We start from the raw sequence: 56,132 nt of genomic DNA on the forward strand, positions 1-56,132 counted from the left end.
GATGCCGAACATGCTCTCGCCCCACCAGTGCGCCGGGCCGAAAGCGTGCGTGACGTGGCCAAGTTGCTTCATCGCCGCCAGCACGGATGCCGGATTGACGCTGTTCGATTTCTCGACCGCCGCATGCCAGATGTCGAGGATGGCGACATATTCCCAGCTCACCGCGGTCCAGGTACCCGGGAAGCGGCTGTTGTACTCGTCAAAAAAGCCCTTCGGCTGGTTGAAGAAGAAGGTCTTGTCGTTCAGCTTCTCGTCATCGAAGTCGGGAAACTGGAAGACGAAACCTTCCATGAATTCGACCGACGTCCGGGCGACGAGCTGGTCGTAATAGTCCAGCGTGCAGGATATGATCTGGCCCTTGAAGCCCTGCGCAAACGCATATTCGGTCATCGCATGGACCATCGGCGTGTAGCTGGTGCACCAGCACAGGATGTCGGCACCCGACTCCAGCATCGGCTGCACGATTTCGGCCGCGTCAGTGGCGTCGGGATCGTACTGGATTTCCTTGGCGATCCCGAGCTTGGCTGCCTTGAAGGCGGCGCGATAGGTGGCAAGCGACGGCAGGCCGAGCGCGTCAGTCTGGCTGCAGAGTGCCACCGTCCGCAGTTCCGGCCTCGCCTGCGCTAGCCACTCCACCCCTGTCACGTTGAAGATCGGGTGCAGTTCGCTGGGCGCGATCAGATATGGCGTATCGGGCGACAGGTCGCTCGGCAAAAGGGTCGAGGTCAGGACCTTGCGCTGGCTCAGATAATCCCTGATCTCGGCCATCGTATCGCCGCCCAGCATCATCAAGAGCTTGACGTCATGCCGCTCGATCAGTTGACGCGCGCCCTCCAGAGCCCGGCCGGCATCATAGCCGCAATCGAACTCGACGATCCGGATCGGATAGCGGCGGCCGTTGATCAAGAGCCCGCCGGTCCGGTTGAGCCAGTCCTCCCAGATCCGGCAGCCATGCAATCCAGGCAGGCCCCAAGACTCCACTTGACCGCTGAGCGGTCCGAGGAATCCAATGTTCACCGCGTCCGGCATGCCGACGGAAAGCCGCGGCAGGACGCTGGAAACGGCGAGTCGATGGGCAAAGCTGGAGTTCGTCATGGCTGTGAATACCACCAAAAATCGGGCGTTTCACCCTATCTTAGCGAAATTTTCCTTCCTCACAGGAAACACGCCGTTGACAAATTGGTATAATGGCAGGCAACATAACTGAACCAGAGGAACCAATAACGAAATTTGGTCTATACCAAAAGGAGGAAACCATGACAGCCAAGCGTGTCGCCGTGATCGGTGCCGGACCATCTGGACTGGCGCAGTTGAGGGCATTCCAGTCGGCCGCGGCGAAAGGCGCGGACATCCCGGAAATCGTCTGCTTCGAGAAGCAGGCCAACTGGGGCGGTCTGTGGAACTACACCTGGCGCACCGGCCTCGACCAGTATGGCGAGCCGGTTCATGGTTCGATGTACCGCTATCTCTGGTCCAACGGCCCCAAGGAGGGCCTGGAATTCGCCGACTATTCCTTCGAGGAGCATTTCGGCAAGCAGATCGCCTCCTACCCGCCACGCGCCGTGCTGTTCGACTACATCGAGGGCCGCGTGAAGAAGGCCGGCGTCCGCAAGTGGATCCGCTTCGAGACAGCCGTCCGCATGGTCACCTGGGACAAGGAGACCAAGAAATTCACCGTCACCGTCCAGGACCTGCCCAAGGACCACTGCTACTCCGAGGAGTTCGACCACGTCATCGTCGCCTCGGGCCACTTCTCTACTCCGAACGTTCCTGAATTCCCCGGCTTCGACCGGTTCAACGGCCGCATCCTGCACGCCCACGACTTCCGTGACGCCCGCGAATTCGCCGGCAAGGACATCCTGATCGTCGGCACCAGCTATTCGGCTGAAGACATCGGCTCGCAGTGCTGGAAGTACGGCGCCAAGTCGATCACCAACTGCTACCGCACCGCGCCGATGGGCTTCAAATGGCCCGACAACTGGGAAGAGCGGCCGCTGCTGGAAAAGGTCGAGATCAACACCGCGACCTTCAAGGACGGCTCGACCAAGAAGATCGACGCCATCATCCTGTGCACCGGCTACAAGCACCACTTCCCGTTCCTGCCCGACGACCTGCGCCTCAAGACCGCCAACCGCCTTGCGACCGCCGACCTCTACAAGGGTGTCGCTTATGTCCACAACCCGGCGATGTTCTATCTCGGCATGCAGGACCAGTGGTTCACCTTCAACATGTTCGACGCCCAGGCATGGTGGGCACGCGACGTCATCCTCGGCCGCATCAAGCTGCCCGACAGCAAGCAGGCGCTGCTCGACGATGTTCAGGAACGCGTTGCCGGCGAAGATGCTGGCAAGGACTCGCATGACGCGATCGAATACCAGGGCGAATACGTCAAGGAGTTGATCGCCGAGACCGACTATCCGAGCTTCGACGTCGACGGCGCCAACGAGGCCTTCTTCGAGTGGAAGGAACACAAGAAGAAGGGCATCATGGAATTCCGCAACCACTCCTACAAGTCGGTCATAACAGGCACCATGGCGCCGGCCCACCACACGCCGTGGAAGGACGCGCTCGACGACTCGCTGGAATCCTACCTGCGCACCGCCGAAGCGGCGGAGTGAAGGCCGGCCCAACAGGGCCGCGAGAATTCCCCGACATGAAACGCCGCCCCTACCGGGGCAGCATCCCTTTTGCGTGTCTTTACGGCTGAGCGCAACAAAAGAGTTGCACCGCACGCATGTTGGACTGCCGTCTGCTCGCCTCCAGATGAGCGCCGCAGCGGGTAGGTCATCCACACCGATCCCCGCGCCCCTTTCCACGCATCTTCGACCAGCGCAGCCTCATTCCCAGCCTCCTTTCAAGGTGGTGAGGAGGCCTGTTCCGGTGGCTTGCAATCCCAAACAGCAGGCGTTTCCGCTCCCTCACAGGAGGGCGCAGTTGGCTCTGAACTTGTCGAAGAGGGTGTAGCCAGGCGTTGAGGCGGTTGCGCCCGCGGAAGGCGAAGCAGATGAGACGGCCCGCAGGGCACAGTTCATCCGCAGCCGGTGTTTACTGCGAACTCAGATGCGGCCCGCGGTTCTTCTCGCTGGCGTAGAGCGCCACCGCCATCGCGCGATTGCGGACGTCGAGCTTGTCGTAGAGATTCTTGAGGTGGTACTTGACCGTATTTTCCGAGATTCCGGTGCGCGCAGCGATCTGCAGGTTTGTCCAGCCGTCAGCCAGCACCGACAGAAGCTCGCGCTCGCGTGCGGTCAGCCGCGACAGCGGCGTGTCGTTGATCTTGGACACGTCCATGTAGGGAATGCAGATGCGGCCGTGGGCGACGGCGACGAGCGTGTCGAACAGGATCGCCGGATCGTCGAACTGATAGCAGAAGCCCTGCACGCCAAGGCGCACGCATTGCTTGAGGATCGAGATGTCGTGGTCGTTGGAGAAGATCACCACACGGGCATGAAGGCCGCGGCGCTGCATTTCGGCCAGCACTTCGCCGGAATCCATGTCCTGCAGCCGCCAGCCCAGCACCGCGATATCGAACTGTGGGGCAGCAGTTGAGGCCGCCTCGAGAAAAGCCCTGCCGGTCTGCACGCTCTCGGCCAGCTCGAAGCGGCTGTCGCGCGAAAGCATGTCGCCAAGGGCTGCGATGACGAGCGGATTGCGCTCGGCTATCAGAACCCTGAACCTGTTTTCCTTCACCACCGGCACCACCTCTATCCCGATGCCATGGCGCTGACCCTTCCATTCGGCGTTCATGTTCCTCCCGCCTATGTTCGTGCACGCACCTCTTGCCGACGTCTCCTGCGCTGGGTCGCTCCTCTCCGGTCCTGCCCGGATCGACCCTGTGAACGCAATTCATATCATGAATGATTTTTTCATTCCAGTGGATGCGGCATTTTTACTGCCGAACTGGCCTCCACAAGCCGGCAAATGGCGCCAAGCCTGCTTACCCACCCGTTCGGGTAGGCCGCCGCTGTCCAGAGAGGCATCATCGTCTGCCCAATTTTCCAACCGGGGGTACCAGTTGTGAAGATTGGTCCAGTGCTGCGACAAAATAGCTTGACGGCGCCTCGAATTCGGACAAACTTCACTTTGAGGAAAAAAAGAAGCCTAAGCGGAAACTGCCGCCGCACCTTGAAAACCGGGAAAGCCGGGCTTGGGCGACGGGCATCCTAATCAATGGGGAATTTGACCAATGAGCGCTGTTACGGACATCAGTCCGGCGGATTCCGCCGGCCAGCTTCACAGGACAATCGACTGGCGAGGCGCCTTCTGGGTTGCCAGCGGCGTGCCGCCTCTTGTCCTGTTCTCGATCGGCGGCATTGCCGGTACCGCCGGCAACATCGCTTTTGCGATCTGGATCTGCTCCATGCTGATGGGCTTCATCCAGTCCTTCACCTATGCCGAGATCGCCGGCCTGTTCCCAAACAAGTCGGGTGGCGCCTCGGTCTATGGCGCCACCGCATGGTTGCGTTATTCCAAGTTCGTCGCGCCGCTGTCGGTGTGGTGCAACTGGTTCGCATGGTCACCGGTGCTGTCGCTCGGCTGTTCGATCGCCGCCGCCTACATCCTCAACGCGCTGGCACCGATCCCCGGCTTCACCGAAGCCTCGCCGGAGGTGCTGCAGTACATGGCGGCAAATGTCGGCACCACTGCCGCTGACGCCGTTGCAGCGGTAACCGCCGCAGCGACGCCCGGCATTCGCACCTGGACGCTCTATAGCCACTCGCTCGGTCCGGTCGGCTTCTCGCTCAACGCAACCTTCTGGATCGGCGCCGTGCTGATGCTGGTGACCTTCGCGATCCAGCATCGCGGCATTCTCGGCACTGCTGCCGTGCAGAAGGTCGTCGGCCTGCTGGTCATCGTGCCGCTTTTGATCGTCGGCGTGGTACCGATCCTCACCGGCCAGATCAACTGGGACAACTACTCGCCCTTCGTGCCGCTGGCCGCAGCCTACGCACCTGAACCCGGCGCGTGGAACGTCGCTGGCTGGACGCTGGTGCTCGGCGGCATGTTCATCGCCGCATGGTCGACCTACGGCTTCGAAACCGCCGTCTGCTACACCCGCGAGTTCAAGAACCCGGCCACCGACACCTTCAAGGCCATCTTCTATTCCGGCCTGCTCTGCATGCTGCTGTTCATGATCGTGCCATTCACCTTCCAGGGCGTGCTCGGGCTCAACGGCATGCTGTCGACGCCGATCGTCGACGGTTCCGGTGTTGCCGATGCACTTGCCGGCATGGTCGGTGGCGGCGGGCTGGTGAAGAACCTGCTCGTCATGCTGATGATCCTCGCATTGTTGCTCGCCATCATGACGGCGATGGCCGGATCGTCGCGCACGCTCTACCAGGGTTCGGTCGACGGCTGGCTGCCGCGTTACCTCAGCCACGTCAACGAGCACGGCGCGCCGACCCGCGCCATGTGGACCGATCTCATCGCCAACCTGTTCGTCCTGGCCATCGCCTCGACGGATGCGACGAGCTTCTTCTTCATCCTCGCCGTCTCGAACTGCGGCTACATCATCTTCAACTTCCTCAACCTGAACTCCGGCTGGATCCATCGCATGGACAACGGCCACATCAAGCGGCCATGGCGCGCGCCGACCTGGCTGATCACGGTCGGTGCCCTTTTTGCCTACGTCAACGCCATCTTCATGGGCGCCGGCGCCAAGGTGTGGAACCCGATGGCACTCTGGGCCGGCTTGTTCACCGCGGCCCTGATCATCCCGGTGTTCTGCTACCGCCACTATATCCAGGACGGCGGCAAGTTCCCCGAGCACATGCTCGAGGATCTGGGCATGCAGCAGAGCGACCTGCGCGTGAAGAAGGCGGGTATCCTGCCCTACCTGACGCTGCTCGCCGGTCTGGCCGTGGTGCTTCTCGCCAACTGGTTCTTCGTGCTCTGAAGCTTGACGCACATTCAACCTGCGAAGGCCGGCGCAAGCCGGCCTTTTGCATTTCGCGCCGCGGCGTTGCCGTCCTTTTCAGCGATTCGCATCGCCGCTCTATCTTCTTGTTTTTGCGCAATTCATTTCGACAACCGCCGCACGCTTGGCGCCGATTTGCCCCGGCGTCGCCCACCCCGGAAGCGCGCAAAACCACGCTGGGCCAATATTTCTTTCCATGAAAGATTTTTGCATTGTGGTTGACTTTCACCCCCGTCAGCTGCTATAGATTCAGACGGGAAAATTCAGCGCAAAAAGCTGTCCGGATGGTGTAATCCGGGGCTGGAACCGATGGCTCATGCCATAGGATCGTACGCGCGCGCCTGGGAGGAATTGCACAGCATGACGACGGTAATCGATGGCAAGGCAGTTGCCGCCGATGTGGTGACAAAGGTCCGGATCGCAGCCGAAAAGCTGATCGCCGAGACCGGTGTCGTCCCCGGTATCGCAGTGGTCATCGTTGGCCACGACCCGGCAAGCCAGGTCTATGTCGCCTCCAAGGGCAAGAAGGCCAAGGAATGCGGCTTCCACTCGGTCGAGCACGCGCTGCCGTCCGATACCTCGGAAGCCGATCTGGTCGCACTGGTGCAGAAGCTCAACGCCGATCCCAAGATCCACGGCATCCTCGTGCAGCTGCCCCTGCCCGACCATATCGACGCCGGCAAGATCATCCAGACGATCTCGGCCGACAAGGATGTCGACGGCTTCCATTTCACCAATGTCGGCAAGCTCGGCACCGGTGAGCTCGACACCGCCTTTGTGCCTTGTACGCCGGCCGGCTCGATGCTGCTGATCGAGCGTGCGCTCGGCCGCGATCTTTCGGGGCTCAACGCAGTGGTCGTCGGCCGCTCCAACATCGTCGGCAAGCCGATGGCGAACCTTCTGCTCAATGCCAACGCCACCGTCACCGTCGCCCATAGCCGCACCAAGGACCTGCCGGCGTTGTGCCGCAGCGCCGACATCCTCGTCGCGGCCGTCGGGCGTCCTGAAATGATCAAGGGCGACTGGGTGAAGCCGGGCGCCACCGTCATCGACGTCGGCATCAACCGCCTGGAGGGCGGTCTCAATGGCAAGTCGAAGCTCGTCGGCGACGTCGACTACGGCAGCGCCGCCGAGCAGGCCGGCGCCATCACGCCGGTGCCGGGTGGCGTCGGGCCGATGACCATTGCACTTCTGATGGCCAATACGGTCGTCTCGGCCTTCCGTTCGGCGGGCCAGTCAGCACCACGTTTTTAATCTGGGAGCCCGAGGCTCCGCGGAAATCGAACCAAACTCAAGGGAAGAGAGTCATGGCCGAATTCAAGACCGACATCGAGATCGCGCGTGCGGCGAAGAAGAAGCAGATCCAGGAGGTCGGTGCCAAGATCGGCATTCCGACCGAGCATCTGCTGCCTTATGGCCACGACAAGGCGAAGATCTCGGCCGAGTTCATTGCCAATGCGCGCAAGAACAAGGACGGCAAGCTGATCCTGGTCACCGCGATCAACCCGACGCCGGCCGGCGAAGGCAAGACCACCACCACGGTCGGCCTCGGCGACGGTTTGAACCGCATCGGCAAGAAGGCCATCGTCTGCATCCGTGAAGCCTCGCTCGGGCCGAACTTCGGCGTCAAGGGCGGTGCTGCCGGCGGCGGTTATGCCCAGGTCGTGCCGATGGAGGACATGAACCTCCACTTCACCGGCGACTTCCACGCCATCACCACCGCCCACAACCTTTTGTCGGCGCTGATCGACAACCACATCTACTGGGGCAACGAGCTCGGCATCGACACCCGCCGCGTCGTCTGGCGCCGGGTGATGGACATGAACGACCGGGCGCTGCGCCAGATCAACTGCTCGCTCGGCGGCGTCGCCAACGGCTTTCCGCGTGAAGCCGGCTTCGACATCACCGTCGCTTCCGAAGTCATGGCGATCCTGTGCCTGGCAACCGATCTGAAAGATCTCGAGAAGCGCCTCGGCGACATCATCGTCGCCTATCGCCGCGACAAGACCGCCGTCTATGCCCGCGACCTCAAGGCCGATGGCGCCATGGCCGTGCTGCTGAAGGATGCGGTGCAGCCGAACCTGGTGCAGACGCTGGAGAACAACCCGGCCTTCGTCCATGGCGGCCCCTTCGCCAACATCGCCCATGGCTGCAACTCGGTCGTCGCCACCACCACCGCCCTCAAGCTCGCCGACTATGTCGTCACCGAAGCCGGCTTCGGCGCTGACCTCGGTGCCGAGAAGTTCTTCGACATCAAGTGCCGCAAGGCGGGTCTCAAGCCGGCAGCCGCCGTCATCGTCGCCACCGTGCGCGCGATGAAGATGAATGGCGGCGTCAAGAAGGAAGAGCTCGGCAAGGAGAATGTCGAGGCGGTGAAGAAGGGCTGCGCCAACCTTGGCCGCCACATCGAGAACGTCAAGCAGTTCGGCGTGCCTGTGGTGGTGGCGATGAACCACTTCGTCTCCGACACCGACGCCGAAATCGCAGCGATGAAGGAGTATGTCGCTTCGATGGGTGCGGAAGCGATCCTGTGCAAGCACTGGGCCAAGGGTTCGGCCGGCATCGAGGAGCTCGCCCACAAGGTGGTGCAGCTGGCCGAAAGCGGCGCCTCGCAGTTCTCGCCGCTCTACCCCGACGACATGAAGCTGTTCGACAAGATCGACACCATCGTCAAGCGCATCTACCGCGGCTCCGAAGCCATCGCCGACAAGTCGGTGCGTGACCAGCTGCATGCCTGGGAAGCGGCCGGCTACGGCCACCTGCCGGTGTGCATGGCCAAGACGCAGTATTCGTTCTCGACCGACCCGAACCTCAGGGGCGCCCCTGTCGACCACGTCGTGCCGGTACGTGAAGTGCGCCTGGCAGCAGGCGCCGGCTTCATCGTCGCCATCTGCGGTGAGATCATGACCATGCCCGGCCTGCCCAAGGCGCCGTCATCCGAGAAGATCTTCCTCAACGAACAGGGCCAGATCGAAGGACTGTTCTGAGGCGAAACCTCTCTCCCAAGGCGCTCCAATCCACCCCTCCTGTCCCCCAGGCCCGGAGCGCCCTTTCAAGGCCTGGCACCTCATGTGCCAGGCTTTTTTTTGCCCGCCGCACAACTCACGGCCAAGCTTGTTGACCAGCACAGGCCCGGAAGAAACGACAGGCAAAATGTTGCCTATCAGTAAAAATTCTTGCACTTGGATATTGCCCTAGAGGCAAATTTGGGTTCAAATGCCCTCAACAAATGACCGCCTCAAGGCAAGGCCAAGGGCGGGGAACAATATGGAGGAGTACCTGAAATGACAGCTTCATGGCGTTTTTCGATGTTGGCCGACCGCCACCGCGCACTGGGTTCCAAACTGGAAGACTGGAGCGGTATGGGCACGGCCTGGAGCTATGACAAGGACGCCAACGAGGAGTATGTGGCGATCCGCACCAAGGCCGGCCTGATGGATGTTTCCGGCCTCAAGAAGGTGCACATCACCGGCGCCCACGCAGGGCATGTCATTGACCTGTGCACCACCCGCAATGTCGAGAAGATCTACCCCGGCAAGTCGGTCTATGCCTGCATGCTCAACGACGCCGGCAAGTTCACCGACGACTGCGTCATCTACCGCATGGGTCCGAACTCCTGGATGGTCGTGCACGGTTCGGGCTCGGGCCATGAGGAACTGACCCGCGCATCGATCGGCCGCGACGTCTCGGTCCGCTTCGACGACAATCTGCACGACCTGTCGCTGCAGGGCCCGCTCGCCGTCGACTACCTTGCCAAGCACGTTCCCGGCATCCGCGACCTCAACTACTTCCACCACATGCAGACCCAGTTGTTCGGCTTCCCGGTGATGATCTCGCGCACCGGCTACACCGGCGAGCGCGGCTACGAGATTTTCTGCCGTGGCCAGGACGCGGGCCAGATCTGGGACACCATCGTTGCCGAAGGCAAGCCGATGGGCATCATCCCGACGCGCTTCACCACGCTCGACATGCTGCGCGTCGAGAGCTACCTTCTGTTCTACCCGTACGACAACTCGCAGAAGTACCCGTTTGCGAACGAAGGCCCTGGCGACACCCTGTGGGAACTCGGTCTCGATTTCACCGTCAGCCCCGGCAAGACCGGCTTCCGCGGCGCCGAAGAGCACTATCGCCTCAAGGGCAAGGAACGCTTCAAGATCTTCGGCGTGCTGCTCGACAGCGACAAGCCGGCTGACGAAGGTGCCGAAATCTATCGCGACGGCAAGAAGGTCGGTGTAGTGACCTGCGCGATGTATTCGCCGCTGGTCAAGAAGTCGATGGGCATCGCCCGCCTCGACGTCGACTGCGCCATCGTCGGTACGCCGCTGGAAATCCGCAACGCCAGCGGAACCGTCAAGGCAACGGCGCAGTCGCTGCCGTTTGACGACCCGAAGAAGCTGAAGCGGACGGCGAAGGGCTGAGACCTTGGACAGTGCACCGGTGAAGACGATCCTCAGTCGCCCGGTCTACGGAACATTGTCACCGCAGGCCGGCAAGAGCCACCTTCTGATTGCGGACGCCGAAGGGGCGTCCGCGATCCTGGACCTGGCGAAGAAGGCTCCAGAGGACTTCTTCGCCAACGCACACATCATGTTCATACCGGGCCGGACCGGAAACAGCTTTCAGGACTTGCTGAAAGCCCTGAAGCCGGCCCAGTATTATGAAGGACCGTCGGTCGCGGCGGCATTGCCGCGGCTGACCTGGACACTTGCCAACGCCCATATGGGCCTGCGCATGTATCTCGCCGGTACCGAAGGGCTGATCGGCCAGATGATGCAGGCGGCGATCGAAGCCGGCATCGACCCGGCCTCGATCCAGACCGAGCATCGGGGCTCGTGGGCGCGCCGCGTGCAGTGCGTGCACTGCAAGGGCGTCACCGAAAACGTCACGACCCAGCCGGTCACCTGCTCGCATTGCGGTCTGCTGTTGCTCGTCCGCGACCACTACTCCAAGCGTCTGGCCGCCTTCCAGGGCGTCTGCATCAATGCCGAGGATCCGACCGAGATCCCTCAGAAAGAGGAGATTTTCCGGTGAGCGCGGGAACAAACAAGCTGAACGTCACCGTGACCGAAGTGGTCGCGGTCAATGAACTGGTCAAGCGCTTCCATTTCGAACGCACCGACGGCGGCAACCTGCCGACCTTTTCCGGCGGCGCCCACGTCGTCGTCGAAATGCGCGACGGCGACATCACCAGGCTCAACCCCTATTCGCTGATGAGCTCGCCGCTCGCCACGCGCGACTACACGATCTCGGTGCGCCGCGATGATGTCGGCCGCGGCGGCTCGTTGTTCATGCACAACCGCGTCAAACGCGGCAGCGAAATGGTCATCAGCTATCCGGTGAACCTGTTCTCGCTCGACCTGCGCGCCAGGAAGCACCTGATGATCGCCGGCGGCATCGGCATCACGCCGTTTCTCGCCCAGACAGCCCAGCTCGCTTCGTCGGGCGGCAATTTCGAGCTGCACTACACCTGCCGTTCGGAGGCGCTGGGCAGCTACACCGAGGTGCTGCGCGAACGCTACGGCAACAGGGTCAATCTCTATTACGACGAGCACAACGAGCGCATCCCACTCGACCGCCTGCTCGCCACCCAGCCGCTCGGCACGCATATCTATGTCTGCGGCCCCGCTGGCATGATCAAATGGGTGCGCGACACCGCCGCTGCCCATGGCTGGCCGGATGACTCGGTGCATTACGAACACTTCGCAGCACCACAGCCGGGCACGCCCTTCGACGTCAAGCTGGCCGTCAGCGGGCTGGAGATCCGGGTCGGTGAACAGCAGAGCTTGCTCGAGGCGATCGAGGCGGCAGGCGTCGACCCGCCCTATCTCTGTCGCGGCGGCGTCTGCGGCCAGTGCGAGACCAACGTCATCTCCTATGACGGCACGTTCAAGCACAACGACCACTGGCTGAGCGATGAGGAGCACTGCTCGGGCAAGAAGATCATGCCATGCGTTTCGCGCTTCGAGGGCCGCTCGCTGGTCCTGGAACGGTAGAACATCCCGGAGCGCCCGGCGCTTCGGAAGAGGGAGGAATTGATGGGAATTAACTTCAGGAAAGAAACGTTCCGCGACGATTTTACCTTCAGGAACAGTCCTGAACAGATCAGGCGGTTTCCCTTCCCCTACCATGAAGACGCCTACATGTACTCGGTCAACATCGAGCCGCATGTGCCGGGCCCCCAGGGCAGCGTGTTCGAGCACCTGATCGACGTCGACGAACACTATGTCTCCGAGATGGAGGACCGCGCCAAGGTGCTGGCGGAAGATCCGCTGCGCTGCCAGTCGCTGCCGCACATGACGCTGGCCGGCTGGGACCTGCTCGAACTGCTGATGACCGAGAAGGCCGCGAGCTATCCCGAGCACTTTACGCTGACCCGCGACGGCGACCGCTGGCGCTGGATCAACCGGCCACTCGGCATCGACGACACCTTCACCTTTGGCGACATCTCCACCCTGCCCTATGGGCCGATGGAGTACATCACCCGCCAGAGCCAGGGCGACTTCGCCATTCTCGACCAGCGTGACAACAATCTCTGGATGGACGCCGGCATGGTCACCACCCAGGCCGACTGGTCGCTCGATTTCGACATCGGCATGAACTTCTTCGAATGGCATGCACCGGTACCGCTGGCGCATGAGATGGGCGTCTTCACCCGCGCCCTGAAATTCCTGACCAACATCCAGCAGGGCAAGCCGGCACGCCGCCTGAACTGGACCATGACGATCAATCCGCGCCTCGACACCAGCCCGGAAAACTTCCACAAATGGGGCAGTGACCGCCTGACGGTGACGCCTGAGAATGTCGGCCAGAAGGTCCATCTCCGCGTCGAACTGCAGAGCTTCTGGCGCCTGCCGCGTTCCAACGCGCTGGTCTTCCCGATCCGCTGCTACCTGCTCAAGATGGACGAGCTGGTAACGGTGCCGAAATGGGCCCGCCGCTTCCACCGCGTGCTGCGCGACCTGCCGGTCGAGCTCGCCGAATACAAGGGCCTGACCCGTTATCGCCAGACCACCGTCGACTGGCTGTCGAAATATGACGACGGCGCTGCGACCTCATCCGGCTTCAGCCCGGACTAACATATCGATCGGCCTGGCCTCACCGAGGCCCGGCCACCGACCACGAAAAAAGGAGGCGATGTCATCGCCTCCCAGATTGATTACAAACCCCACGATTTTTGGCAGCGGTCAAAATCGTGGGGTTTTGATTCCGGTCTGTTCACGGTCTGAATCTGTGACGTTCCGTGAATCTTGGGTCTATCCGACCGCTTCGGAGGTTCGTCAGCAGTCTGGGAGGCCATGTCATCGCCTCCTTTTTTCGTTCGACACCACTGCCGCCGAGGCTAGTCGCCGCTCGACCCCTGCGGGTAGGAGATGATGGAGAGATAGCGGATCGGCAGCTGCGTCAGCTCTTCCGGCCCGTGCGGGGCGTCGGCGTCGAAGAACAGGCTGTCGCCCGGCGTCATGCGGTAGAGGTTGCTGCCGTGGCGATAAACGACCTCGCCTTCCAGCATGTAGAGGAACTCCATACCCTCGTGCTGGAACATCGGAAACACGTCCGAATCCCCGGCCAGCGTGATCAGATAGGGTTCGACAACGACACCCGCCGTATTGGAGCCGATGTGGCCGAGCAGGTTGTACTGGTGCCCGGCACGGGTGCCGCGACGTTCGACGTCGACGCCCTCGCCCGACTTGACGAAGACGGCGCTGCGCTCTTCTTCGAAGCGGCGGAAGAAAGCGGTCAACGGCACGCCGAGCGCCCGCGACAGCGCCTGCAGCGTGGTCAGCGACGGCGAGGTGATGCCGTTTTCGATCTTGGACAGCATGCCGAGCGAAATGTTGGTCATCGCGGCGAGGTCGGCCACGGTAATGCCGAGCTTTTTGCGGAAGGCGCGGACTTCATGGCCGAGCGCCACCTCCAGCACCTTCTCGGGCGTGTCGCGGATGGCATGTGGGTCCTGGTGAAGCGGCGATGGCTGCGCCTTCGCCGCGATCGCGGCGGCAGCCTTCTTGCCGTCGGCAGTCATCACGGCTGACAAACGGTCTTCTTTCACGCAGCTATCCCTCGTTGCAAAAACTCACAAATCCAACAGTTCACCCATGGTAAAATTTCTTTACACAAGTTTCAAGGGCCGCCGATCAAACAGCAGGCAAAATGCATAACGAAGAGGCAGCTTGCCGCGGAAAATCATTCCGCGACAAAGCCTTGCCATCGCCTCCAGGCACGCGCCATCGCACAGCGACGGCCCACTGATTTGACTAGTACCCTCCCCCATTCGATTGATTTACAGCGCTCCCGGAGAGCGCGAAACTCCCAGCCCCGTGCAATTGCACGATGCATCAGCGGAGGAACTGCCATGAGGTCTGCCGGTTTCGCCAGTGGCGCCATCGTCGCCCTGGCTCTGATATGGGCTGCGGCCCCGCCCATCAACGACGCCCGCGCCGCCGAACCCAGCAAAGCCGAACTCGACGCCGCGCGCCAGGCACTGGAAAAATACAAGGATCCCTACGTCGCCGTGCGCGACCTCTATCTGTCGACGGTGGGCTGCGTTCACTACACCGGCGAAAAGATCGAAGGGCGGATGGAGTATCCGAAGGGCGCGATGGGCGTGCACTTCGTCAATCTGACGGTGAAGGGGCCGCCCGACCCCACCAAGCCGAACGTGCTGGTCTACGAACCCGGGGCCGACGGCAAGCTCACCCTCGTCGCGGTCGAGTGGCTGGTTCCAATGGACGCTGTCAAGGAACGGCCGACCGTGCTCGGCCAGCCGTTCCAGGGACCGATGGAAGGGCACGAACCCCTGATCCCCAAGGAATTCGCCCATTACGACCTGCACGCCTGGCTGTTCAAGGACAATCCGAACGGGATGTTCAGCCCGACCAACCCCGACGTGTCGTGCGACGGCCATCCGTTCAGCCTGCTGGAGGAGCCGACCAAGATGGTGCATCCGCAATAAGCGGAAGCGCCTTCAAGGATCGTCCATCCATGCTGTTCATGCGGCCGGTATCCTCAGTTCGGACCGGCCGACAAGCGCGCCGTGGTGGCCGATGACGGCGGCCGCCACATTGGCCGCGAAGGCTGCTGCCTTCAGGTGGTCGCCGGTCTGCAGATAGTTGGCGAGGAAAGCACCGTTAAAGCTGTCGCCGGCACCAGTCGTGTCGACAACTTGCTTCGTCCGGCTGGCCGGCACGAAGCTTCGCTCGCCGTCGAAATCCAGCGTGATGCCAGCGGCACCGTCCTTGACCACGAGTTTGTTCACGCCAAGCCCAACGTAGCGCGCGATCGTCGCATCGACCGTGGCGTCGCCGAAATGCGTCGCCTCGTCTTCGAAGCTCGGCATCACCATGCTGGAGACCGCGGCCCCATCGGATATTGCGCGCCGCATCCTGTCGGCGTCGTCCCACAGGCGTGGGCGGATGTTGGGATCGAAGGCGACGAGCTTGCCGGCGACCTTCGCACGACCGACCTCGGCAAGCAGAGTGGCAAGCGCCTCAGGCGCCAGGATCGCCAACGTGATGCCGGAGAAGAAGATCGTCTCCGAGGCGCCGATGGCCGCACGCAATGCCGAAGCGTCATCGGCGAGCAGCCGCGCAGCAGAGGCCGAGCGCCAGTAGGAGAAGCTGCGCTCGCCATCCTTGAGATGGATCATGTAGAGGCCGGGCGTACGCTCCGGCAGGCGACGGATGAAGCCGGTGCCGACACCGGTACCCTCGATGAAATTGAGCATCTCGTCGGAAATCCTGTCCGTGCCGACGGCGCTGAAATAGTCGACCGGCCATGCCTCGGGCAACAAGCTCCTGAGGTAATAGGCGGTGTTGAAGGTGTCGCCGGCAAAGCCCTTGCGCATCAGGCCGTCCCCGGCCTGGCGAAGTTCGACCATGCATTCGCCGATCAGGAGTGCGCGTCCGGCCATGAAGGGTATCCAGAATTGTGTGTATTGCGCCGCTCAGCGCCGCCCGGCAGCGCGGGCTGCGCCCGGCGCGTGCTCGTCGGCAACATGGCCGAGGCGGTTCGACAGGTCGGCCGCGGCATCGAGCAGCGTCTTGAGATAGCTGGCGTGGTTCTTGAGCCCATCCTCGCGCGGCGCCACGAGGCAGAGCGTTGCGATACAGATGTTGTCGGCCTGGTAAACCGGAACGGCGAAGCAGTGGGTGAAATTCTCGACGGCGCTGTTGAAGGTGTAATAGCCGACCCGCGACGCCTCGCGCACTTCTGCGATGAACTGCGCCGGATCGAGCCACTGGCCGTTGGGCAGCTGGAAATCCTCCTTCGGAATGAAGTCGAGGATCTCCTCGTCGCTCATATGGGCGACCAGCAGCCGACCCGACGCCGTCCAGGCGATGGAGACGGGATCACCGACGTTCGACGAGATGCGGAACGGGCGCAGCCCTTCTTTCATCTGGGCGACGGTGTATTTGTTGCCTTCGAGCAGGCACATCTGCGCCGTCTCGCGCGTCTCCTCGGCGATGTGCGTCAACAGCTTGTCGCATTCGCGCATCAGGTCGAACTGCTCGGCATAGGCCATGCCGAGGAAATAGAGCTTGCGGCCGAGGAAGACCCGGCCGTCCTCGCCGCGATATTCGAGCACGCCCTGGCGCATCAGCAGATTGACCAGCTCATAGACGGACGAACGCGGCGCGCCGATGCCCGAGGCGATCTCGTTGGGGCGAAGCGGCGTGCGCTTGAGACGCAGATAGTTCATGATCTCGAAGGCGCGATCGAGACCGCGCGCCCGCCTGTTGGTCATGTCGTCCGATACGTCGTCCATGTGCCGCCTCATCCGGCAGATCGCCGGCAAAATGTCATGTCATCACGGCGCCTTGTAGGCGACGCAGTCGATTTCGACTTTGCAATCGACCATCATACTCGACTGTACGCAAGCACGCGCCGGCGGATGGTCACCGAAATACTCGGCATAGACGCCGTTGAACGACCAGAAGTCGCGGGGGTCGTCGAGCCAGACACCGACACGCACGATGTGCTCCAGCCCATAGCCGGCTTCTTCGAGGATGGCGATGACGTTTTCCATCGTCTTGCGCGTCTCGGCGATGATGCCGCCGCCGACGATCTCGCCGTTCTCCATGGCGACTTGGCCGGACACATAGAGCCAGCCATTGGCCTCGACGGCACGGGCGAAGGGCAGTGCCTGCTTGCCCGCCCCGGTCTGGCCGCTGCCATAGCGCTTGATCGTCATGTCTATTCTCCGAATGCTAGTTGAAGGTTGAGGTCTTAAGGAACTCGGCCAGCCGCTCGGTCTGCGGCTTCAAGAACATCTCGCGCGGGTTGCCCTCCTCGCCGATGCGCCCCTGGTTCATGAAGATCACCCGTGACGACACCTCGTAGGCGAAGCGCATCTCGTGGGTGACGAGCAGCATGCTCATGCCGTCGCGGGCGAGGTCCTTGATAACCTGCAACACCTCGTTGACGAGTTCCGGGTCGAGCGCCGAGGTGACCTCGTCGAACAGCATCAGCTTGGGGTTCATGGCAATGGCGCGTGCGATCGCGACGCGCTGCTGCTGGCCGCCGGAGAGCTGGCCGGGAAAGCGGTCGCGGCGCTCGGCGAGGCCGACGCGGTCGAGCCATTTCTCGGCAACGCTACGCGCCTCGTCGCGGGACATCTTCTTGACCTTGACCAGGCCGAGCATGACGTTTTCGGCGGCACTCATGTGCGGAAACAGGTTGAACTGCTGGAAGGCCATGCCGGTCATCGCGCGCTGACGGGCGATTTCCTTTTCCTTCTTGCGGCGACGCGTGCCGCCCGAGGTTTCGTAGCCAATTTCCTCACCGTCGATGCGGATCGAGCCGCCCTGGAATTCCTCCAGCATGTTGATGCAGCGGAGCATCGTCGTCTTGCCCGAGCCGGACGAGCCGATGATCGAGATGACGTCGCCCTGGGCCATGGTGCAGTCGACGCCCTTGAGGACTTCGACCTCGCCATAGCGCTTGTGCAGGTCGCGGATTTCGAGAAGGTTGCCGGTCATTGTTGCGGCCTCACGAGGGGATCGAAGTTTTGCGTTCAACGTAGCGGCCGAAACGCTCGATGCCGTAGTTGACGACGAAATAGAGGAAGCCCGCGAAGAAATAGAATTCGAGGCTCATGAAGGTGCGCGAGATCAGCTCCTGCGTCCTGAGCAGAAGCTCGGCCACGCCGATGATCGACAGCAGCGTCGAGGCCTTGACCATCTCGGCAGCCGTATTGACCCAGGCAGGCAACACCTGGCGCAGCGCCTGTGGGCCGAGCACATAGGCAAATGTCTGCGGGAAAGTCAGGCCGATCGCCTTGGCAGCCTCTGTCTGGCCCTTTGGGATCGACTGCAGCGCGCCGCGGACGATCTCACCGACATGCGACGAGCAGAACACCGCAAGCGCCAGCACGCCGGCCTGGAATGGCCCGAGGTCGATGCCGACCGTGCCGAGCACGTAATAGCTCGCGAGCACCAGCACCAGAACCGGCGTGCCGCGGATGAAGTCGGTGTAGCCGCGCACCAGCCAGCGCAGCGGCTTGTTGCCATAAGTCAGCGCCAGGCCGACGCCGATGCCGAGGATGGTACCGACAAGGATCGCCAGGACCGAGATGGAGACGGTGACGCCGATGCCCTTGAGGATGGGGATGCGGGCGAGCCAGAGAGTTTCGAAGAATGTCACGATTTCCATGGCGCTCACCGGGGAATGGACATGCGCCGCTCGAGCCTGCGCAGCAGAGCTGCGAGCACCGAACAGGTGGCGACATAGAGGCAGCTGGCGACGATCCACGTCTCGATGACACGGAAGGTCTCGACATTGATCTTGCGCGCCTCGAAGGTCAGCTCCGGCACCGCGATGGCGGCGGCCAGCGAGGTGTCCTTGAACAGCGAGATCATCGTACTCGACAGCGACGGCAACACGTTGCGCAGCATCAGCGGCATGACGATCGAGGTGCGGATCTGCGCCTGTGTCAGGCCGATGGCGAGACCGGCCTCCTTGAGCCCGTTGGGCACGGCAAGCAGGCCGCCACGAAACACTTCGGCGAGATAGGCGCCGGAATAGAGCGCCAGCGTGGCGACGAAGCTCTCGATCTTGCCGAGCCGGATGCCGAGCTGCGGCAGCGCGAAGAAGGTGAACAGCACCAGCACCAGGATCGGCGTGTTGCGGATGATGGTGACGTAGATGCGCGCGGGGTGGCGCAACGCGCCCTGCTTCGACAGCAGGCCGAAGGCGGTAATCAACCCGAGCACGCAGCCGATGGCGATCGCCACGAAGGCGAGCGCCAGGCTGAGCCCGAGGCCCCAGAGCAGTTGGTCGAAACTGCGCCAGACCGCCGAGAAATTGAGCGTGTAACCCATGGTGCCGTCAGGTTCCGGTCAGAAGAGGTGGCGCGGCCGCATGTGCCAGGGGCCACGCCACTGTTGGCGAGTTTACTTGTACTCGACCGGGAAGCCGATCTGCGGCGGCGCGAGCTCCTTGCCGAACCAGGTCTTGTAGGAGTTGGCATAGAAGTCGAACTCGACGCCGGTCATCGCTTCATGCAGCGCGGTGTTGACGAAGTTCAGCCAGTCCTGGTCGCCGCGCTTGACGCCGCAGGCATAGGTCTGCGGGTTCCAGCCATAGCCGGCGTCCTTGTAGCGATCCGGGTTCTGCTTCATGTACCAGGCCAGCGACGACTGGTCGGTGGCAACCGCATCGGCGCGGCCCGATTCCAGCGCCTGATAGATCAGGTCGACGGATTCGTACTGGTCGACCTTGGCCTCGGGCAGCGCGGCATGCACCATCGCCTCGGCATAAACGTTCTGCAGCACCGAGATGGTAACGCCCGAGCCGGCACCCTTGAGCGCGGCATAGTCGGCATGTTTGCTGTCGCCCTTCAGCATCAGGCCGACGCCCTCGCGGTAGTAGGGAATGGTGAAGGCGATCTGCTGGGCGCGCTCGCCTGTCACCGTCATGAACTGGCAGGTCAGATCGACCTTGTCGGTGGTGATGTTGGGGATGCGGGCATCCGACGACTGGTTGACGTATTCGATCTTGTCCGGATCGCCGAACAGCGCCTTGGCGACGATGCGGCCCATGTCGACGTCGAAGCCCTGCAGCTTGTCGTCGGCGCTCTTGAAGTGCCACGGCGCATTGGTGCTGCCGGTGCCCATGACCAGATGGCCACGCGCCAGAACCTCATCAAGCTTGCTCTGCTTTTCCTGTGCGCCGGCAGGCATTGCCGCCATCAGCGCGAGCGCGGCGACGGCCGCGGAAAGTGCGATCTTCATCTCGCCGTTCCTCCCAAAGAGTTCTCTAATTCAATGTCCGCTATTTCGGACATGTGTCCTTAATATCGGATTGACGTATAAAGCGCCGCGCGGCATTGTTTGTCAAGCGCGGCACAGGCAAGGTCCGCGCGCGCCCATTCGATTTGGAAGGCAAAAGCCATGTTCGACAGGATCCAGACCCCCGCCGTGTTGGTGGACATCGATGTGGCGAAGCGGAACATCGAACGCTTCCAGACCTACGCCGATAGCCATGGCCTCAAGGTTCGTCCGCATATCAAGACACACAAACTGCCTGCCATCGCCGAACTGCAGCTCGACGCGGGCGCCGTCGGCATCACCTGCCAGAAGGTGTCGGAAGCAGAAGCCATGGTCGCCGGCAGCTGCCGATTGAATGACGTGCTGATCACCTACAACATCCTCGGCGACGACAAGCTGCACGCGCTCGTGGCGCTCGCCGGCAAGGTCAAGCTTGCTGTTGTCGCCGACAATATGACCGTGATCGACGGGCTTTCAGCCGCCTTTGCGGCGGCCGGCGCTACGCTCAATGTCTTCGTCGAGTGCAACACCGGCGCCGACCGCTGCGGCGTCGGCACAACTGAGGAGGCAGCCGCGTTGGCCGTCCGCATCCATGCGGCTCCCGGCCTGCGGTTCGCCGGGCTGATGACCTATCCGCCGGTGGGCGGTGCTGCCAAGGTGCAGGCCTTCATGACCGAGGCCAAGGCACTGATCGAAGCCAGGGGCATTGCCGTTCCCGCCATAAGCTCGGGGGGCACGCCCGACATGATGAAGGCGCATCTGGCGCCGATCGCCACGGAATTCCGCCCCGGCACCTATGTCTACAACGACCGTTCGCTCGTCACCCGCGACGTCGCCAGTTGGGACGACTGCGCACTCACCGTGCTCGCCACCGTCGTCTCGGTGCCCGCCTCCAACCGCGCCATCATCGACGCCGGCTCGAAGACGCTGACCTCGGACCTGCTCGGCCTCGTCGGCCACGGCCATGTGCTCGGGCGTCCCGACATCTCGATCGACCAACTGTCTGAGGAGCACGGCCGCCTGCGTTGCCAGAGCGACATCAATCTCACCGTCGGCCAGCGCATCCGCATCGTGCCCAACCACGCCTGCGTCGTCACCAACATGGTCGACGGCGTCTATGTCTACGGCAAGGACAAGGCACCGGAGCTGTGGCCGGTGCCGGCACGCGGCAAGATCGTCTGAGCCGCGCCATCCAATAGTGAAAGGCCTCCCCGACACCAGTCAGGGAGGCCTTTGTCGTTTCCTGTCGAGATGTCTAACGGACGACCAGCACCGGCACCTTGCTGTTGGTCAAAACGTCGACGGTCTGGCTGCCGAGGATAAGCCGCCCCAGGCCGCGGCGGCCATGCGAGGCCATGACGATCAGGTCGCAGCCCTTTTCCTGGGCGAGCTGATTGATCGCCTCCGCCGCCCACATCTCTTCGACATGGACCGTGTCGGCATTGACGCCAAGCTTGTCGGCCTGGGCCTTGGCGGCGGTCAGCACCTTGGCGCCATATTCCTCGCCCGATTTCTGGTAGGAGACGATGTCTTCGGCCGTCGCGACCGGACCATACATGCCGGCAGAGGCGAAAATCGGCGCTGGCTCGGTCACGTTCATGACCGTCACCTTGGCACCGATGCCCTTGGCCAGGCTCAAGCCATGGTCGAGCCCCTTCTGCGCCAGCTCCGATCCGTCAGTGGCAATGAGGACGTGGGTGTACATGGATTTCTCTCCTTGGCTCGCCGAACCCATTGGGTTGCGACGCTAACTTTGACGCCCAGCCTTTCCGACCGTCGCCCATGGGTCAAGGCGAAGGCCTTGAAATCGGCTGGCACAGCCGCACAAATCCCTTGACCGTTATATTCAGTCAAACATAACTATGCGCCGCTCGTTATATTGGCATGTATATATCCAAACCCATTGTTCAACCCGAGATCGACAGCATGAGACGCCGCAACCTCTTGATTTCATTCCTGGCTGCCGCCACCGCCCTGCTCGCTTCAGCCTCGCTCGCTGCCGCCGAGCAGCGCGTCTTCACCGACGCCGCCGGCCGCAAGGTGGCGTTGCCCGAGAAGATCACCCGCGTCATGGCCGCCGGTCCGCCCGCCTCGGTGCTGCTCTACTCGGTCGCGCCCGACCGCATGGTCGGCTGGGTGCGTGAATTCACGGACGACGAAAAGGACTTCATCGCAGCGCCTTATCGTGACCTGCCCGTCCACGGCCGCCTGACCGGCAAGGGCGACACCGCCAACATGGAAGCCGTGCTGGCGATGAAACCCGACATCATCCTCGATGTCGGTACCGTCAACCCGACCTATGCCTCGCTGGCCGACAAGGTACAGGAGCAGACCGGCATCCCTTACGTGCTGATCGACGGCAGCTTCGCCAACACGCCGAAGTCGCTGTGCGAGATCGGCGAACTCCTGGGGGAGAAGGAACAGGCGGAGAAACTCGCTGCCTACACGGAGGCTGCGATGGCACGCCTCGACAAGGTCGTCGCCGAGGTGCCTGCCGACCAGCGCCCGCGCGTCTATTACGGCCGCGGTCCTGACGGGCTGGAGACCGGTCTTGCCGGCTCGATCAACATGGAAGTGCTGTCCGCCGTCGGTGCGACCAATGTCGCCGAAGCCGCGGGTAAGGGCTCGCTCGCAAATGTCTCGCTCGAACAGATCCTGTCGTGGAACCCCGACGTCATCCTGACGCTCAGCCCGAAATTTCAGACGTCGGTGCTGTCAGACCCGTCATGGGCCGGCATCAAGGCGGTGAAGGACGGCCGCGTGTTTCGCGCACCTGCCCTGCCCTTCGGCTGGTTCGACGCGCCTCCCGGCGTCAATCGCGCCATCGGCGTTTCCTGGCTCACCTCCGCACTCTATCCCGGCAAGGCCGAGATCGATCTGAAGGCCGAGACCCGCGACTTCTACAAGCTGTTCTATCATGTCGATCTCACCGACGAGCAACTCGGCACGCTGCTTGCCGACACCGGCCCGAAGCCCTGAGCTTCGAGCGGAAGCCAAGCACTTGCAGCAGCAGCCAAAAGCCCAGCGCGCCGGGCCGATTGCCATCGGCGCGCTGGCGGCTCTGCTCGTCGCCGTCTTCCTCGTAGCGATCCTGACCGGCAAATATCCGGTGATGCCAGGCGACATGTTCGCCGTGGTCATGGCCAAACTGTCAGGCGGCGAAAGCGGCGTTGCGCCGACGATCGAGACCGTGATCTGGAACGTGCGTCTGCCGCGCGTCGGCGCCGGCATCCTCGTCGGCGCTTCGCTTGCAGCGGCGGGCGCGGTCTATCAGGGCCTGTTCCGCAACCCGCTTGTCTCTCCCGACATCCTGGGCGTTTCCAGCGGCGCCAGCTTCGGCGCGGTCGTCGGCATATTCCTGTCGCTGTCAGTGCTCGCCATCCAGGGCCTCGCTTTCGCCGGCGGGCTGGCAGCTGTGGCAATCGTCTATGCCATCGGCTCGATCGTGCGCGAGCGCGACCCGATCCTCGTGCTGGTGTTGGCGGGCGTCGCCATCGGCGCGCTGCTGGGCGCCTGCGTGTCGTTGCTCAAGGTGCTCGCCGATCCCTACAACCAGCTGCCCGCCATCACCTTCTGGCTGCTCGGCAGCCTTGCCAGCATCAACCGCGCCGACCTTGTCTCCATCCTGCCCGCCGTCCTTGTCGCCCTAGTGCCGATGGTGCTGCTGCGCTGGCGCATGAACCTGATGACGCTCGACGACGAGGAGGCACGCGCACTTGGTGTCGAGACCCGCTGGATCCGAATCGTCATCGTCGCCGCCGCCACGCTGATGACCGCCGCCGCCGTCTCCATTTCAGGCATCATCGGCTGGATCGGCCTTTTGGTGCCGCATGTCGCGCGCATGTTCGTCGGGCCCGATTTCTCGCGCCTGCTGCCGACCTCGATGCTGATCGGCGCCGCCTACATGGTCGGCGTCGACACGCTTGCCCGCAGCATCGCCGCGATCGAGGTCCCGCTGGGCATCCTCACCGCCGCCATCGGCGCGCCATTCTTCCTCTATCTGCTTCTGACGACCCGGCGAGGCTGGCAATGATGCTTCAGGCAACCGATCTCGCATTCGGCTATGGCCGCGTCAAAATCGGCCAAGGGGTCACGCTGTCGGTCGACCGCGGGGAAGTGTTATGCCTGCTCGGTCCCAATGGCTGCGGCAAGACCACTTTGTTCAAGACCCTGCTCGGCCTATTGCCGCGCCAGGGCGGACATCTGGAATTGAACGGCAAGGACATTTCGACCTTCTCGCGCGCACAGTTCGCCCGCCACATCGCCTATGTGCCGCAGGCCACCGGCGCCTATTTCCCATTCTCGGTGTTTGACGTCGTCTTGATGGGCCGCGCCAGCCGCATCGACACCTTCGCCTCACCGACCAGGGCCGACCGGGCGATCACGCAGGAAGCGCTGGCAGCCCTCGGCATCGGCCATCTCGCCACCCGCCCCGTCACCGACATCTCGGGCGGCGAAAAGCAGATGACGCTGATTGCCCGCGCACTCGCCCAAGAGCCCGAACTGATCGTGATGGACGAGCCGACGGCCAGCCTCGACTTCGGCAATCAGGCCCGCGTCTTGAGTCGCATTTCGAGCTTCGCGGACTCAGGCATGGCGGTGGTCATTTCCACCCACGACCCCAGCCATGCCTTTGCCTGCGCCAGCCGCGTCGCGCTGATGCAGTCGGGGGCACTGGTCGCCATCGGCAAGCCTGCCGACGTGCTGACACCGCAATTGCTGCAAGCTCTCTATGGCGTCGGCGTTGCAGTGGCCTATCTCGAACAAGCCGGACGCCATGTCTGCACGCCAACCCTCAACGAAAGGAACGCACCATGAAGATCAGCGCCCGCAACCAGATCAAACGCAAGATCGTCGAAGTGATCAAAGGCACGACAACATCGCATGTCCGCATCGACATCGGCGGCGCCGTCGTCACCGCCTCGATCACCAATGAGGTGGTCGACGACCTGAAGCTCGCCGTCGGCAAGGACGCCAATGCAGTCATCAAGGCCTCCGACGTCATGGTCGCGGTCGACTGAGCGTGGTCCGCGAAAACGAAATCCGCGACGCTGAAAGTGCCGTCGCACTGCCCTCGGGTTACGATGCCGAGATCTATTTCATCGGCCGCATCCGAACACCCTGGGACTCGCGCCTTTTGACCCCGCGACAGGGCCGCGCCGATGGTCCTGTCTGCCATGTCGAGATTTTCGAGCCATGGGTGGCGGCCCTCGAAGACGTCGCGCAATTCGCACGCCTGGAAGTGCTCTACTGGCTTCACCTCTCCCGGCGCGACCTGGTGCGCCAGAGTCCGGCCAATGACGGCACCGCGCGCGGCACCTTCTCGCTGCGCTCGCCCGTTCGCCCCAATCCGATAGGCACCCAGATCGTCGAACTGGTCAGCATCGAGGGCAACATGCTTTCGGTGCGCGGCATGGATTGCCTCGACGGCACGCCGCTGATCGACATCAAGCCCGACCGGACGCTGTTCAGCCCCATCGCCCCGCCCCAGCCGGGAGACTTCCAGACCAGCTAATTCAGGCAGATCTCGGCCGCCATTCCGTCTGCACTGCGCTTGGCCTCGGCGCCGACGGAGTAGGTGGCGCATTCCAACGTGTTGGCCATCTTGGCGCCGCCGAGATCGAACTTCATCGCCCGCGCGCCATCGGGGAAGACCTGCCGTTCAAGGATCCAGGTCAGCTGTTGCAGGACGATATCGGGATCCATGCCGGGCGAACGCCTGATCACCGCATCGACGCCGAGCTGCGGATTGACGAGGCAATCATGCCAGGCCTGGCGCGTGATCGCCTGCAGCTTGCCGGCGAGACCCGGTTCCCGGTCCAGCACCGAATTCAACGCCACCAGCGCACCCGAATAGATGTCGAGCCCGTTGTCGGCGAAATAGAGGAAGTCGAGGCCGCTGGCGTCATGGCCACGCATCTGCATGGCAAATTTCAGCGTCGCATCGAAACAGGTCGCCGCGAGCACCGAGCGGGACGCCACCAGCCGGTCGCGTTCCTCGGGCTGGACGCCGAGATAGGTGTAGCTGTCGGGCGCGAAGCCGTTGCGTTTGAGCAGCAGCGGCAAGAGCCGCGCGGAGGTGTCGCCATTCGGACCGCACAGGGCGCTGCCGGGAACATCGGCGAGGGTCAGCCGCCTGCCATCGGAGATGTAGCCGAGGCAGCAGGGCGTGTGCTCGTAGATCGGCACGAGACAGGAGATCTCGGTTTCGCCGGTGCGCAGCGCCCGCTCGAACACGGAGGATACATCGCCGTATCCGATATCCGCCTCACCATTCACCAGCGCGCGCGTCACCAGCGACGAGCTGAAGCCCTCGACGAAGCTGCAGGACAGGCCGTGATCGCCGAAATACCCGGCGTCGACTGCATGCAGAAACGGCGAATTCTGCCCTTGATACAGATAGTTGAGCTTGAAACGCAGTTCCATTCCACGAAACCTCGAACTTTCGGAACGACCGTTCTTGAGAAACAGATTCTCCAGAAACTATTGTATCCAAATTGGCTACCGTCCTTGGTGGCTTTAGCAATTTGCGATATAACGCAAACATTCTGTTTTCAAGCAGCCCATTTAAGGAGTGATCATGGGAATTGCGCGGACAGCCCTGCTGGCCCTCATTGCGATATTCGGCGTGAGCGCAGCAAGTGCACAGGACTACAAGGCCGCCCTGGTTGCACCGGATACCATCACCGTCGGCACGTCGGGCTCGGCACCGCCCTTCAGCATGACCAATGCCGCCGGCGAGCTTGAAGGCTTCGACATCGACGTCGTCAATCTCGTCGCCAAGCAGCTCGGCCTCACTGCCAAGTTCGAGAAGCTCGACTTCGCCGGGCTGTTGCCGGGCCTCACCGCAGGCCGCTTCGACCTGATCGCCTCGGGCGTGACCCGTACGCCGGAGCGCCTGGCCTCGAAGGACTTCTTCCTGCTGTCGCCCTACATCGTCAATGGCGCAGCCATCACCCGCCGCGAAGCCGACACCGACATAACCAGTTGGAAAGATGTCTGCGGCAAGACCATGGGTGCGGTGCGCGGCGGCGCCTTCCAGAAGGTCGCCAAGGAGAAGCTTCCAGCCGACTGCGTCACCAAGAGCCGTGAATATCCCGGCGCGACCGAGCTGTTTCTCGACCTCGAGAACCGCCGCATCGATTTCGCCGCTCACGATTTCCTCGGCCCGAAATATCTCGCCAAGTCGGGCAAACTGACCGGTGCAGTCACCCTCGACGACCTGCTGACGACCATCACTCAGAGCGTTGCCGTCAACAACAAGAACAAGCCGCTGGCCGATGCCATCGACGCCCAGTTCGAGACCTGGCGCAAGGACGGCACCCTGCAGGGCCTGGCCGACAAGTGGTTTGGCGCCTCCATCGACTGGTCGAAGGCTCAGTAAGCAGGACCTCCGCGAGGGACGGCGGGACATGGAAATCGCACTAGCCTGGCTGCCGCGGCTGTTGGTTGCGGCGGCCCTCACCATAGGGCTGTCGGCAGTGGTCTTCACCCTGTCGGCAGTCTTCGGCCTGTTGTTGTCCCTCGTCCATTACGGACGCGAAAAATCGTGGCTCCGCAACGGCGTCGAGGCGTTCAGCGCCTTCTTCCGTTCGGTGCCGGAACTCGTGGTGCTGTTCCTGTTCTTTTTCGGCGGGCCGCAGATCGGCATCGACTTCGGCCCGGTCGGCTCGACAATCATCGCCTTTACCCTCGTCGGCATCGCCTTCGACTATCAGGTGTTCAAGGGCGCGCTGAAGGCGGTGCCGTTCGGCCAGTATGAGGCGGGCCTGGCGCTCGGCCTGCCAAGACGGGTCGTGTTCCTGCGGGTGCTGGTCCCGCAGGTCCTGCCCTTGGCGCGCAAGGGCTGGATCACCTATGCCATCGGCACGGTCAAGCGTATGTCGATCGCCTCTGCGGTGTCGGTCAGCGAAATCCTCTACGTCACCAAGCAGGGTATCGCCGCCACCAACGCACCCTTCACCTTCCTGACGCTCGCCGTCGGTCTCTACATCCTGATCGTCACGCCGCTGCTCGTCTTCAACGAGCGCAAGCCGAAACCGGCGGTGGCGCGATGAACATCCTGCTCGATCCGACCTACCAGCAGATGCTGTTCGACGGGCTGGCGATGACGCTGTTCATCTCAGTGGTCGTCATCATCGTGTCGAACCTGCTTGCGCTGCCGCTGGCCATCTACATGCAGCGGCCCAAGGGCGCGTTTCGCCGCATCATCATCGGCTACAGCTTCTTTGCCCGCGCCGCTCCCGTGCTGGCGCTGCTGTTTGCGCTCTATTATGGCCTGCCTCGCCTCGGCATCTATCTCGAGCCGGTGCCGTCGGCGTTGATCGGCCTGATCTTCGCCTCGACCGCCTACAATCTCGAATTCCTGCGCTCCGGCTTCGAGAGCATTCCCCCAGGCCAGCTCGACGCCGCCAAGGCGCTCGGCCTCAGGCCATTTGCGACCTATTGGAAGGTGATGATCCCGCAGGCCTACAGGCTGGCGGCACCGTCGCTGTTTTCCAATGCCATCCAGATGGTCAAGGGCAGCTCGCTCGCCAGCCTCGTCGCCATAGACGAGCTGACGGCGGCCTCGACCGTCATCATCTCCGAGACCTACAAGGCCATCGAGGTGTTGCTGGTGGTGTCGGTCTTTTATCTCGTCATCGCAGCGGCGATCATCGCCTTGCAGTACATCTACGAAACCAGGCAGAGCGCGCGCCGCCGCTGATCAGAGGATCCTCTTGCCAAAGGCGGACATGACGAAGTTGACCGCTTCGGTGGCGACGCGCGGCTCCGTCTCCGCGGCCAATCCCGAAACGTCCATCGACAGCATGCCGCCGGACAGCGCTATCGCCTCCATCGCCTGGTGCGTCTCGCGCACGGTCATGCCGCCAGAGCCACTCGCCCAGCCGGGAATTTCGGTGGCCGTGGGGGAATAGCTGACGTGGAAACCGACGGTTCCTGACGAGGCGATGCGGATTGCCTCGCGCATCACCTCGCGCATGCCGGAGCCGTCGACCTCTGCCATCGTGAAGGCGGTGACGCGCGAATCCTTGAGGATACGCACCTCCGCCGGATCGGCCTCGCGCAGCCCGACGAGCACGACATTTTCGGGCGACAGCTGCGGCTGCAGCGCGCCGGGCTTGTGGTCGAGGCCGAGCAGCCGCGCCAGCACCGAGCGCTCCGGCGCCTCGACGCCCTCCTCGCCCTCCGGCATCAGCGCGGCAATGGAATCGATCCAGATCAGTCCCAGGGAATGTGTCGCCTCGGCGGCAGTTGCCAGCGCCTTCGACGCCACATGCCTGTCAGCACCGGCGTGCAGCCTGATGAGGCCGGCCGGCGGATGCTCGGCATCGGCGATCTCGATGACGTCGAACTGCATCTGTTCGAGCCGCGTACCAACAGACTGTCTTGCCAGCAGTGGCCCGGCAGCACTGTCGGCCACGATCGAGACCATGCGGCGGCCGGTGACCTCGGTGATGTCGTGCATCGGCGCCTTCTCGACATATTCCGAGGTCATCGCCGTCAACAGCGCGCCATAGTTCATGTGGAAGCTGACGCGATCGCCGACGACCAGCGGCGGCTCGGCGTCGGTAATGTCGAGCACGAGATGGTCGCTCGACGCGCCCAGCACCCGCACGCCCCGATGGATCGGCACAAGGCCCTCGATCATCGTGTCCTCGCGGCCGATATTGGCGATGCCGCGCAGCCTGTCGCCCTCGTCGACGAACACCGGCTGGTTGCCGAAGGCGTCGTAGCCGGATTCACCGATCGGCAGCGACGGCTTGAGCTTGACCTCGATCAGGTCGCCGGTGAGCTTGAAGGCGTTGAACTCCAGCTCCCGCCACGGCTCTTGCCTGAAGGTCTCGTAGCCGCCCTGCAGGATCGCCTCGCCGATGCGTAGATTGTTGATGCCGGCCGGCAGCTTGTTGTCCAGAAGCAGCGGCAGCGATGACGAGTTGCCGCCCGACACCCAGTCGAGACTGACGCCGGCAAGGCGCTCCACCTTGTAGGCATAAGCAACGAGCTGGCTGAGGTTCTCCTCCGTCGGCATGATGGCGCCAAAGCAGGTCAGGTTGGTGCCCAGGCCTGCAATGCGCACGCCGGGCAGTTCGAGCACGCGCTCGACGGTCGGCAGAAGGTCGTTTGGCCAGATGCCTTCGCGCAGGTCGCCGAGGTCGACCATCAGCATGATGTCGTGGACACGGCCGATGCGCTGGGCGATGCGCGAGATCTCGCGGATGATCTCCAGCTCCGACTGCAGGCTGATGTCGACAGTGCGCACCACCTCCTCGACGCGCGAAATCGGCGGGCTGCGCAACAGCATCACAGGGCAGCCGATGCCGCTTTCGCGCAACCGGCGGATGTTCTCGAAACGCGACTCGGCGAGCCCCGCCACACCGCCGCGCAGCATGGCGCGCGCCACCTGCGGCATGCCGCAGCTGCCCTTGGTGACACCGAACACCTTGATGCCGGATTGGCTCGCGCGCTCGACGACTGCCCGCGCATTGCGCTCGATGCGACCGAGATCGATGGCGACTTGCGGTCCAGACATGACTCAGCCCCCGTAGACCAGCCCCTGTGGATCGATGTCGGGCTTGCGGCCGGCCACCAGGTCGGCAAGGAACTTGCCGGAGCCGCAGGCCATGGTCCAGCCGACATGGCCGTGGCCGGTGTCGAGATAAAGCCCCTTGTAGCGGGCCGGGCCGATGACTGGCACCGAGCCCGGCATCATTGGCCGGAGACCGGCCCAGACCTCGGCCTTTCGCGGATTGAAGGCGCCCGGGAAAAGCTCCTGGCCGGCCTTGAACAGGCGGGCGAAATCGCTCGGCTTGTAGCTGCGATCGAAGCCGGCGAACTCGGCGGTCGCAGCCAGCCGCAGGCGATCGCCAAGCCTGGAATAGGCGATCAGGTTGTCCTCATCGGCGCCGCCCATCGTCGGTCCCTTTTCGGGAGCATCGAGCGGCACTGTCGCGGTGTAGCCTTTGACCGGATAGACGGGCAGGTCGATGCCATGGCGGCGACCGAGCAATCCACTCTCGGGCCCCATGGCGATGACCACCGCATCCGCTGTGAGCACGCCGGCTTGCGTCTTCACCCCAGCGACGCGATCGCCCTCGACGACCAAGCCCTCGACAGTGGTGTCGAACTTGAACGTCACGCCCAGCCGCTCCTTGGCATAAGCGGCGAGCTTTTCGACGAACATGCGGGAGTCGCCGGTCTGATCCACAGGCGAATAGACGCCGCCCGCAATACCGTCCTTGGCGGCCGCTAGGCCGGGCTCCAGCTCAACCATGCGATTGCGGTCGACGATCTCGATCGGCAGGCCGTGTTTTGCGAGGAAGCGGTAATTCTCGCTGCCTTCGTCGAGGCTCTTCTGCGAGCGGAAGAAATAGAGGATGCCCTTGCGCCGGTCGTCATAGCCGATGCCGGCTTCGTCGGAGATCTCGTTGATGCACTGGCGCGAATAGAGCGCGAGCCGGAGCTTGACCTCGCTGTTGGCGCGCAGCCGCGCCGTCGTGCACTGGCGCAGGAAGCGCAGGCTCCAGGCATAAAAATAGGGGTCGAGCCTGAGCCTGACCTTGATGCCGAGATCGGAGGTATAGAGCGAGCGGATGAAGGTCTTCAGCGCCGCCGGCGAGGCCCAGGCGGTGGCGTCGCCCGGCGAGACCAGGCCGGCATTGGAGTAGCTCGTGCCGCGTGCCGCCGCCGGATGGCGTTCGACGACGGTGACCTCATGGCCGTCGCGCGCCAGGTAATAGGCTGCTGCCGTTCCGACCACACCTGCGCCGAGAACCAGTATCTTCATGCTGCCACCCCATAGAGCGTCGCGCAGTGCCCCTGGCACGCGGAAAGGACGCTCCAACTGTTTCTTGCGCATCGGCGATGCCGAGGATTGGCCGATGCACCAGGCTCTGGCGGGAACCCTTCACCGTGCGGGGTCAGGCCCCTTTGCCACCCATAACGCCTGGCGCTGCAATTATCGAGACGGGGCGGCGGATATCCACCACCTGCAGCTTATATAACGGAAGAGTTCTTGCGGCTGAGCAGCCGTTCCCAGTTCAGCGCGTCGCCGACGATCGCATCGAGATCGTCATGCTTGGGCGCCCAGCCGAGTTCGCCGCGCGCCAGATCCGAATTGGCAACGACAGAGGCCGCATCGCCCGGGCGGCGGACAGTCATCTCGACGGCGAAGTCGGCGCCATGGACGCGGCGCACGCTGTCGATCACTTCGAGCACCGAATAGCCGTGGCCGTAGCCACAGTTGGCGACGAGGTTGCCGCCACCGGCGCGCAAGCGCGCGAGCGCCAGGCGGTGCGCGGCGGCGAGGTCGGACACATGGATGTAGTCGCGCACGCAGGTGCCGTCAGGGGTCGCATAGTCTTCGCCGAACACCTGCATCGAGCCGCGCTTGCCGAGTGCGGTTTCGCAGGCGACCTTGATCAGATGCGTCGCACCCTTGGTCGACTGGCCGGTACGGCCCTTGGGATCGGCGCCGGCGACGTTGAAATAGCGCAGCGCCGTGTAGGTCAGTGGGTGGGCCGCCGACGCATCGCGCAGCATCCATTCGCTCATCAGCTTGGACAGGCCGTAAGGCGATTCCGGCGCAAGTCGGGCGTCCTCGACCACCGGCTCCATGCCAGCGGCGCCATAAACGGCAGCGGTCGAGGAGAAGATGAAATGCTTCACCCCTTCGCGCACCGCCGCCTCGATCAGGCTGCGCGTCTTGCAGGTGTTGTTCTCGTAATAGCCGAGCGGATCGGACACCGATTCCGGCACGACGATGGAGCCTGCAAAATGGATAATGGCGTCGACGCCATGCTCGCGGATCAATTGACCGACGAGATCCTTGTCGGCGACGTCGCCCCTGACCAGCGTGGCCTCGGGCGCCACCGCCCAGTCAAAACCTGTCGACAGCCGGTCGAGCACGACGACCTTCTCGCCCGCATCGAGCAGTTCCCAGACCATGTGGCTGCCGATGTAGCCGGCACCGCCCGTTACCAATACCGCCATGACAACACTCCGCATCGCATCCGTCGCGCTCTGTGTAGCCCGACAATACCGGCAAATGCGAGATAGGACTTTCGCGGCGAGATCACGTTGACCATTCGGTCGCAGTGGAATTTGATCCACATCAAGGGACTTTTCGGCGTTCCGTGGTCGTTTGGGACGTCGAGGGCGTGGCATTTTGACCAGAAACGGTCGATGGACGCCGAACCGACCGTTGATTATGCTCATGGTTGAAAAATTGGGACGTCCATATGAACTACCAGCGGTTTTTCGAAGAAGCGATCGACCAGGTCCACGCCGAGCGCCGTTATCGCGTGTTTGCCGATCTCGAGCGCATCGTCGGCAAGTTTCCGCGCGCCATCTGGCGTGCCAACGGCAAAGCCGAGGAAATCACCGTCTGGTGCTCGAACGACTATCTCGGCATGGGCCAGCACCCCGACGTGGTCGCTGCCATGCAGCAGGCGGCCGGCAACATGGGGACCGGTGCCGGCGGCACGCGCAACATTTCCGGCAACAACCATCCGCTTGTCGAGCTTGAGCATGAGCTCGCCGACCTGCACGGAAAGGAAGCCGGCCTCGTCTTCACCTCCGGCTTCGTCTCCAATGAAGCTGCCATCTCGACCATCGGCCGGCTTCTGCCGAACTGCCTGATCCTGTCCGACGAGCTCAACCACGCCTCGATGATCGAGGGCGTGCGCCGCTCGGGCGCCGAGAAGAAGGTGTTCCGCCACAACGACGTCGCCCATCTCGAAAGCCTGCTGCAGGCCGCCGGCCGTGAGCGCGCCAAGCTGATCGTGTTCGAGAGCGTCTATTCGATGGATGGCGACATCGCCCCCATCGCCGAGATCGCCGACCTCGCCGAGAAATACAACGCCATGACCTATATCGACGAGGTTCATGCGGTTGGCATGTATGGCGGCCGCGGCGGCGGCATCACCGAGCGCGAGGGCCTCGCCCACCGCATCGACATCATCGAGGGCACGCTGGCCAAGGCTTTCGGCACGCTCGGCGGCTACATCACCGGCACGCGCAGCGTCATCGACGCCGTACGCTCCTATGCACCCGGCTTCATCTTCACCACCGCCCTGCCGCCATCGATCGCAGCAGCAGCGACGGCGTCGATCCGCCACCTGAAGACCTCGCAAGCCGAGCGCGACGCCCAGCAGCGCCAGGCGACGCACACCAAACAGGTACTGGCGGACGCCGGCCTGCCTGTCATGGAGTCGGCAACGCACATCGTGCCGATCCTGGTCGGCGATCCTGAGCTGTGCAAGATGGCCAGCGACCGCCTGCTCGGCGTCCACGGCATCTACATCCAGCCGATCAACTACCCGACCGTGCCACGCGGCACCGAGCGGCTGCGCGTGACGCCGACGCCGTTCCACAGCGACGCGCTGATCGCCGAACTCAAGGCAGCACTCGTCGAGACCTGGAACGCGCTGGGCATTCCCTATCGCACCGAGGGCCACACCGAAGTTCCCAAGAGCGAGCGCATCGTCTCGCTGCTGGTGCCGCAGTCGGGCGGCTGATTTCAGCTCATCTCATTCGATAGGCCCGGAACCGGTCAGGTTTCGGGCCTTTCTGCATCTTGAGCCTTGGATCCGCCGGTCGGGCTATTGCTCCCTGATCCATCTGGCCAGCCGCTGCGATGCCTCCTCGACCTGGTCGAGGCGGCGGTGGAAGCACAGACGCAGGAACCCCTCGCCGCCGGCGCAGAACGCGGTGCCGGGGGCAACGCCGACCGCAACCTTGTCGACGATGTCGAAAGCGGCAGCCTCGGCCTCCTTCATGCCGTCGACGGCAAAGAACAGGTAGAAGGCGCCCGGCGGCACGCTGAAACGCACCTTGCCGGTCTCGCCCAGAATCCTGCAGACGATGTCGCGCGCCTTGTGGGCACGTTCGACCTGCTCGGCGATGAAGGCATCGCCCTCGTCGAGAGCGGCAATGCCGCCACGCTGCATGAACTGCGCCACGCCGGAGCTCGAATATTGCACCAGATTCTCGAAGGTGCGACTGAGCGACGGATGCGTCTTCAGCCAGCCGACGCGCCAACCGGTCATTGCCCAGTTCTTGGAAAGGGTGTTGACGAACAGGATCCTGTCCTCCGGATCCATGATGTCCATGAACGACGCCGAACGGCGGCCATCATAGTGGAACAGCGCATAGATCTCATCGGCAATGATCCAGAGGTTCTTCCGGCGCGCCAGGTCGAGGATCGCCTGCAGCGTCTCGCGGTCGGCGGTCCAGCCGGTCGGGTTGGACGGCGAGTTGACGAAGATCGCCCTGGTGCGCGACGTGATGGCGGCAGCGATCTTCTCGACGTCGCAGCTCCAGCCATTGTCGGTCATGTCGAGCAGCACCGGCACCGGCCTGACGCCGGCAACGCCTGCCGCGCCGGCAAAGTTCGGCCATGCCGGCGCCAGATAAATGGCTTCGTCGCCGGCGCCCGCCGTGACTTGCAGCGCCATGGTGATCGCCTGCATGCCACCGATGGTGACGATGAATTCGTCGGCGCCGAAGCTCTTGCCGAAATGGCGCTGGTAGTAGCGTGCGATGGCCTGGCGCAGTTCCGGTATGCCGGCCTGCCAGGTGTAGAAGGTCTCGCCATCGGCAAGCCCGCGCGCTGCCGCGTCGCTAATGAAGGCCGGCGTCGGCATGTCGCTCTCGCCCGACCACAGCGGGATGAGCCCTGCGCGGTCACGGCCATAATTGGCCACTGCCTCGATGCCGCTCATCGGCGCGCTGCGGGCCTCAATGCGAACGGCGTCGAGAAGGCTCATGGTCACCCCGGGCTTGAATTGCTGCTTGGGCTTAGTCCTATCGTGCCGGCACAAACGAAAAAACCCCCGGTGGTCCAGCCAGCCGGGGGTTTTCGCGATGCCAGCTTTCGCAGGCTATTTCTTGGCGAGCAGGTCGCGGATTTCGGTCAGCAGCGCGACATCGGCGGGCGGAGGACCGGCCGGCTCGGCCGCCTTCTGCTTCTCCAGGCGCTTGCGCATGGTGTTCACGCCCTTGACCATCAGGAAGATGATCCAGGCAAGGATCAGGAAGTTGATGACGACAGTGAAGAAGTTGCCATAGGCAAACACCGCGCCCTGCTTCTTGGCTTCCTCAAGCGACACGGCCGTCACCGACGACGACAGCGGCAGGAAGTAGTTCGAGAAGTCAAACCCGCCGAATATCGCACCGACGATCGGCATGATGATGTCCCCGACAAGCGAGGAAACGATAAGGCCGAAGGCGCCGCCGATGATCACGCCGACCGCGAGATCCATCACATTGCCCTTGGCAATAAATTCCTGGAATTCCTTTAGCATTGAACCCTCCGTTCACGATCTGCAAAAAGGCGAATCGTTCCCCGCCAACCGTCGCCGCACAGCGTCACCATAGCAAAAACCGCCGGTTGCAAAACCCCGCCCCGCAAGCGCCGACGCGGCCAGTCTAGGAGACAAGGATAATGGACATGCCGGCGCAGCTGTGATTGCCTCACTGCATCGGAAACAGACATTTCCGAGGGAGTGAGAACCAAGAGTGCAGGGCCTGGCCGTCGTCCTCATCGCCGTCGCCTATGTGACGCTGTTGTTCGCCATTGCGAGCATCGGTGACCGCCGGGCCGCGAACTGGGGCCCGGGCCGGCCGCGACCGTTCATCTACGCGCTCAGCCTCGCCATCTACTGTACGTCCTGGACCTTCTTCGGCTCGGTCGGGCTGGCATCCGAGCGCGGGCTCGAATTCCTCGCCATCTATGTCGGCCCGGTGCTGGTGTTCATGTTCGGCTTCCCGCTGCTCAGCCGCATCATCAAGCTGGCCAAGGCCGAGAAGATCACGTCGATCGCCGACTTCCTCGGCGCCCGCTACGGCAAGAGCTTTTCCGTCGCCTCGATCGCCACCCTGATCGCCACGGTCGGCGCCATCCCCTACATCGCGCTCCAGCTCAAGGCGATATCGGGCTCGGTCAGTCTGATGGTCGAGCACTACACCGGCTCGCCGCCATCCTTCGATCCCTTCGTCAGCGACATCTCGCTGATCGTGGCGCTGCTCTTGGCACTGTTTGCCACCCTGTTCGGCACCCGCCATGCCGACGCCACCGAACACCAGAACGGGCTGGTGCTGGCGGTCGCGGTCGAGTCGATCGTCAAGCTCGTCGCCTTCCTCGCCGTCGGCCTGTTCGTCACCTTTGCGCTGTTCGACGGCCCCGGCGACATGCTGAACAGCTTCGGCGCCACCGAACAGGTCGGCGATGCCATGAGCTATGGCACCTCGCTCGGCACCTGGCTGGTGGTCACCTGCATAAGCGGCTTTGCCATCGTGATGCTGCCGAGGCAGTTCTACGTGATGATCGTCGAGAACCGCAGCGAAGACGAGCTGCGCAAGGCGACATGGGTCTTCCCCGCCTATCTCGTGGCAATCAATCTGTTCGTGCTGCCGATAGCCTTTGCCGGTCTGGCCGTGGTCGGCACGGCCACCACAGGTGACCTCTACGTCCTGTCGCTGCCATTGTTCAAAGGCCACGACTTCCTCGCCATGGTCGCCTTCATCGGCGGCCTCTCGGCGGCAACCGCCATGGTCATCGTCGAAAGCGTGGCGCTGTCGATCATGATCTCCAACGATCTCGTCATTCCGATCTTCGTGCGCCGGCTGGTCAAATTGAAGGCCGGCGACACCGAGGACTGGTCGGCGATCATCCTCAACATCCGCCGCGCCTCGATCTTCATCATCCTGTTCGTCGCCTTCCTTTACTATCGCGAGAGCACCACCAACACGCGCCTCGCCTCGATCGGCCTGATGTCGTTCGCGGCGATCGCGCAGTTCGCGCCCTCCTTCATCGGCGGCCTGATCTGGCGCCGCGCCAATGCAAGGGGCGCAGCGCTCGGCATGGCCGCAGGCATCGCTATGTGGTGTTACACGCTGCTGTTGCCGACGCTCGCTTCGCCGGATACGGCGATCCTCTCCGAGGGCCTGTTCGGCATCGAGGCACTCAGGCCGCAGGCGCTATTCGGCACCTCGGCCGAACCGCTGAACCACGGCGTGCTGTGGAGCCTGGCGATCAACACGCTGTTCCTCGTCCTCGGCTCGCTGTCGCGCGCCTCGGTGCCGCTCGAGCGTATCCAGGCCTCGATCTTCGTGCCGCGCGACTCGAGCCCGATGCCGTCGCTGCGCCGCTTCCGCACGGCGATCACCGTCAACGACCTCAAGGACACCATCTCCAGATATCTCGGCGTCGAGCGCACCGAACGTTCTTTCCAGAGTTTCGAGCGCGACAGCGGCAGCAAGCTGAATGGCAACGACCCCGCCGGCATGGACGTCATCCGCTTCTCCGAGCAACTGATGGCAAGTGCCGTCGGCTCCTCGTCGGCACGGCTGATCCTGTCCCTGCTGTTCAAGCGCGGCGACAACTCGGCCAAGGACACGTTCCGCCTGCTCGACGACGCCACGGAGGCGCTGCAGCACAACCGCGACCTATTGCAGATCGCACTCGACCAGATGGAACAGGGCATCACCGTCTTCGACCAGGATTTCCGGCTGATCTGCTGGAACCGTCAGTACCGCTCGCTGTTCGACCTGCCCGACGAGATGGGCCAGGTCGGCGTCTCGATCGACCGCATCCTTGCCTATCTTGTCGCCCGCGGCGACATCCCGCCGACGTCGCGGCTCAGAACGCTCGACAGGCTGACCAGCTTCGGCGGCCCCTGGCAGATCGAACTGACCACCAGCGGCCGGATCATCGAAATGAGCTCCAACCCGATGCCCGACGGCGGCATCGTCGCGACCTATACCGATATCTCCGCGCGCGTCGCCGCCGACCTCGCGCTCAAGCGCGCCAACGAGTCTTTGGAGCAGCGCGTCAAGAGCCGCACCGCCGAGCTTACCCGCGTCAACGAGGAACTCGCCCAGGCGCAGATGCTGGCCGAGGAGGCCAATCTCGGCAAGACGCGCTTCCTCGCGGCTGCCGGACACGACATCCTGCAGCCGCTCAACGCCGCCCGCCTCTACTGCTCGTCGCTGATCGAGAAGGCCGGCAAGGGCAATGCCGGCATCGCTGCGCGCAACATCGAATCCTCGCTCGAATCCGTCGAGACCATCCTCGGTGCCGTGCTCGACATATCGCGCCTCGATGCGGGTGCGATGAAGCCTGCGGAAACCGTTTTTCGCCTCGATGGGCTGTTGCGCCAGATCGGCACCGACTTCCTGCCCATGGCCCGCGCCAAGGATCTCGAACTGGTGATCGTGCCGTCGACGCTCACCGTCAACACCGACCGCAACCTGCTGCGCCGGCTGATCCAGAACCTCGTCTCCAACGCCATCAAATACACCCGCACCGGCCGCGTCGTCGTTGGCGTCAGGCGGCGCGGCGAGCTTGCCGAAATCCAGGTCATCGACAGCGGCATCGGCATCGCCTCAGACAAGCTCGGCACCGTGTTCCACGAATTTACCCGCCTCGACGACGGCATGCGCGAAGCCCAGGGCCTCGGGCTCGGCCTGTCGATCGTCGACCGCATCGCGCGCGTGCTGAAGCTCGAGATCCAGATCGAGTCGCACAAGAGCAAGGGCACCCGCTTCTCGGTCATCCTGCCCGTCACCACTGCCGAGGAACTGCCAGCGGCGGCGGCTGCCCGGCCGCGCATCCAGGCCGCGGCCGCGCTGAACGGCCTGACGGTCGTCTGCATCGACAACGACGCCCGCATCCTGGAAGGCATGCGGCTATTGCTTGAAGGCTGGGGCTGCGAGGTGCGCACCTATTCGGGAACGGCTGCATTCATCGCCGGCGAGCCCGACGGACCGGCACCGGAAATCATCCTCGCCGACTATCATCTCGACGGCGAAAACGGTCTCGACGTCATTCGCTCGCTGCGCACGGTCTATGGCGAAGCGACACCTGCCGTGCTGATCACCGCCGACCGTTCCAACGAGGTGCGCGCCGCAGCCGACCAGCTCGATGTCGCCGTGCTCAACAAGCCGCTGAAGCCCGCTGTCCTGCGTTCGATGATGAACCGGATGCGGCGCATGGCCCACGCCGCCGAGTGACCCCGCTTTGCGAACATGATCTATGCCGAAAACCGGCGTCCGCGTTTCGGGATGCTCACGCCGCCGGGCGCGGCTCGCCGCCGATCTTGGACAACAGGATGACGGCCTGGGTGCGGCTGTCGACGCCGAGCTTCTGCAGGATCGCCGAAACATGCGCCTTGATCGTCGCTTCCGAGACGCCTAGCTCGTAGGCGATCTGTTTGTTGAGCAGGCCCTCCGCCAGCATGCCGAGCACACGCGTCTGCTGCGGCGTCAGCGACTGCAGGCGCTTGATCAGGTCGGAGATTTCGGGATCGCGCTCGACGCCAAGGTCGATGTCACCGGGGGCCGATATTTCGCCCGACAGCACTGCCTCGATGGCGTTGCGGATGTCGTCCATGCTCGCCGACTTGGAGATGAAGCCGGAAGCGCCGAGCTCGAGCGCGCGGCGGATGGTTTCGGGGTCGTCATGGGCCGAGACGATGACGACGGGCACGGTCGCATGGATGCCCCGCAGCGAGATCAGACCGGAGAGCCCCGAAGCGCCGGGCATCGACAGGTCGAGCAGCACGATGTCGATGTCTTCATTCGCCGCAACGATCGCCTTGACGCTCTCGAAGTCGCCGGCCTCGAGCACGCTCGACACGTCGGCCAGCCCGGCAATAGCCTGTTTGAGAGCGCCGCGGAACAGCGGATGGTCGTCCGCGATGACGAACTTGTGGCCTGCTGGCAAATATCCCTCCCGAGGCCCCGACCGTTCTGTGCGTCTTGGACCGTCGGCCGTGATTATGCGGCCCGGTGGCGTCTTTTCAAGCAGCTAAAGTCAAATCGCCCGGTGAGTTGGCCGTTCATGCTCAACTTTCAGGCCGCCAAGGCACAAAATCCGCTCAGGTCTTGTTCGGTGCGGGCGCCATCTGTGGCGCCTGGTCTTCCTTTTCCATGTCCTTGACGATGCCCATGAAGCTGCGGAAGAAGCGCTCCATGTAGCCCATGCTCTTCTGGAACTCTTCCTCGGTCGGCAGTTTCGATTCCAATTGGGCTGTCAGCGAGTTCTCGAGTTTCACGATGCGTTCATCGAGCGCCTTCAGTTCGGACTGCACGCGGCCGAGCTCGTCCTGCAAGGCCGATCGCTCGTCGGCGGCCAGCTTGCAGACCAGCTGATTGTCGCGTTCCTCGCAGATCGACATCTCGCCGGTCTGGGTGTCCATGCGGACATATCCCTTGTCGGTCTTTTCCATCTGGTAGCGCTGCGTTTCGGCGGCCAGCGCCGGTCCGGCACCGAGGCCGGCGATGAAGGGAATGAGCATCAAAAAAGCGCGGCGCATAGCTGTCTCCATTCGCGGACGGTGCGCATTGTCTGAAAGCAATGGGCCCAAATTGCGGTGGGCAATGAAAGCTGCCCTTTCCCGCATCATGCTTTCAGCCTATAGCGCCCGTATGACGAAGACCATCTACAAGATCTGTCCCGAAGCGATGTGGCGCGAGGCCGAACGCAGCGGCATCTTCACCGGCGCGCCGATCGATCTCGCCGACGGCTTCATCCATTTCTCGACTGCTGAACAGGTGGTGGAAACCGCCGCCAAACACTTCACTGGGCAGGCCGACCTGCTGCTCATTGCCATCGACGCCGAGCGCCTCGGCCCGGCGCTGAGATACGAGGTCTCGCGCGGCGGCGCCTTATTCCCGCATCTCTATGCCCAGCTCGAGGCCAGCGCCGCCAAATGGGTTCGCCCCCTGCCGCTCAACGCCGCCGGCGCCCACGATTTTCCGGAGCTTGAAGCATGAGCGCATTCGACCGTCTTGGCCGGCATCTGCTGTTCAGCTTCGATGCCGAGACCGCACACGGGATGTCGATCAAGGCGCTGCGCTGCGGCCTGCCGGTCGGCGGCCGCGCCCCGCGTGATGCCCGCCTGCGGCTGAAGATCGCCGGGCTCGACGTTCCCAATCCGCTCGGCATGGCAGCCGGCTACGACAAGAACGGGGAGGTACCGGACGCCTTGCTCGGGCTCGGCTTCGGGTTCGCCGAGATCGGCACGGTGACGCCGCTGCCGCAGGCTGGCAATCCCAAGCCGCGCATCTTCCGCCTCGTCGAGGACGATGCCGTCATCAACCGGCTCGGCTTCAACAATGAAGGCCATGACGCCTGCGAAAAGCGCCTCATTGCCCGCGCCGGCCGGCCCGGTATCGTCGGCGTCAACATCGGCGCCAACAAGGACAGCACAAACCGCATCGGTGACTATGTGCTCGGCGTGAAGCGCTTCGCCCGCCATGCCTCTTATCTCACGGTCAACATTTCGTCGCCCAACACGCCCGGTCTGCGCAACATGCAGGCACGCGAACAGCTCGCCGAGTTGCTGGCCAGCGTCATGATCGCCCGCGCCGAAGCTGGCCATGCTGTTCCGATCTTCCTCAAGATCGCGCCCGACCTGCACGAGGCAGAGCTCGAAGACATCGCGGCCGAAGTGACCGAAAAGGCGATCGACGGCGTCATCGTCTCCAACACCACCATCACGAGGCCTGCGCTGCGCAGCCCGGCCCACACCGGCGAGACCGGCGGCCTGTCAGGCAAGCCGGTGTTCGCGCGCTCGACGGCGGTTCTTGCGCGCATGCGCAAGCTGCTTGGCCCGCAGCGCGCCATCATCGGCGTCGGCGGTGTCGACTCGACTGGCACGGCACTGGAGAAGATCCGTGCCGGCGCCGACCTCGTCCAGCTCTACACCGGCATGGTCTATGCAGGCCCGTCGCTGCCGGCGCGCATCGTGCGCGGCATGTCCGACTTTGCTGCGCGCGAAGGCCTCAAGAGCATCTCCGAGCTGCGTGACAGCAAGCTCGATCAGTGGGCCGCGACACCGCTCTGAAACGTTGCCCGCGCCCTGGGCTTCAGGATCGCCAGCAGGCACAGGCCGCGCACGATCAGCAACAGGTGCAGGGCTGCCCATAGCCCGGCATTGCCGTAGGCTGAGGGCAGCACCGCAAGTGCCGCGATGAACACCAGCAACGAGATCACCATCATGTTGCGCATATCGCGCGACCAGGCGGCGCCAATGAAGATGCCGTCCATCTGGAAGGCAAGCACGCCGCTCAGCGCGGTGAATGCCGCCCAGGGCAGGAAGGCGATGGCCGCGGCGCGCACGTCCTCGGCCGTCGAGATCAACGCGATCAGGTCGGCGCCGAAGATCATGAGTGCCGCCGTCATGGTGCCGGCCAGCGCAAAGCCCCAGATCGAGCAGAGATAGACCGCCTTGCGGAAAGCCGGCTCGTAGCGCGCGCCAACGGCGCGGCCAGCGAGCTGTTCTGCAGCGGCGGCAAAGCCGTCGAGGAAGAAGCCGGCAGCGATGAAGAAATTCATCAACACCGCGTTGGCCGCAAGGGTCACCGTGCCGAACTGGGCGCCCTGGCGGGTGAACAGCGCGAAGGCTATGAGCAGCGACAAAGAGCGGATCATGATGTCGCGGTTGAGCACGAACAGTCGCTTGAACGCGGCGGCATCGAAGATGCGCCGGCGCGCCAGCCTGGGCTCGCGCCCGAAACGCCGCAGCAGCACCGCCAGTCCGATGATCATGCCGGCAAGCTCGCCGGCAACGGCGGCCCAGGCAACACCTTCGACGCCCCAGCCGAAATGCAGCCCAAGCAGGATGGAGACGACGATGTTGACGCCATTGAGCGTCGCTTGCAGAAACAGCGCGAAACTGCCCTCGCCCCGCCCGAGGATGTAGCCGAGGATGGCGTAGTTGATCAGGGCAAAGGGCGCGCCCAGCATGCGGATACGGACATAGTGGTCGAGCGTCTCGTTGACGCGCGGCTCGGCCTGCATGAACCACTGCCCGGCAAGCGAGGTCAGTGGTGCAGTCAGCGCCAGCACGATGCCGGCAATCAGGGCGATCACCACGGCGCGCCAGAACACCGCCTGCTCTTCGGAGGCATCGCCGCGGCCGAAAGCCTGCGCCACCAGCGCCGTCGTGCCGGCACGCAGAAAGTTGAAGCTGGTGAAGACGACATCGAAGGCGACAGCACCGGCTGCCAGGCCGCCGAGCAGGGCGGCATCACCGAACTGCCCGACGACGCCGGTGCCGACAAGGCCGATGAAAGGCGTGGTCAGATAGGCCAGGGTCATTGGCACGGCAATCGCCAACACCGAGCGGTTGGTGACGGAAAAAGGCGTCACGCGGCCCTCTGGCGATGCGTATTCCAACGAAAGTCCTCCCAGTTGCCGAATCTCCCTAGGGCACATGCCCCGGTTTCCCCAACGCCCGCAACCATTTAAGTTACGGCAACAATCGATTTCGCCCTCCTGGTTCAGCACCCCTCCATGCCGCTTCAGATCGTCAGCCATCCCGACTACGATGCCGGCTTTGCCGCCGACCACCGCTTCCCGATGGGCAAATACACGGCGCTGATGGCACGGCTCGAAGCCCTCGGCCTGACCAGCGGGCTCAACCGGGCCGAACCGATCGCGCCGCACTATCTCAGGCTTGCGCATGACGCTACCTATGTCGACCAAGTGCTGACCTGCACGGTGCCGCACCATATCGAGCGCGAGATCGGCTTTCCTGTCGGTGAGCGCGTGTCGCGGCGCGCCCAGCTCGCCGCAGGTGGCACGCTGGCTTCGGCACGGCTGGCACTCGGCCATGGCATCGCCTGCAACGCCGCCGGCGGCAGTCACCATGCCCGCCGCGCCCAGGGCGCCGGCTTCTGCACCTTCAACGACGTCGCCGTCGCCGCACTGGCGCTACTCGAAGATGGGCAGGTCGAGAACATCCTGGTTGTCGATCTCGATGTGCATCAGGGCGACGGCACCGCCGAGATCCTTGCCAGCACTCCTTCGGTGTTCACTTTCTCGATGCATGCCGAAAAGAACTACCCGGTGCGCAAGGTCGCCTCGTGCCTCGACATCGGCTTGCCCGACAAGACCGGCGACGATGCCTATCTGGATGCTCTCACCGACGCCCTTGCCGGCCTGTCACGACACGGCAGATGGGACATCGTCTTCTACAATGCCGGCGTCGATCCGCATCGCGAGGATCGGCTTGGCCGTCTAGCGCTGAGCGACGAGGGGCTGCGCCGGCGCGAGCGTCTCGTCATTGGGCACTTTCGCGGACGTGGCGTGCCATTGTGCGGGGTGATCGGCGGCGGCTATTCGACCGATGTCGCAGCCCTTGCCGCCCGCCACGCCATCCTGTTCGAAACGGCGGCCGCCTTCGCCTGAGCATGGCCCCGAAACGCATCAATCGCGTTTCGGAAAAGATCATGCCAGACGGGGCGGCAGCTATTTGCGGTAGCTGAACAGCCTCAGAATGATGAATGCCGGCACGACGATCGCGGCACCCAGCAGGAAGTAGCCGAGGAAGCGATCGACGGCGCGGAAGCCCATGCGCCAGATGTCGACGAAGAAATCGCGGATGCCGTAGATCACGTCTAAGGGCGACCAGCCGAAGGCTGACATGACGATGCCGACGAGGAAGGAGATGACCAGCAGCTTGATGAACACCCTGAGCGGGGTGTCGCCGAGAAAGCGCGTCAATCCGGACAAGTTCGATCTCCTGCGATTCGAGCCATCAGGCATATCGTGATTGCGCCACGCGCTTCAAGGTGCTGACGCCGAATGCCACCCGCGCTGCACAACCTGCGATTCATGTGATCGGCAGACATTTCACGCAGGACGATACATCCGCGTTGACCTTTTGGAAAACATTCTCGGGCGATTAGCAACTTCTGATGGATCGTCGGGAGTTGAGCGCGCGGTGGGAATGGAGAAGAACTCGCAAGCCAAACGCGGTCTCAACAGCTACCTCATCGCCTTGGCGTTGGCCTGCCTGCTTCCCGTGGTCGCAGTATCGGCTGTTGCGGTCTGGTCTGCCGGAAGCGCCTACAGGGATGCGGCAGTCGCGCGCTTGAACGACACCGCTCGCACGCTGGCCAATGCCATCGAAGGAGAGCTGAGCAGCCGCTTCGCCAACATGTCGGTGCTGGCGCAACATCGTGAGATTCCCGATCCCGAACCGCTCCCTGAGCCGGAACTGTGGGTGCTCGGCGCCGACAACAATGTGGCGCTGATCGCCAACGATCGCGTCCCGGCCTTGCGCGCCAGGTCGAACGCGGCGGCGGATGCCGCAGTGCTTGCCATGAGTACGCAGGCGAACGTTGTCTCGAATGTGCTTACCACAGGCAACGAGCCGCGCCTCGTGCTGGCTGTGCCCGCCCCTCCGGGCAAGCGCGGGGGCGCTGCCTACGTCATGTCGACGTCACCTCAAGACCTTATCCAGACCTTGCAGCGCGGCAAGCGCGCGCCGACCGACATATTGGTGGCCGTCACCGACGGCAACGGGCGCATTCTCGCACGTTCGCGTGACGCCAGCCGGTTCATTGGCCAAGTCGCTCCGGACTGGCCCAAACTGGAGGCGCTTGGAACCAATGCCGGACTTTTTGCGGCAAAAACCATTGAAGGCCTGCCGATCATCCTGTCTTTCCAGAAGCTGGCTGGCACACCGGGCTGGGTGATCATCGTCGGTGAATCGACGACCGTATTCGACGCGCGCTGGCGCGACCCGATGTTCAATCTGATGTTGGGTGCAGGCATGAGCCTGCTGCTTGCCGTCTGCGTGGCGATGTGGCTCGGCAAACGCATCCTGCAGCCTGTGCAGGCGCTGGCCCGCTACAGCAATGCCATCGCCGATGGACAGGAGACGGAGGCGGCCTCGGTTGCCCCATCCTCAATCCAGGAATTCGAGATCCTGCGCCAGAGCTTTACCAGGGCCGAAAATGCCCTGCGCAGCGAAAAGCGCCGCTATCGCACCATCGCCGAAACGGGTGCCATTGTGCTGTGGCGTCGCGACGGGGATGGCAGCGCTGGCCTCGCGACCGGCTGGGAGCAACTCACCGGCCGGCCGGAAAGCGAGGTCGAGGGCCAGGAGTGGACCAACGCCATCCATCCCGACGATCGCCCGATTACCTCCGCCGCCTGGGCCGAGGCGCTCAAGCAAAACACGCCGCTCGATGTCGAGTTCCGTCTCAAGGTCAGCGACGGACGCTGGCTCTGGGTTCGCTCGCAAGGTGCCCCGGTGTTCGACACAGACGGGCGCATCATCGAATGGGTCGGGCTGCTAGAGGACATCGACGAACGCAAGCGCGCGCAGGCCGACATCGCCTATCTGGCGCATCACGACACGCTGACCGGGCTCGGCAATCGCATCCTGTTTCGCCAGCAGCTCGAACTGGCGGTCGGCAATGTCCGGGATGGCCGCGCCCGCGCCCTGCTCTGCCTCGACCTCGACCTGTTCAAGCAGGTCAACGACACGCTCGGCCACCCTGTCGGCGACGCGCTGCTGTGCGTGGTCGCCGACAGGCTGCGCGGCTGTGTCGACGTGGCGGATTGCCTCGTGCGCCTCGGCGGCGACGAATTCGCCGTCATCCAGAATGACAGCCGACAACCGGACGCTTCGGTTTCGCTCGGCTGCCGCATCGTCGAGGCGCTCTGCGCACCCTACGACATCGGCGGTCACCAGATTTCCATCGGCGCCAGCGTCGGGGTCACCTTGATCGGCAACGACAGCAGCGACATCGGTACCTACTTCAAGCGCGCCGACGCCGCCCTCTACCGCGCCAAGCAGGACGGCCGCGGCCGCGTCTGCTTTTTCGATCAGGTCGAGTTGCTCGCTGATATGGTCGAACTGGCCAAGGGCGGTTCGGTGCAGGCGAAGGACGTCGCCGAGCGCAGCAACGGGCGCGCCTAGGCCGTCGCCAGTCGCGCTCAGGAAGCAGCAGCCACCACGCCACCGTCCTTGATGTGCGGTTGAGCGTCCATCAGTTCCTGGAAATAGGCAACCGTGCGCTGAAGGCCCTGCTCCAGCGGCGTGGCGGGTCGCCAGCCGAGAGTGCCGGCCAAGGTGATGTCGGGCCGCCGCTGCTTCGGATCATCCTCGGGCAACGGCAAGAACTCGAGCCGCGACCTGCTGCCCGTCTCGGCCAGAACCGCGCGGGCGAGCTCGATCATCGAAAACTCCTCCGGGTTGCCCAGATTGACCGGTCCGGTGAAATCGCGTGGAGAGGCCATCAGCCTGATCAGGCCGTCGACGAGGTCGTCGACATAACAGAACGACCGCGTCTGCGTGCCGCCGCCGAAGATCGAGATGCTGTCGCCGCGCAACGCCTGCATGATGAAGTTGGAGACGACGCGCCCGTCATCGGGCTGCATCCTCGGGCCATAGGTGTTGAAGATGCGGGCGACCTTGATCTCCAGATCGTGTTGTCGCCGGTAGTCGAAGAACAGCGTTTCGGCGCAGCGCTTGCCCTCGTCGTAGCACGAGCGCGGGCCGATCGGATTGACGTTGCCCCAGTAGCTCTCGTCCTGCGGGTGGACGGCCGGGTCACCATAGACTTCCGATGTCGAGGCCTGGAGGATCCTGGCGCCTAGACGCTTGGCGAGGCCAAGCATGTTGATGGCGCCGAGCACGCTGGTCTTGGTGGTCTGCACCGGATCGCGCTGGTAATGGATGGGCGACGCCGGACAGGCCAGGTTGTAGATCTCGTCGACTTCGACAAAAAGCGGCTGGCAGACGTCGTGCTCGATCAATTCGAAACGGGAATGTTCGGCAAGGTGTGCGACATTGGCGCGCGCACCGGTGTAGAAATTGTCGACGCACAAGACATGCGTCCCTGCCGCGAGAAGCCGTTCGCAAAGATGCGAGCCAAGAAAACCCGCTCCACCTGTAACCAGTACCCGCTTTTCTGGACGCATGTCGGCCTCTGCTTTCGCTACAGGCATTGCTTGGCGGGCAAGCTCATGCAATGTCGCTCATGTTTCTACAAGTTCGGCATTTCCAGGCCAATAGGCGCGTTTGAATGAACTATTTCGACGGCAGCGCTTTCAGCAGGGACTGGACATCCCACCACATCCCGATCTGGGAAAAGCTGCTGCGCGAGCGCGCGCAGGAGCCGCTGCGGGTTCTGGAAATTGGCTCCTTCGAGGGCCGCTCGGCGCTGTTTTTCCTGAAGTTCCTGCCTAATTGCCATCTGACCTGCATCGACACATTCGAGGGCAGCGTCGAGCACAGGACACCCGGCTCGCGCCATCACACCGACATGAGCGAAGTCGAGGCACGCTTCGATGCCAACACGAAGCTCTTTTCCGACCGGCTCGAAAAGCTGAAGGCCTTCTCGATCGAGGCGCTGTCGGAACTGCAGCGCGAGTCGCGCCGCTTCGACGTCGTCTATGTCGACGGCGACCACCATGCCGCCTCGGCTTTCACCGACGCCCAGCAGAGCTGGGACCTGCTTGCCTCGGGCGGCATCATGATCCTGGACGACTATCTGTGGCAGCCGGCCAAGCCGGCCGCCGAGCGCCCAAAGCCCGGCATCGACGCCTTTCTCCAGGCAAGAGCAGGAGAGTACGAGGTCCTGCACAACGACTACCAGGTGATCGTCCGCAAGACCTGGAGCCCGTCCCGCGATGCCGCTTCAGGTTTCACCATCGGCGGGCGGAGCATCGACGAGGCCTCCGGCGGGTCGATCAAGCCGCCCTTGGTCAGCTTCGTCGTCATCGCCTGGAACTATGGCCGCTACGTCGGTGCGACGATCGACTCGATCAAGGCGCAGGACTACCCCAATTTTGAGTGCCTGGTCATCGACAATGGCTCGACCGACGACAGCGTCGAGGTCATCGCCAGACATGTCGGCAATGACAGTCGCTTCCGTATCGAAACGCTGCCGGAAAATCTCGGCCAGCTTGGCGCGGCATTCTGGTCGCTCGACAAGATCAAGGGCGGCTTCGTCAGCTTCGTCGATGCCGACGATGTGCTGCTGTCGACCTACGCGTCGATGCATGTCCAGGCTCACCTGGCGCTGCGGCAAAGCGTTGCCTTCACCTCGTCCAGCGTCGCGGAAACGGACGCGCTGGGAAACATCCTGGCTGTCGCTGGCGGCGGCGCCGTCGACAGCCAGAGCCAGACGCGAAACTTGCATGCCGAAGCGTCCGTCTTCCGGCTGCCGACCGTCTCACAGCAGCACTTCCAGCAACTGTCGGCGCGGACCGTTCTCGTGCCGAGGTGGGCAAGCGGCTGGCAATGGAGTCCCGGTACGGCAAACATGTACCGGGCGTCGCACTTGCGGCTGGTCCGGCGCGGCGGCGAAGCCAGACACATGCGGGCGGCGGACGGCTACTTCAACTTCATGTGCCATGGCTTTGGCGGCAGCGCCCTTATCGATGTCGTTCTGTCAGGCTACAGGCTGCATGGGGAAAACGCCTTCTCGAACCATGAAAGCTCGCCCTGGCTTCGGTCCGGGACGCCGGAATACTACCGGCTCGCCGAGGAAGCGACGCTGACCGATATCGATTTTCTCCTGGCCAATGCAGGCAGATATGCCTGGATGCTCGACGGCGGCTACTGGTCGGTGCTGGATCTCATCACCCGCGAAACACCCAAGCGACTGCGCAGGTTCTACGGCGACCGCAAGGTGTTCGCGGTCTTCCTGGCAAATGCACCAACACTGGCGGCCGAGTTTCGCTCGCGTGTCTTTTGCCGTGAAATCCTTGCCCGCTTTTCCGGCAGCCAGGCACGAAAGATCCTCCGCGCCGGATATGGCGGGAAGCTCAAGCAGCGCGCCTATGGCGAGATTGCACTGTCCGAGCTGCGCAAAGCGCTGTCGATCCTGCGGAAGCACAAATAACGTCGCCCGGCGCAGCAGCCGAATTGCGTCGGTACTGGTACAACACGTTTCCCGATTGCCTGCCCGCAAGGCGAATGCTAACCAAGTGCCCGCGCGGGTATGATGTAATGGTAGCCTGTCAGCTTCCCAAGCTGAACGCGCGGGTTCGATTCCCGCTACCCGCTCCATTTTTTGCAGCAGGATTTTCGCCCTGCCCGCAGCCAATCCGAGGCGGGTGCTAGCACATGCGTCTTGCGACGCCTGCTCCGGATACGAAAAGGCCGGACGCAAGCGCCCGGCCTTCGGTGTTCAGGTATCAGCGATCAATCCGCGCCATAAATATCGAAGTCAAAATACTTCGCGTTGATCTTGGCGTAGGTGCCGTCCTTGTAGATGGCGTCAATCGCGGCGTTAAGCTTGTCGCGCAAGGCGGTGTCATCGAGGCGGACGGCAATGCCGGTCTCGGATTCGGTGCCCTTGAGATCGCCGATCATCTTGCAGCAATCCTGACCGGTGGTCTTCATCCAGTCGACGAGCACGAACTTGTCGGCGACGACGGCGTCGAGGCGGCCATTGGTCAGGTCGGCCACGGCCTCGTCCTGCGTCGGATAGAGCTTCACGTCGGCGCCGGCCTTGGCATAGTGGTCCTCTGCATAGATGCTCTGCGTCGTCGAGGCCTGTGCGCCCACCGACTTGCCCTTCAGCGCATCGGGCTCCGGTGAGGTCAACTCGGAGGTCTTGAGCGCAATCAGCGCCAGCGGCGTGGTGTAATATTTGTTGGTGAAGGCAACCTGCTTCTTGCGTTCCTCGGTGATGGTCATCGAGGCGACGATGGCGTCGAACTTCTTGCCCTGCAGCGCCGGAATGATGCCGTCCCAATCCTGGGCGACGATCTCGCATTCGACCTTCATCTGAGCGCACAGCGCATTGGCGATGTCGACGTCGAAGCCGACGAGCTTGCCGTCGGCGCTCAGATTGTTGAAGGGCGGATAGGCGCCCTCTGTGGCGATCTTGAGCTTTGTTGCGTCCTGCGCCGAGGCACCGCCCGCCGCAGACAACAGCGCTGCCAGCGAAGCAGCGCAAGCGAACTTCCACGAAATCTGCATGATCCTCTCCATTTGCCGGGCACCCTTATGTCGGGCGTCCCTGCCCGCAGCCAAGCACAGCGGCTTGAAATGGACAAGCAGACTAAGGTCGGCAGGCCCTGACCTAAGGTCAGTCCGTACGGAAATGCTTTGAGAGCTTCAGTCCCTGAGCCTGATAGTTGGAGCCGAGGTCGGTGCCATAAAGCGCTTTCGGGCGTGCCAGCATGTGCTCGTAGACGAGGCGGCCGACGACCTGGCCGTGTTCCAGGATGAACGGCACTTCGTGGCTGCGTACCTCGAGCACGGCGCGGCTGCCGGTGCCGCCGGCGCCGGAATGGCCGAAGCCTGGATCGAAGAAGCCGGCATAGTGGACGCGGAACTCGCCGACCAGCGGGTCGAACGGCGTCATTTCGGCGGCGTAGAGCGGCGGCACATGCACAGCCTCGCGCGACACCAGGATGTAGAACTCGTCCGGGTCGAGCACCAATTCCTCGGCGCCATGATTGTAGATCGGCTCCCAGAAGTCGACGACCTTCTGGGCGGCGCGCTTGTCGACGTCGACGAGGCCGGTATGGTGCTTGCCACGATAACCGACGATGCTGCCGGGCGCACCGGCAAGGTCGATCGACAGCGCGATGCCGCCCCCCGAAATGTTTGGCGGATCGATCGCCACCAGCCGGTCGGACAGGTGCAGCGCGTTGAGCTCGGTTTCCGACAACAGCGCATTTCCCTTGCGGAAGCGGATCTGCGACAGGCGCGAACCCTTGCGCGCGACGATCGGGAAGGTGCGCGGGCTGACCTCAAGATAGAGCGGGCCGCTGTAGCCGGCGGGAATCTTGTCAAACTCCTGGCCATGGTCGGTCATGACACGGGTGAAGATGTCGAGGCGGCCGGTCGAGCTCTTCGGGTTGGCCGAGGCCGATATTTCGGCAGGCAAAGCAAGACTCTCCAGCAGCGGCACGATGTAGACGCAGCCCGTCTCCAGCACCGCGCCATTGCTCAGGTCGATCTCGTGCAGCTTGAGCCGGTCGAGCTTGGCCTGAACCAGCGAATTGGGGCCAGGCAGGAAGGACGCGCGCACGCGATATGCGATGGCGCCAAGGCGCAGGTCGAGGCTCGCCGGCTGGATCTGGTCGGCATCGAGCGGCGACGCCTTGAGCGCGCCCGACGCAAACAGCGCCGCGATGTCCTGGTCTGGAAGAATGCCCGACTGCCGCAATTGCCTCACTCCTCTACAGCGCCGCCAGCCCAAAAAGCGAGCCGGGGCCGCTGGATCCCGACCGTTTCCGGGCTCATGTGCGTGGCCCAAAACGTTTAGTCGTCCTCGCAATTGACGCAAGCAGGCTGCGGGTCTAAAGGACATTTATCCCGTGGTGATTTGGCCGGTCGGCTTGCAGCCACGTTAAACAAGTCGCTAAAGGGCCGCGTTGTGGACCGGTTGCGACTTATCGCGGCCGGTTTTTTTGTATTTGGATTTGGCTATGAGCTCCGAAAAGCAGCGTAACTGGAAACCCCAGACCACCCTCGTCCATGGCGGCAGCCTTCGCTCCGGCTTCGGCGAGACCTCGGAATCGATCTTCCTGACCCAGGGCTATGTCTATGAAAGCGCCGAAAGCGCCGAGGCCCGCTTCAAGGGCGAGACCCCCGGCTTCATCTATTCGCGCTACGCCAATCCCACCGTCGACATGTTCGAAAAGCGCATGTGTGCGCTCGAAGGCGCGGAGGACGCACGTGCCACCGCCTCCGGCATGGCGGCCGTCACCGCCGCCATCCTGTGCGGCCTGAAGGCCGGCGACCACATCGTTGCTGCCCGTGCCCTGTTCGGCTCGTGCCGCTGGGTCGTCGAGACGCTGGCGCCCAAGTATGGCATCGAGGCGACGCTGGTCGACGGCACGCTGATCGAGAACTGGGAAAAGGCGGTCCAGCCCAACACCAAGCTGTTCTTCCTGGAAAGCCCGACCAACCCGACGCTCGAAGTCGTCGACATCGCGGCGGTCGCGACCCTTGCCAATTCGATCGGCGCACGCCTCGTCGTCGACAATGTCTTCGCCACGCCGATGCAGCAGAAGCCGCTCGAGCTCGGCGCCCATGTCGTCGTCTATTCTGCCACCAAGCACATCGACGGCCAGGGCCGCTGCCTCGGCGGCGTCATCCTGTCGGACAAGAAGTGGATCGATGAGAACCTGCACGACTACTTCCGCCACACCGGCCCGAGCCTGTCGCCGTTCAACGCCTGGACGCTGCTCAAGGGCTTGGAGACACTGCCGCTGCGCGTGCGCCAGCAGACCGAGACCGCCGGAAAGATCGCCGACTTCCTCGCCGAGCAGCCTGAAGTGTCGCGCCTGATCTATCCGGGCCGCGCCGACCACCCGCAGGCCGACATCGTCAAGCGCCAGATGTCGGGCGGCTCGACGCTGATCTGCTTCGACGTCAAGGGCGGCAAGAAAGCCGCTTTCGCCTTCGAGAACGCGCTGCGGATCGTGCTGATCTCGAACAATCTCGGCGACGCCAAGAGCCTGATCACCCATCCGGCGACGACGACGCACAAGAACCTCACCGACGAGGCCCGCGCCGAGCTCGGCATCGACGACGGCACGCTGCGTCTGTCGGTCGGCCTCGAAGACGCCGACGACCTGCTCAACGACATCGGCGACGCGCTGAAGGCGGCGCGCTAGACGCCCGGGACAACGGCGCTCCGCAACCGGGAGCGCCGTTCAAGCCGGCGGTAAGATCCGTCACAGCCTCATCACAATCGGCGTGATTTTGTCGAACAGCAGTTGACCCGCAGCCTCGCGCGGCGGACTCTGTCATCGTGCAGGCCAAGGAGCGCAGCATATGTATCGCGCAATCACCCGCAACATCGCGGTCGAGGTCGAGCCCTTCTATCTGGTGGACCAGTCGGAGCCATCGGAAAACCGCTACGTCTGGGGTTACCGCGTCACCATCGAGAACAATTCCGACGAATTCGTCCAGTTGCTGTCGCGCTACTGGCACATCACCGATGCGAGCGGCAAGGTCGAAGAAGTGCGCGGCCCGGGCGTGGTCGGCGACCAGCCCGAACTCAATCCCGGCGACAGCTATCAATATGCGTCCGGCTGCCCGCTCTCGACGCCGTCAGGCATCATGGTCGGGCGCTACACCATGCGCAACGAGGCGGGCGAGATGTTCGACATCGCCATCCCGGCCTTCTCGCTCGACTTGCCCGATGCTCGCCCCAGGCTGAACTGACGCATCATTGCGCCCGACTTCACTGTACCGGTGCGAATTCTGCCGGGTCGAATTCGTAGGACTTGGAGCAGAACTCACAGGCGACGCGGATGACGCCGTCTTCGACGCTGTCAGTGATTTCCTCGGCCGTGAAGCCCTGCAGGATGCCCTTGATCTTCTGGCCCGAACACGAGCATTCGTCGACGACGCGAACGCCGTCATAGACGACCACGCCATGCTCGTGGAACAGGCGGTAGAGCAGCCTTTCGGTGCCGACCGTCGGGTCGATCAGTTCGGTCGGCTCGATGGTTCCGACCAGCGCCAGAAGCTCCTGCCAGGAGTTGTCGTCCGGGTGGACTGCGATGTCGCGCTCGTCGCCGTCGCCGCCATGGATGTCGGCCACGCGCCGGCGCTCGGGCGAGTCGGGCAGGAACTGCGCCAACAGGCCGCCGGCACGCCAATGCTCGCGCGGGCCGCCTTCGGCCGGCAGCACGAGCTTTGCCACCGACAGCTTGACCTCGGTGGGGATCTGTTCCGACTGGCGGAAATAGGCGCGCGCCGCCTCTTCCAGCGTGATGCCGTTGAGCTCGACGATGCCCTGGTAGCGTTGGGTATGCTCGCCCTGATCGATGGTCAGCGCCAGCACGCCGCTCCCGAGCAGATCCTCGGGCGCGGTCATGCCGGCCTCTATCGCCGCATCGACGCGGTCGGCGTCGAAGCGTGCATAGGCGCGCAGCGAATGCGGCGTGGTGAAGTCGGCGACCAGCATGTCGACCGGCCCGTCAGTGCGGGTCTGGAAGATGAACTTGCCTTCGAATTTCAGCGACGTGCCGAGCAGCACCGTGACCACACAGGCCTCAGCCAGGAGCCTGGCCACCGGCTCGGGATAGTCGTGCCGTCCGAGGATCTGGTCGAGCAGCGGGCCGAGCTGGACGGTGCGGCCACGCACGTCGAGCGGCTCGACCTGGAATGGAACGACATGGTCGTCGCCGGCGAACCCGAATTCGCCGAGCTTGCGTT

Annotated in this window: 52 protein-coding genes, 1 tRNA gene and 1 riboswitch (2 of these 54 only partly in view); of the genes, 28 read left to right on the forward strand and 25 right to left on the reverse strand. The window is 63.5% G+C overall.

What is annotated here, in order from left to right; translation table 11 throughout:
* On the reverse strand, window positions 1-1,095 hold the 5' portion of the coding sequence (locus tag N7E70_RS26025; RefSeq protein ID WP_263008034.1) for an ABC transporter substrate-binding protein. Its footprint begins 219 nt before the window's first position; the window shows 1,095 of its 1,314 coding nt (coding positions 1-1,095); it begins with the start codon at window positions 1,093-1,095; its stop codon lies off the left edge, out of view.
* 161 nt (window positions 1,096-1,256) lie between these two features.
* Here N7E70_RS26025 and N7E70_RS26030 point away from each other — a divergent pair, with 161 nt between their 5' ends.
* On the forward strand, window positions 1,257-2,618 hold the full coding sequence (locus tag N7E70_RS26030) for an NAD(P)-binding domain-containing protein (protein WP_154387583.1): 1,362 nt from the start codon (window positions 1,257-1,259) through the stop codon (window positions 2,616-2,618).
* Window positions 2,619-3,045: 427 nt separating this feature from the next.
* Here the strand turns inward: N7E70_RS26030 and N7E70_RS26035 are convergent, their stop codons facing one another.
* Window positions 3,046-3,747, reverse strand: coding sequence for a response regulator transcription factor (locus N7E70_RS26035; RefSeq protein WP_263008035.1), 702 nt, complete (start codon window positions 3,745-3,747; stop codon window positions 3,046-3,048).
* Window positions 3,748-4,186: 439 nt separating this feature from the next.
* On the opposite strand from N7E70_RS26035, the gene N7E70_RS26040 reads away from it, so the two are divergent.
* The 7 genes from N7E70_RS26040 (at window position 4,187) to N7E70_RS26070 (ending at window position 12,993) form a co-directional block, all read left to right on the forward strand.
* Window positions 4,187-5,896, forward strand: a complete 1,710-nt coding sequence (locus tag N7E70_RS26040; protein ID WP_154387581.1) for an APC family permease — start codon at window positions 4,187-4,189, stop codon at window positions 5,894-5,896.
* A 381-nt stretch (window positions 5,897-6,277) separates the two neighbouring features.
* The gene (locus N7E70_RS26045) at window positions 6,278-7,171 is read left to right on the forward strand and encodes a bifunctional methylenetetrahydrofolate dehydrogenase/methenyltetrahydrofolate cyclohydrolase (RefSeq protein ID WP_067965343.1); all 894 of its coding nucleotides are present in this window, start codon (window positions 6,278-6,280) and stop codon (window positions 7,169-7,171) included.
* Window positions 7,172-7,224: 53 nt separating this feature from the next.
* On the forward strand, window positions 7,225-8,904 hold the full coding sequence (locus N7E70_RS26050; protein WP_067959270.1) for a formate--tetrahydrofolate ligase: 1,680 nt from the start codon (window positions 7,225-7,227) through the stop codon (window positions 8,902-8,904).
* Between the two features lie 297 nt (window positions 8,905-9,201).
* On the forward strand, window positions 9,202-10,335 hold the full coding sequence (locus N7E70_RS26055; protein WP_263008036.1) for an aminomethyltransferase family protein: 1,134 nt from the start codon (window positions 9,202-9,204) through the stop codon (window positions 10,333-10,335).
* Between the two features lie 19 nt (window positions 10,336-10,354).
* Window positions 10,355-10,948 carry a dimethylamine monooxygenase subunit DmmA family protein gene (locus tag N7E70_RS26060; RefSeq protein WP_067965349.1) on the forward strand — a complete coding sequence of 198 codons (594 nt, stop codon included), beginning with the start codon at window positions 10,355-10,357 and terminating at the stop codon, window positions 10,946-10,948.
* The gene (locus N7E70_RS26065; RefSeq protein ID WP_263008037.1) at window positions 10,945-11,910 is read left to right on the forward strand and encodes a PDR/VanB family oxidoreductase; all 966 of its coding nucleotides are present in this window, start codon (window positions 10,945-10,947) and stop codon (window positions 11,908-11,910) included. The genes N7E70_RS26060 and N7E70_RS26065 overlap by 4 nt, the downstream gene beginning before the upstream one ends.
* 42 nt (window positions 11,911-11,952) lie before the next feature.
* The gene (locus N7E70_RS26070) at window positions 11,953-12,993 is read left to right on the forward strand and encodes a heme-dependent oxidative N-demethylase family protein (protein ID WP_263008038.1); all 1,041 of its coding nucleotides are present in this window, start codon (window positions 11,953-11,955) and stop codon (window positions 12,991-12,993) included.
* 263 nt (window positions 12,994-13,256) lie between these two features.
* Here the strand turns inward: N7E70_RS26070 and N7E70_RS26075 are convergent, their stop codons facing one another.
* Window positions 13,257-13,940: a helix-turn-helix domain-containing protein gene (locus tag N7E70_RS26075; protein ID WP_263008070.1), complete on the reverse strand. Its 684-nt coding sequence runs from the start codon at window positions 13,938-13,940 to the stop codon at window positions 13,257-13,259.
* Window positions 13,941-14,270: 330 nt separating this feature from the next.
* On the opposite strand from N7E70_RS26075, the gene N7E70_RS26080 reads away from it, so the two are divergent.
* Window positions 14,271-14,870 carry a hypothetical protein gene (locus tag N7E70_RS26080; RefSeq protein ID WP_263008039.1) on the forward strand — a complete coding sequence of 200 codons (600 nt, stop codon included), beginning with the start codon at window positions 14,271-14,273 and terminating at the stop codon, window positions 14,868-14,870.
* Between the two features lie 36 nt (window positions 14,871-14,906).
* Here N7E70_RS26080 and N7E70_RS26085 read toward each other — a convergent pair whose 3' ends face one another.
* From N7E70_RS26085 to N7E70_RS26115, 7 genes are all read right to left on the reverse strand, one after another.
* Window positions 14,907-15,827, reverse strand: coding sequence for a sugar kinase (locus tag N7E70_RS26085; RefSeq protein ID WP_263008040.1), 921 nt, complete (start codon window positions 15,825-15,827; stop codon window positions 14,907-14,909).
* Window positions 15,828-15,860: 33 nt separating this feature from the next.
* Entirely contained in the window at window positions 15,861-16,682 is an 822-nt protein-coding gene (locus N7E70_RS26090) for an IclR family transcriptional regulator (protein WP_263008041.1), read from the reverse strand.
* 42 nt (window positions 16,683-16,724) lie between these two features.
* A complete protein-coding gene (locus N7E70_RS26095) occupies window positions 16,725-17,108 on the reverse strand; it encodes a RidA family protein (protein WP_263008042.1) in 384 nt (127 codons plus the stop codon).
* 16 nt (window positions 17,109-17,124) lie between these two features.
* The gene (locus N7E70_RS26100; RefSeq protein ID WP_263008043.1) at window positions 17,125-17,895 is read right to left on the reverse strand and encodes an amino acid ABC transporter ATP-binding protein; all 771 of its coding nucleotides are present in this window, start codon (window positions 17,893-17,895) and stop codon (window positions 17,125-17,127) included.
* A gap of 10 nt (window positions 17,896-17,905) precedes the next feature.
* On the reverse strand, window positions 17,906-18,568 hold the full coding sequence (locus tag N7E70_RS26105) for an amino acid ABC transporter permease (protein ID WP_263008044.1): 663 nt from the start codon (window positions 18,566-18,568) through the stop codon (window positions 17,906-17,908).
* A gap of 5 nt (window positions 18,569-18,573) precedes the next feature.
* A complete protein-coding gene (locus tag N7E70_RS26110) occupies window positions 18,574-19,236 on the reverse strand; it encodes an amino acid ABC transporter permease (RefSeq protein WP_263008045.1) in 663 nt (220 codons plus the stop codon).
* A gap of 72 nt (window positions 19,237-19,308) precedes the next feature.
* The gene (locus N7E70_RS26115; protein ID WP_263008046.1) at window positions 19,309-20,148 is read right to left on the reverse strand and encodes a transporter substrate-binding domain-containing protein; all 840 of its coding nucleotides are present in this window, start codon (window positions 20,146-20,148) and stop codon (window positions 19,309-19,311) included.
* 159 nt (window positions 20,149-20,307) lie between these two features.
* Between N7E70_RS26115 and N7E70_RS26120 the strand changes: the two genes are divergently transcribed.
* Complete coding sequence (locus N7E70_RS26120; protein WP_263008047.1) at window positions 20,308-21,366, forward strand: D-TA family PLP-dependent enzyme; 1,059 nt, start codon at window positions 20,308-20,310, stop codon at window positions 21,364-21,366.
* Window positions 21,367-21,439: 73 nt separating this feature from the next.
* Here N7E70_RS26120 and N7E70_RS26125 read toward each other — a convergent pair whose 3' ends face one another.
* Window positions 21,440-21,889: a universal stress protein gene (locus tag N7E70_RS26125; protein ID WP_192318380.1), complete on the reverse strand. Its 450-nt coding sequence runs from the start codon at window positions 21,887-21,889 to the stop codon at window positions 21,440-21,442.
* Window positions 21,890-22,110: 221 nt separating this feature from the next.
* Here N7E70_RS26125 and N7E70_RS26130 point away from each other — a divergent pair, with 221 nt between their 5' ends.
* Genes N7E70_RS26130 through tsaA form a run of 5 tightly spaced genes read left to right on the forward strand, consistent with a single transcriptional unit; the run spans window position 22,111 to window position 25,699 of the window.
* On the forward strand, window positions 22,111-23,163 hold the full coding sequence (locus N7E70_RS26130) for an iron ABC transporter substrate-binding protein (protein ID WP_263008048.1): 1,053 nt from the start codon (window positions 22,111-22,113) through the stop codon (window positions 23,161-23,163).
* 22 nt (window positions 23,164-23,185) lie between these two features.
* Window positions 23,186-24,217, forward strand: a complete 1,032-nt coding sequence (locus N7E70_RS26135) for a FecCD family ABC transporter permease (protein ID WP_263008049.1) — start codon at window positions 23,186-23,188, stop codon at window positions 24,215-24,217.
* A complete protein-coding gene (locus N7E70_RS26140; protein ID WP_263008050.1) occupies window positions 24,214-25,002 on the forward strand; it encodes an ABC transporter ATP-binding protein in 789 nt (262 codons plus the stop codon). Before N7E70_RS26135 ends, N7E70_RS26140 begins: the two co-directional genes overlap by 4 nt.
* Entirely contained in the window at window positions 24,999-25,205 is a 207-nt protein-coding gene (locus tag N7E70_RS26145) for a TOBE domain-containing protein (RefSeq protein ID WP_263008051.1), read from the forward strand. Before N7E70_RS26140 ends, N7E70_RS26145 begins: the two co-directional genes overlap by 4 nt.
* Window positions 25,206-25,207: 2 nt before the next feature.
* A complete protein-coding gene (tsaA, locus tag N7E70_RS26150) occupies window positions 25,208-25,699 on the forward strand; it encodes a tRNA (N6-threonylcarbamoyladenosine(37)-N6)-methyltransferase TrmO (RefSeq protein ID WP_263008052.1) in 492 nt (163 codons plus the stop codon).
* Here tsaA and N7E70_RS26155 read toward each other — a convergent pair.
* Window positions 25,696-26,610, reverse strand: coding sequence for an ABC transporter substrate-binding protein (locus N7E70_RS26155; RefSeq protein WP_263008053.1), 915 nt, complete (start codon window positions 26,608-26,610; stop codon window positions 25,696-25,698). The genes tsaA and N7E70_RS26155 overlap by 4 nt on opposite strands.
* Before the next feature lie 154 nt (window positions 26,611-26,764).
* On the opposite strand from N7E70_RS26155, the gene N7E70_RS26160 reads away from it, so the two are divergent.
* The 3 genes from N7E70_RS26160 to N7E70_RS26170 are packed head-to-tail and all read left to right on the forward strand — an operon-like array spanning window position 26,765 to window position 28,891.
* Entirely contained in the window at window positions 26,765-27,568 is an 804-nt protein-coding gene (locus tag N7E70_RS26160) for a substrate-binding periplasmic protein (RefSeq protein WP_263008054.1), read from the forward strand.
* Between the two features lie 28 nt (window positions 27,569-27,596).
* Complete coding sequence (locus N7E70_RS26165) at window positions 27,597-28,241, forward strand: amino acid ABC transporter permease (protein WP_263008055.1); 645 nt, start codon at window positions 27,597-27,599, stop codon at window positions 28,239-28,241.
* Window positions 28,238-28,891 (forward strand): amino acid ABC transporter permease, encoded by a 654-nt coding sequence (locus tag N7E70_RS26170; RefSeq protein ID WP_263008056.1) that lies wholly within the window; start codon window positions 28,238-28,240, stop codon window positions 28,889-28,891. The genes N7E70_RS26165 and N7E70_RS26170 overlap by 4 nt, the downstream gene beginning before the upstream one ends.
* Here the strand turns inward: N7E70_RS26170 and N7E70_RS26175 are convergent, their stop codons facing one another.
* The 3 genes from N7E70_RS26175 to galE form a co-directional block, all read right to left on the reverse strand.
* Window positions 28,892-30,718 (reverse strand): alanine racemase, encoded by a 1,827-nt coding sequence (locus N7E70_RS26175; protein ID WP_263008057.1) that lies wholly within the window; start codon window positions 30,716-30,718, stop codon window positions 28,892-28,894.
* A 3-nt stretch (window positions 30,719-30,721) separates the two neighbouring features.
* Window positions 30,722-31,972 (reverse strand): D-amino acid dehydrogenase, encoded by a 1,251-nt coding sequence (locus tag N7E70_RS26180; RefSeq protein WP_067965381.1) that lies wholly within the window; start codon window positions 31,970-31,972, stop codon window positions 30,722-30,724.
* 209 nt (window positions 31,973-32,181) lie between these two features.
* Window positions 32,182-33,177, reverse strand: coding sequence for a UDP-glucose 4-epimerase GalE (gene galE, locus N7E70_RS26185; RefSeq protein WP_192318397.1), 996 nt, complete (start codon window positions 33,175-33,177; stop codon window positions 32,182-32,184).
* A gap of 248 nt (window positions 33,178-33,425) precedes the next feature.
* On the opposite strand from galE, the gene hemA reads away from it, so the two are divergent.
* A complete protein-coding gene (gene hemA, locus N7E70_RS26190; protein WP_067965385.1) occupies window positions 33,426-34,703 on the forward strand; it encodes a 5-aminolevulinate synthase in 1,278 nt (425 codons plus the stop codon).
* Window positions 34,704-34,787: 84 nt separating this feature from the next.
* On the opposite strand, the gene N7E70_RS26195 is transcribed toward hemA, so the two are convergent.
* Both N7E70_RS26195 and mscL read right to left on the reverse strand, forming a co-directional pair.
* Entirely contained in the window at window positions 34,788-35,954 is a 1,167-nt protein-coding gene (locus tag N7E70_RS26195) for a pyridoxal phosphate-dependent aminotransferase (protein WP_263008058.1), read from the reverse strand.
* A gap of 114 nt (window positions 35,955-36,068) precedes the next feature.
* Window positions 36,069-36,491 (reverse strand): large conductance mechanosensitive channel protein MscL, encoded by a 423-nt coding sequence (gene mscL, locus N7E70_RS26200; RefSeq protein ID WP_067965388.1) that lies wholly within the window; start codon window positions 36,489-36,491, stop codon window positions 36,069-36,071.
* 214 nt (window positions 36,492-36,705) lie between these two features.
* Between mscL and N7E70_RS26205 the strand changes: the two genes are divergently transcribed.
* A complete protein-coding gene (locus tag N7E70_RS26205) occupies window positions 36,706-40,200 on the forward strand; it encodes a PAS domain-containing hybrid sensor histidine kinase/response regulator (protein ID WP_263008059.1) in 3,495 nt (1,164 codons plus the stop codon).
* A gap of 55 nt (window positions 40,201-40,255) precedes the next feature.
* On the opposite strand, the gene N7E70_RS26210 is transcribed toward N7E70_RS26205, so the two are convergent.
* A complete protein-coding gene (locus N7E70_RS26210; RefSeq protein WP_067965392.1) occupies window positions 40,256-40,912 on the reverse strand; it encodes a response regulator transcription factor in 657 nt (218 codons plus the stop codon).
* Between the two features lie 154 nt (window positions 40,913-41,066).
* Complete coding sequence (locus tag N7E70_RS26215) at window positions 41,067-41,504, reverse strand: hypothetical protein (RefSeq protein ID WP_154387156.1); 438 nt, start codon at window positions 41,502-41,504, stop codon at window positions 41,067-41,069.
* A 112-nt stretch (window positions 41,505-41,616) separates the two neighbouring features.
* Here N7E70_RS26215 and N7E70_RS26220 point away from each other — a divergent pair, with 112 nt between their 5' ends.
* The gene (locus tag N7E70_RS26220) at window positions 41,617-41,964 is read left to right on the forward strand and encodes a DUF952 domain-containing protein (protein WP_263008060.1); all 348 of its coding nucleotides are present in this window, start codon (window positions 41,617-41,619) and stop codon (window positions 41,962-41,964) included.
* Window positions 41,961-43,037, forward strand: coding sequence for a quinone-dependent dihydroorotate dehydrogenase (locus tag N7E70_RS26225; protein ID WP_182575992.1), 1,077 nt, complete (start codon window positions 41,961-41,963; stop codon window positions 43,035-43,037). Before N7E70_RS26220 ends, N7E70_RS26225 begins: the two co-directional genes overlap by 4 nt.
* On the opposite strand, the gene N7E70_RS26230 is transcribed toward N7E70_RS26225, so the two are convergent.
* Window positions 43,013-44,410, reverse strand: coding sequence for an MATE family efflux transporter (locus N7E70_RS26230; protein ID WP_442866479.1), 1,398 nt, complete (start codon window positions 44,408-44,410; stop codon window positions 43,013-43,015). The two genes, N7E70_RS26225 and N7E70_RS26230, sit on opposite strands and share 25 nt — an antisense overlap.
* Before the next feature lie 78 nt (window positions 44,411-44,488).
* Here N7E70_RS26230 and N7E70_RS26235 point away from each other — a divergent pair, with 78 nt between their 5' ends.
* Window positions 44,489-45,385: a histone deacetylase family protein gene (locus N7E70_RS26235; RefSeq protein WP_263008061.1), complete on the forward strand. Its 897-nt coding sequence runs from the start codon at window positions 44,489-44,491 to the stop codon at window positions 45,383-45,385.
* 60 nt (window positions 45,386-45,445) lie between these two features.
* On the opposite strand, the gene N7E70_RS26240 is transcribed toward N7E70_RS26235, so the two are convergent.
* Window positions 45,446-45,742, reverse strand: a complete 297-nt coding sequence (locus N7E70_RS26240; RefSeq protein ID WP_442866480.1) for a DUF6460 domain-containing protein — start codon at window positions 45,740-45,742, stop codon at window positions 45,446-45,448.
* A 328-nt stretch (window positions 45,743-46,070) separates the two neighbouring features.
* Between N7E70_RS26240 and N7E70_RS26245 the strand changes: the two genes are divergently transcribed.
* Entirely contained in the window at window positions 46,071-47,909 is a 1,839-nt protein-coding gene (locus N7E70_RS26245) for a diguanylate cyclase domain-containing protein (protein WP_263008063.1), read from the forward strand.
* Window positions 47,910-47,926: 17 nt separating this feature from the next.
* Here the strand turns inward: N7E70_RS26245 and N7E70_RS26250 are convergent, their stop codons facing one another.
* Window positions 47,927-48,913: a UDP-glucuronic acid decarboxylase family protein gene (locus tag N7E70_RS26250; protein WP_263008064.1), complete on the reverse strand. Its 987-nt coding sequence runs from the start codon at window positions 48,911-48,913 to the stop codon at window positions 47,927-47,929.
* 104 nt (window positions 48,914-49,017) lie between these two features.
* Between N7E70_RS26250 and N7E70_RS26255 the strand changes: the two genes are divergently transcribed.
* Entirely contained in the window at window positions 49,018-50,841 is a 1,824-nt protein-coding gene (locus N7E70_RS26255; RefSeq protein ID WP_263008065.1) for a glycosyltransferase, read from the forward strand.
* A gap of 93 nt (window positions 50,842-50,934) precedes the next feature.
* Window positions 50,935-51,008: transfer RNA gene (locus tag N7E70_RS26260), tRNA-Gly, on the forward strand.
* A gap of 135 nt (window positions 51,009-51,143) precedes the next feature.
* Here the strand turns inward: N7E70_RS26260 and N7E70_RS26265 are convergent.
* Both N7E70_RS26265 and N7E70_RS26270 read right to left on the reverse strand, forming a co-directional pair.
* Entirely contained in the window at window positions 51,144-51,926 is a 783-nt protein-coding gene (locus tag N7E70_RS26265) for an ABC transporter substrate-binding protein (RefSeq protein WP_067965409.1), read from the reverse strand.
* A gap of 109 nt (window positions 51,927-52,035) precedes the next feature.
* Window positions 52,036-53,124 carry a 2'-deoxycytidine 5'-triphosphate deaminase gene (locus N7E70_RS26270; RefSeq protein ID WP_182576006.1) on the reverse strand — a complete coding sequence of 363 codons (1,089 nt, stop codon included), beginning with the start codon at window positions 53,122-53,124 and terminating at the stop codon, window positions 52,036-52,038.
* Between the two features lie 141 nt (window positions 53,125-53,265).
* Window positions 53,266-53,343: riboswitch (SAM riboswitch) on the forward strand.
* Between the two features lie 43 nt (window positions 53,344-53,386).
* On the opposite strand from N7E70_RS26270, the gene N7E70_RS26275 reads away from it, so the two are divergent.
* Together N7E70_RS26275 and apaG are read left to right on the forward strand one after the other, a co-directional pair.
* A complete protein-coding gene (locus tag N7E70_RS26275; protein ID WP_067965413.1) occupies window positions 53,387-54,580 on the forward strand; it encodes an O-succinylhomoserine sulfhydrylase in 1,194 nt (397 codons plus the stop codon).
* Between the two features lie 160 nt (window positions 54,581-54,740).
* On the forward strand, window positions 54,741-55,133 hold the full coding sequence (apaG, locus tag N7E70_RS26280) for a Co2+/Mg2+ efflux protein ApaG (protein ID WP_182576005.1): 393 nt from the start codon (window positions 54,741-54,743) through the stop codon (window positions 55,131-55,133).
* Window positions 55,134-55,152: 19 nt separating this feature from the next.
* Here apaG and N7E70_RS26285 read toward each other — a convergent pair whose 3' ends face one another.
* A protein-coding gene (locus N7E70_RS26285) for an Hsp33 family molecular chaperone (protein WP_182576004.1) crosses the window boundary here: on the reverse strand, window positions 55,153-56,132 show its 3' portion. The gene runs 13 nt beyond the window's last position; the window shows 980 of its 993 coding nt (coding positions 14-993); its start codon lies off the right edge, out of view; the stop codon is at window positions 55,153-55,155.

Origin of the sequence: Aminobacter sp. NyZ550 (assembly GCF_025628925.2) — a bacterium.
GTDB lineage: Bacteria > Pseudomonadota > Alphaproteobacteria > Rhizobiales > Rhizobiaceae > Aminobacter > Aminobacter ciceronei.

What these genes read in the sequence shown, in the direction of transcription:
- N7E70_RS26225 (WP_182575992.1), top strand. Translation starts at nt 41,961, where the DNA reads ATGAGCGCATTCGACCGTCTTGGCCGGCATCTGCTGTTCAGCTTCGAT.
- N7E70_RS26235 (WP_263008061.1), top strand. Translation starts at nt 44,489, where the DNA reads ATGCCGCTTCAGATCGTCAGCCATCCCGACTACGATGCCGGCTTTGCC.
- N7E70_RS26110 (WP_263008045.1), bottom strand. Translation starts at nt 19,236, where the DNA reads ATGGGTTACACGCTCAATTTCTCGGCGGTCTGGCGCAGTTTCGACCAA.
- N7E70_RS26170 (WP_263008056.1), top strand. Translation starts at nt 28,238, where the DNA reads ATGAACATCCTGCTCGATCCGACCTACCAGCAGATGCTGTTCGACGGG.
- N7E70_RS26120 (WP_263008047.1), top strand. Translation starts at nt 20,308, where the DNA reads ATGTTCGACAGGATCCAGACCCCCGCCGTGTTGGTGGACATCGATGTG.
- N7E70_RS26085 (WP_263008040.1), bottom strand. Translation starts at nt 15,827, where the DNA reads ATGGCCGGACGCGCACTCCTGATCGGCGAATGCATGGTCGAACTTCGC.
- N7E70_RS26090 (WP_263008041.1), bottom strand. Translation starts at nt 16,682, where the DNA reads ATGGACGACGTATCGGACGACATGACCAACAGGCGGGCGCGCGGTCTC.
- N7E70_RS26075 (WP_263008070.1), bottom strand. Translation starts at nt 13,940, where the DNA reads ATGACTGCCGACGGCAAGAAGGCTGCCGCCGCGATCGCGGCGAAGGCG.
- N7E70_RS26175 (WP_263008057.1), bottom strand. Translation starts at nt 30,718, where the DNA reads ATGTCTGGACCGCAAGTCGCCATCGATCTCGGTCGCATCGAGCGCAAT.
- mscL (WP_067965388.1), bottom strand. Translation starts at nt 36,491, where the DNA reads ATGCTAAAGGAATTCCAGGAATTTATTGCCAAGGGCAATGTGATGGAT.
- N7E70_RS26275 (WP_067965413.1), top strand. Translation starts at nt 53,387, where the DNA reads ATGAGCTCCGAAAAGCAGCGTAACTGGAAACCCCAGACCACCCTCGTC.
- N7E70_RS26215 (WP_154387156.1), bottom strand. Translation starts at nt 41,504, where the DNA reads ATGCGCCGCGCTTTTTTGATGCTCATTCCCTTCATCGCCGGCCTCGGT.
- N7E70_RS26145 (WP_263008051.1), top strand. Translation starts at nt 24,999, where the DNA reads ATGAAGATCAGCGCCCGCAACCAGATCAAACGCAAGATCGTCGAAGTG.
- N7E70_RS26050 (WP_067959270.1), top strand. Translation starts at nt 7,225, where the DNA reads ATGGCCGAATTCAAGACCGACATCGAGATCGCGCGTGCGGCGAAGAAG.
- N7E70_RS26160 (WP_263008054.1), top strand. Translation starts at nt 26,765, where the DNA reads ATGGGAATTGCGCGGACAGCCCTGCTGGCCCTCATTGCGATATTCGGC.
- N7E70_RS26070 (WP_263008038.1), top strand. Translation starts at nt 11,953, where the DNA reads ATGGGAATTAACTTCAGGAAAGAAACGTTCCGCGACGATTTTACCTTC.
- N7E70_RS26255 (WP_263008065.1), top strand. Translation starts at nt 49,018, where the DNA reads ATGAACTATTTCGACGGCAGCGCTTTCAGCAGGGACTGGACATCCCAC.
- galE (WP_192318397.1), bottom strand. Translation starts at nt 33,177, where the DNA reads ATGGCGGTATTGGTAACGGGCGGTGCCGGCTACATCGGCAGCCACATG.
- N7E70_RS26125 (WP_192318380.1), bottom strand. Translation starts at nt 21,889, where the DNA reads ATGTACACCCACGTCCTCATTGCCACTGACGGATCGGAGCTGGCGCAG.
- N7E70_RS26265 (WP_067965409.1), bottom strand. Translation starts at nt 51,926, where the DNA reads ATGCAGATTTCGTGGAAGTTCGCTTGCGCTGCTTCGCTGGCAGCGCTG.
- N7E70_RS26055 (WP_263008036.1), top strand. Translation starts at nt 9,202, where the DNA reads ATGACAGCTTCATGGCGTTTTTCGATGTTGGCCGACCGCCACCGCGCA.
- hemA (WP_067965385.1), top strand. Translation starts at nt 33,426, where the DNA reads ATGAACTACCAGCGGTTTTTCGAAGAAGCGATCGACCAGGTCCACGCC.
- N7E70_RS26040 (WP_154387581.1), top strand. Translation starts at nt 4,187, where the DNA reads ATGAGCGCTGTTACGGACATCAGTCCGGCGGATTCCGCCGGCCAGCTT.
- N7E70_RS26095 (WP_263008042.1), bottom strand. Translation starts at nt 17,108, where the DNA reads ATGACGATCAAGCGCTATGGCAGCGGCCAGACCGGGGCGGGCAAGCAG.
- N7E70_RS26045 (WP_067965343.1), top strand. Translation starts at nt 6,278, where the DNA reads ATGACGACGGTAATCGATGGCAAGGCAGTTGCCGCCGATGTGGTGACA.
- N7E70_RS26105 (WP_263008044.1), bottom strand. Translation starts at nt 18,568, where the DNA reads ATGGAAATCGTGACATTCTTCGAAACTCTCTGGCTCGCCCGCATCCCC.
- N7E70_RS26195 (WP_263008058.1), bottom strand. Translation starts at nt 35,954, where the DNA reads ATGAGCCTTCTCGACGCCGTTCGCATTGAGGCCCGCAGCGCGCCGATG.
- N7E70_RS26165 (WP_263008055.1), top strand. Translation starts at nt 27,597, where the DNA reads ATGGAAATCGCACTAGCCTGGCTGCCGCGGCTGTTGGTTGCGGCGGCC.
- N7E70_RS26030 (WP_154387583.1), top strand. Translation starts at nt 1,257, where the DNA reads ATGACAGCCAAGCGTGTCGCCGTGATCGGTGCCGGACCATCTGGACTG.
- N7E70_RS26180 (WP_067965381.1), bottom strand. Translation starts at nt 31,972, where the DNA reads ATGAAGATACTGGTTCTCGGCGCAGGTGTGGTCGGAACGGCAGCAGCC.
- N7E70_RS26130 (WP_263008048.1), top strand. Translation starts at nt 22,111, where the DNA reads ATGAGACGCCGCAACCTCTTGATTTCATTCCTGGCTGCCGCCACCGCC.
- N7E70_RS26100 (WP_263008043.1), bottom strand. Translation starts at nt 17,895, where the DNA reads ATGACCGGCAACCTTCTCGAAATCCGCGACCTGCACAAGCGCTATGGC.
- N7E70_RS26250 (WP_263008064.1), bottom strand. Translation starts at nt 48,913, where the DNA reads ATGCGTCCAGAAAAGCGGGTACTGGTTACAGGTGGAGCGGGTTTTCTT.
- N7E70_RS26115 (WP_263008046.1), bottom strand. Translation starts at nt 20,148, where the DNA reads ATGAAGATCGCACTTTCCGCGGCCGTCGCCGCGCTCGCGCTGATGGCG.
- N7E70_RS26240 (WP_442866480.1), bottom strand. Translation starts at nt 45,742, where the DNA reads ATGCCTGATGGCTCGAATCGCAGGAGATCGAACTTGTCCGGATTGACG.
- N7E70_RS26035 (WP_263008035.1), bottom strand. Translation starts at nt 3,747, where the DNA reads ATGAACGCCGAATGGAAGGGTCAGCGCCATGGCATCGGGATAGAGGTG.
- N7E70_RS26230 (WP_442866479.1), bottom strand. Translation starts at nt 44,410, where the DNA reads ATGTGCCCTAGGGAGATTCGGCAACTGGGAGGACTTTCGTTGGAATAC.
- N7E70_RS26155 (WP_263008053.1), bottom strand. Translation starts at nt 26,610, where the DNA reads ATGGAACTGCGTTTCAAGCTCAACTATCTGTATCAAGGGCAGAATTCG.
- N7E70_RS26140 (WP_263008050.1), top strand. Translation starts at nt 24,214, where the DNA reads ATGATGCTTCAGGCAACCGATCTCGCATTCGGCTATGGCCGCGTCAAA.
- N7E70_RS26220 (WP_263008060.1), top strand. Translation starts at nt 41,617, where the DNA reads ATGACGAAGACCATCTACAAGATCTGTCCCGAAGCGATGTGGCGCGAG.
- apaG (WP_182576005.1), top strand. Translation starts at nt 54,741, where the DNA reads ATGTATCGCGCAATCACCCGCAACATCGCGGTCGAGGTCGAGCCCTTC.
- N7E70_RS26080 (WP_263008039.1), top strand. Translation starts at nt 14,271, where the DNA reads ATGAGGTCTGCCGGTTTCGCCAGTGGCGCCATCGTCGCCCTGGCTCTG.